Annotated in this window: 51 protein-coding genes and 3 pseudogenes (1 of these 54 running past the window's edge); 28 read left to right on the top strand and 26 right to left on the bottom strand. The window is 52.6% G+C overall.

Features of this window, described 5'->3' with window-relative positions:
• The 4 genes from ACLW56_RS09530 to ACLW56_RS09545 all read left to right on the top strand — a co-directional run.
• Window positions 1-967, top strand: a 967-nt coding sequence (locus ACLW56_RS09530) for an IS110 family transposase (RefSeq protein ID WP_330983544.1), incomplete at its 5' end; no start/stop codon positions are given.
• 213 nt (window positions 968-1,180) lie between these two features.
• Entirely contained in the window at window positions 1,181-2,362 is a 1,182-nt protein-coding gene (locus ACLW56_RS09535) for a tyrosine-type recombinase/integrase (RefSeq protein WP_330983545.1), read from the top strand.
• Between the two features lie 338 nt (window positions 2,363-2,700).
• Window positions 2,701-2,901, top strand: coding sequence for an AlpA family transcriptional regulator (locus ACLW56_RS09540; protein WP_330983546.1), 201 nt, complete (start codon window positions 2,701-2,703; stop codon window positions 2,899-2,901).
• 496 nt (window positions 2,902-3,397) lie between these two features.
• The gene (locus ACLW56_RS09545) at window positions 3,398-6,181 is read left to right on the top strand and encodes a DUF927 domain-containing protein (protein ID WP_330983547.1); all 2,784 of its coding nucleotides are present in this window, start codon (window positions 3,398-3,400) and stop codon (window positions 6,179-6,181) included.
• Window positions 6,182-7,030: 849 nt separating this feature from the next.
• Here ACLW56_RS09545 and ACLW56_RS09550 read toward each other — a convergent pair.
• Both ACLW56_RS09550 and ACLW56_RS09555 read right to left on the bottom strand, forming a co-directional pair.
• Window positions 7,031-7,807 (bottom strand): hypothetical protein, encoded by a 777-nt coding sequence (locus ACLW56_RS09550; protein ID WP_330983548.1) that lies wholly within the window; start codon window positions 7,805-7,807, stop codon window positions 7,031-7,033.
• Window positions 7,791-9,872, bottom strand: coding sequence for a lipase family protein (locus ACLW56_RS09555; protein ID WP_330983549.1), 2,082 nt, complete (start codon window positions 9,870-9,872; stop codon window positions 7,791-7,793). Before ACLW56_RS09555 ends, ACLW56_RS09550 begins: the two co-directional genes overlap by 17 nt.
• A 172-nt stretch (window positions 9,873-10,044) precedes the next feature.
• On the opposite strand from ACLW56_RS09555, the gene ACLW56_RS09560 reads away from it, so the two are divergent.
• Window positions 10,045-10,689, top strand: a complete 645-nt coding sequence (locus ACLW56_RS09560) for a hypothetical protein (RefSeq protein ID WP_330983550.1) — start codon at window positions 10,045-10,047, stop codon at window positions 10,687-10,689.
• A 609-nt stretch (window positions 10,690-11,298) separates the two neighbouring features.
• Here ACLW56_RS09560 and dadX read toward each other — a convergent pair.
• Window positions 11,299-12,369 (bottom strand): catabolic alanine racemase DadX, encoded by a 1,071-nt coding sequence (gene dadX / locus ACLW56_RS09565; RefSeq protein WP_330983551.1) that lies wholly within the window; start codon window positions 12,367-12,369, stop codon window positions 11,299-11,301.
• A gap of 9 nt (window positions 12,370-12,378) precedes the next feature.
• Entirely contained in the window at window positions 12,379-13,677 is a 1,299-nt protein-coding gene (locus ACLW56_RS09570; RefSeq protein ID WP_330983552.1) for a D-amino acid dehydrogenase, read from the bottom strand.
• A 319-nt stretch (window positions 13,678-13,996) separates the two neighbouring features.
• Here ACLW56_RS09570 and ACLW56_RS09575 point away from each other — a divergent pair, with 319 nt between their 5' ends.
• Window positions 13,997-15,529, top strand: a complete 1,533-nt coding sequence (locus ACLW56_RS09575) for a SpoVR family protein (protein ID WP_330983553.1) — start codon at window positions 13,997-13,999, stop codon at window positions 15,527-15,529.
• Between the two features lie 212 nt (window positions 15,530-15,741).
• Here the strand turns inward: ACLW56_RS09575 and fadR are convergent, their stop codons facing one another.
• Window positions 15,742-16,461, bottom strand: coding sequence for a fatty acid metabolism transcriptional regulator FadR (fadR, locus tag ACLW56_RS09580; protein WP_330983554.1), 720 nt, complete (start codon window positions 16,459-16,461; stop codon window positions 15,742-15,744).
• 213 nt (window positions 16,462-16,674) lie between these two features.
• Between fadR and nhaB the strand changes: the two genes are divergently transcribed.
• The 3 genes and pseudogenes from nhaB to ACLW56_RS09595 all read left to right on the top strand — a co-directional run.
• The gene (gene nhaB / locus ACLW56_RS09585; RefSeq protein WP_330983555.1) at window positions 16,675-18,210 is read left to right on the top strand and encodes a sodium/proton antiporter NhaB; all 1,536 of its coding nucleotides are present in this window, start codon (window positions 16,675-16,677) and stop codon (window positions 18,208-18,210) included.
• A 161-nt stretch (window positions 18,211-18,371) separates the two neighbouring features.
• The gene (gene dsbB, locus ACLW56_RS09590) at window positions 18,372-18,902 is read left to right on the top strand and encodes a disulfide bond formation protein DsbB (RefSeq protein WP_330983556.1); all 531 of its coding nucleotides are present in this window, start codon (window positions 18,372-18,374) and stop codon (window positions 18,900-18,902) included.
• 125 nt (window positions 18,903-19,027) lie between these two features.
• Window positions 19,028-19,126: pseudogene (locus tag ACLW56_RS09595) on the top strand (hypothetical protein); the annotation flags it as partial.
• 41 nt (window positions 19,127-19,167) lie between these two features.
• Here ACLW56_RS09595 and ACLW56_RS09600 read toward each other — a convergent pair.
• The 3 genes from ACLW56_RS09600 to ACLW56_RS09610 all read right to left on the bottom strand — a co-directional run bounded on the left by ACLW56_RS09600 (window position 19,168) and on the right by ACLW56_RS09610 (window position 20,660).
• Window positions 19,168-19,611, bottom strand: coding sequence for a YcgN family cysteine cluster protein (locus tag ACLW56_RS09600; RefSeq protein ID WP_330983557.1), 444 nt, complete (start codon window positions 19,609-19,611; stop codon window positions 19,168-19,170).
• Window positions 19,612-19,705: 94 nt separating this feature from the next.
• On the bottom strand, window positions 19,706-20,365 hold the full coding sequence (locus ACLW56_RS09605; protein WP_330983558.1) for a fumarylacetoacetate hydrolase family protein: 660 nt from the start codon (window positions 20,363-20,365) through the stop codon (window positions 19,706-19,708).
• A gap of 19 nt (window positions 20,366-20,384) precedes the next feature.
• The gene (locus tag ACLW56_RS09610) at window positions 20,385-20,660 is read right to left on the bottom strand and encodes a YcgL domain-containing protein (RefSeq protein WP_330983559.1); all 276 of its coding nucleotides are present in this window, start codon (window positions 20,658-20,660) and stop codon (window positions 20,385-20,387) included.
• Between the two features lie 126 nt (window positions 20,661-20,786).
• Here ACLW56_RS09610 and minC point away from each other — a divergent pair, with 126 nt between their 5' ends.
• The 3 genes from minC to minE are packed head-to-tail and all read left to right on the top strand — an operon-like array spanning window position 20,787 to window position 22,594.
• The gene (gene minC, locus ACLW56_RS09615; protein ID WP_330983560.1) at window positions 20,787-21,485 is read left to right on the top strand and encodes a septum site-determining protein MinC; all 699 of its coding nucleotides are present in this window, start codon (window positions 20,787-20,789) and stop codon (window positions 21,483-21,485) included.
• 23 nt (window positions 21,486-21,508) lie between these two features.
• Window positions 21,509-22,321 carry a septum site-determining protein MinD gene (minD, locus tag ACLW56_RS09620; protein WP_330983561.1) on the top strand — a complete coding sequence of 271 codons (813 nt, stop codon included), beginning with the start codon at window positions 21,509-21,511 and terminating at the stop codon, window positions 22,319-22,321.
• A gap of 3 nt (window positions 22,322-22,324) precedes the next feature.
• Complete coding sequence (gene minE, locus ACLW56_RS09625; protein ID WP_064544824.1) at window positions 22,325-22,594, top strand: cell division topological specificity factor MinE; 270 nt, start codon at window positions 22,325-22,327, stop codon at window positions 22,592-22,594.
• A gap of 109 nt (window positions 22,595-22,703) precedes the next feature.
• On the opposite strand, the gene rnd is transcribed toward minE, so the two are convergent.
• From rnd to ACLW56_RS09650, 5 genes are all read right to left on the bottom strand, one after another.
• A complete protein-coding gene (gene rnd, locus ACLW56_RS09630) occupies window positions 22,704-23,831 on the bottom strand; it encodes a ribonuclease D (RefSeq protein WP_330983562.1) in 1,128 nt (375 codons plus the stop codon).
• A 73-nt stretch (window positions 23,832-23,904) separates the two neighbouring features.
• Window positions 23,905-25,590: a long-chain-fatty-acid--CoA ligase FadD gene (gene fadD / locus ACLW56_RS09635; RefSeq protein WP_330983692.1), complete on the bottom strand. Its 1,686-nt coding sequence runs from the start codon at window positions 25,588-25,590 to the stop codon at window positions 23,905-23,907.
• A 215-nt stretch (window positions 25,591-25,805) separates the two neighbouring features.
• The gene (locus ACLW56_RS09640) at window positions 25,806-26,399 is read right to left on the bottom strand and encodes a Slp family lipoprotein (RefSeq protein WP_330983563.1); all 594 of its coding nucleotides are present in this window, start codon (window positions 26,397-26,399) and stop codon (window positions 25,806-25,808) included.
• Window positions 26,400-26,437: 38 nt separating this feature from the next.
• Window positions 26,438-27,133 carry a tRNA (adenosine(37)-N6)-threonylcarbamoyltransferase complex dimerization subunit type 1 TsaB gene (tsaB, locus tag ACLW56_RS09645; protein WP_330983564.1) on the bottom strand — a complete coding sequence of 232 codons (696 nt, stop codon included), beginning with the start codon at window positions 27,131-27,133 and terminating at the stop codon, window positions 26,438-26,440.
• Between the two features lie 68 nt (window positions 27,134-27,201).
• Window positions 27,202-29,112 (bottom strand): ATP-dependent DNA helicase, encoded by a 1,911-nt coding sequence (locus ACLW56_RS09650; protein ID WP_330983565.1) that lies wholly within the window; start codon window positions 29,110-29,112, stop codon window positions 27,202-27,204.
• Window positions 29,113-29,540: 428 nt separating this feature from the next.
• Here ACLW56_RS09650 and ACLW56_RS09655 point away from each other — a divergent pair.
• The 3 genes and pseudogenes from ACLW56_RS09655 to ACLW56_RS09665 form a co-directional block, all read left to right on the top strand.
• Window positions 29,541-29,843: pseudogene (locus tag ACLW56_RS09655) on the top strand (pentapeptide repeat-containing protein); the annotation flags it as partial.
• Entirely contained in the window at window positions 29,838-30,746 is a 909-nt protein-coding gene (gene wcaA, locus ACLW56_RS09660; protein WP_415377721.1) for a colanic acid biosynthesis glycosyltransferase WcaA, read from the top strand. The pseudogene ACLW56_RS09655 and the gene wcaA, both read left to right, overlap by 6 nt.
• Before the next feature lie 98 nt (window positions 30,747-30,844).
• Window positions 30,845-31,189: a RidA family protein gene (locus ACLW56_RS09665; protein ID WP_330983566.1), complete on the top strand. Its 345-nt coding sequence runs from the start codon at window positions 30,845-30,847 to the stop codon at window positions 31,187-31,189.
• Window positions 31,190-31,291: 102 nt separating this feature from the next.
• Here ACLW56_RS09665 and ACLW56_RS09670 read toward each other — a convergent pair whose 3' ends face one another.
• On the bottom strand, window positions 31,292-31,477 hold the full coding sequence (locus ACLW56_RS09670) for a YoaH family protein (protein ID WP_330983567.1): 186 nt from the start codon (window positions 31,475-31,477) through the stop codon (window positions 31,292-31,294).
• An 85-nt stretch (window positions 31,478-31,562) separates the two neighbouring features.
• Between ACLW56_RS09670 and pabB the strand changes: the two genes are divergently transcribed.
• The 4 genes from pabB (at window position 31,563) to ACLW56_RS09690 (ending at window position 36,763) form a co-directional block, all read left to right on the top strand.
• The gene (gene pabB / locus ACLW56_RS09675) at window positions 31,563-32,918 is read left to right on the top strand and encodes an aminodeoxychorismate synthase component 1 (protein WP_330983568.1); all 1,356 of its coding nucleotides are present in this window, start codon (window positions 31,563-31,565) and stop codon (window positions 32,916-32,918) included.
• 3 nt (window positions 32,919-32,921) lie between these two features.
• Window positions 32,922-33,500, top strand: a complete 579-nt coding sequence (locus tag ACLW56_RS09680) for a CoA pyrophosphatase (RefSeq protein ID WP_330983569.1) — start codon at window positions 32,922-32,924, stop codon at window positions 33,498-33,500.
• 174 nt (window positions 33,501-33,674) lie between these two features.
• A complete protein-coding gene (gene sdaA / locus ACLW56_RS09685) occupies window positions 33,675-35,039 on the top strand; it encodes an L-serine ammonia-lyase (protein WP_330983570.1) in 1,365 nt (454 codons plus the stop codon).
• Between the two features lie 128 nt (window positions 35,040-35,167).
• On the top strand, window positions 35,168-36,763 hold the full coding sequence (locus ACLW56_RS09690; protein ID WP_330983571.1) for a cyclic diguanylate phosphodiesterase: 1,596 nt from the start codon (window positions 35,168-35,170) through the stop codon (window positions 36,761-36,763).
• Window positions 36,764-36,926: 163 nt separating this feature from the next.
• Here ACLW56_RS09690 and yoaE read toward each other — a convergent pair whose 3' ends face one another.
• Window positions 36,927-38,489 (bottom strand): CNNM family cation transport protein YoaE, encoded by a 1,563-nt coding sequence (yoaE, locus tag ACLW56_RS09695; RefSeq protein WP_330983572.1) that lies wholly within the window; start codon window positions 38,487-38,489, stop codon window positions 36,927-36,929.
• A 442-nt stretch (window positions 38,490-38,931) separates the two neighbouring features.
• Between yoaE and manX the strand changes: the two genes are divergently transcribed.
• The 5 genes from manX to mntP all read left to right on the top strand — a co-directional run bounded on the left by manX (window position 38,932) and on the right by mntP (window position 43,273).
• Entirely contained in the window at window positions 38,932-39,900 is a 969-nt protein-coding gene (gene manX / locus ACLW56_RS09700; RefSeq protein WP_330983573.1) for a PTS mannose transporter subunit IIAB, read from the top strand.
• Window positions 39,901-39,961: 61 nt separating this feature from the next.
• Window positions 39,962-40,759, top strand: a complete 798-nt coding sequence (locus ACLW56_RS09705) for a PTS mannose/fructose/sorbose transporter subunit IIC (protein WP_330983574.1) — start codon at window positions 39,962-39,964, stop codon at window positions 40,757-40,759.
• Window positions 40,760-40,771: 12 nt separating this feature from the next.
• Window positions 40,772-41,623, top strand: coding sequence for a PTS mannose transporter subunit IID (locus ACLW56_RS09710; RefSeq protein WP_330983575.1), 852 nt, complete (start codon window positions 40,772-40,774; stop codon window positions 41,621-41,623).
• 218 nt (window positions 41,624-41,841) lie between these two features.
• The gene (locus tag ACLW56_RS09715; protein WP_330983576.1) at window positions 41,842-42,300 is read left to right on the top strand and encodes a DUF986 family protein; all 459 of its coding nucleotides are present in this window, start codon (window positions 41,842-41,844) and stop codon (window positions 42,298-42,300) included.
• Between the two features lie 406 nt (window positions 42,301-42,706).
• The gene (mntP, locus tag ACLW56_RS09720) at window positions 42,707-43,273 is read left to right on the top strand and encodes a manganese efflux pump MntP (RefSeq protein WP_330983577.1); all 567 of its coding nucleotides are present in this window, start codon (window positions 42,707-42,709) and stop codon (window positions 43,271-43,273) included.
• Here mntP and rlmA read toward each other — a convergent pair.
• The 6 genes and pseudogenes from rlmA to mgrB all read right to left on the bottom strand — a co-directional run bounded on the left by rlmA (window position 43,270) and on the right by mgrB (window position 47,551).
• Window positions 43,270-44,064, bottom strand: a complete 795-nt coding sequence (gene rlmA / locus ACLW56_RS09725; RefSeq protein ID WP_330983578.1) for a 23S rRNA (guanine(745)-N(1))-methyltransferase — start codon at window positions 44,062-44,064, stop codon at window positions 43,270-43,272. The two genes, mntP and rlmA, sit on opposite strands and share 4 nt — an antisense overlap.
• Before the next feature lie 63 nt (window positions 44,065-44,127).
• The gene (ftsI, locus tag ACLW56_RS09730) at window positions 44,128-45,861 is read right to left on the bottom strand and encodes a peptidoglycan glycosyltransferase FtsI (RefSeq protein WP_330983579.1); all 1,734 of its coding nucleotides are present in this window, start codon (window positions 45,859-45,861) and stop codon (window positions 44,128-44,130) included.
• A gap of 206 nt (window positions 45,862-46,067) precedes the next feature.
• Complete coding sequence (gene cspE, locus ACLW56_RS09735) at window positions 46,068-46,277, bottom strand: transcription antiterminator/RNA stability regulator CspE (RefSeq protein WP_001062678.1); 210 nt, start codon at window positions 46,275-46,277, stop codon at window positions 46,068-46,070.
• Window positions 46,278-46,289: 12 nt separating this feature from the next.
• Window positions 46,290-46,434, bottom strand: a pseudogene (locus ACLW56_RS09740) (DUF2627 domain-containing protein).
• 604 nt (window positions 46,435-47,038) lie between these two features.
• Window positions 47,039-47,332, bottom strand: coding sequence for a YebO family protein (locus ACLW56_RS09745; protein WP_330983580.1), 294 nt, complete (start codon window positions 47,330-47,332; stop codon window positions 47,039-47,041).
• A 72-nt stretch (window positions 47,333-47,404) separates the two neighbouring features.
• On the bottom strand, window positions 47,405-47,551 hold the full coding sequence (mgrB, locus tag ACLW56_RS09750) for a PhoP/PhoQ regulator MgrB (protein WP_330983581.1): 147 nt from the start codon (window positions 47,549-47,551) through the stop codon (window positions 47,405-47,407).
• A 157-nt stretch (window positions 47,552-47,708) separates the two neighbouring features.
• Between mgrB and ACLW56_RS09755 the strand changes: the two genes are divergently transcribed.
• Entirely contained in the window at window positions 47,709-47,948 is a 240-nt protein-coding gene (locus ACLW56_RS09755; RefSeq protein WP_330983582.1) for a YobH family protein, read from the top strand.
• A 186-nt stretch (window positions 47,949-48,134) separates the two neighbouring features.
• Here ACLW56_RS09755 and kdgR read toward each other — a convergent pair whose 3' ends face one another.
• On the bottom strand, window positions 48,135-48,926 hold the full coding sequence (gene kdgR, locus ACLW56_RS09760) for a DNA-binding transcriptional regulator KdgR (protein WP_330983583.1): 792 nt from the start codon (window positions 48,924-48,926) through the stop codon (window positions 48,135-48,137).
• A gap of 177 nt (window positions 48,927-49,103) precedes the next feature.
• Between kdgR and ACLW56_RS09765 the strand changes: the two genes are divergently transcribed.
• Entirely contained in the window at window positions 49,104-50,477 is a 1,374-nt protein-coding gene (locus ACLW56_RS09765) for an MFS transporter (protein ID WP_330983584.1), read from the top strand.
• A gap of 211 nt (window positions 50,478-50,688) precedes the next feature.
• Here the strand turns inward: ACLW56_RS09765 and htpX are convergent, their stop codons facing one another.
• The 4 genes from htpX to ACLW56_RS09785 all read right to left on the bottom strand — a co-directional run bounded on the left by htpX (window position 50,689) and on the right by ACLW56_RS09785 (window position 55,277).
• Entirely contained in the window at window positions 50,689-51,570 is an 882-nt protein-coding gene (gene htpX, locus ACLW56_RS09770) for a protease HtpX (protein WP_330983585.1), read from the bottom strand.
• Window positions 51,571-51,921: 351 nt separating this feature from the next.
• Window positions 51,922-53,970, bottom strand: a complete 2,049-nt coding sequence (prc, locus tag ACLW56_RS09775; protein ID WP_330983586.1) for a carboxy terminal-processing peptidase — start codon at window positions 53,968-53,970, stop codon at window positions 51,922-51,924.
• 19 nt (window positions 53,971-53,989) lie between these two features.
• Window positions 53,990-54,682: an RNA chaperone ProQ gene (proQ, locus tag ACLW56_RS09780; protein WP_330983587.1), complete on the bottom strand. Its 693-nt coding sequence runs from the start codon at window positions 54,680-54,682 to the stop codon at window positions 53,990-53,992.
• A 97-nt stretch (window positions 54,683-54,779) separates the two neighbouring features.
• Window positions 54,780-55,277, bottom strand: coding sequence for a GAF domain-containing protein (locus ACLW56_RS09785; protein WP_330983588.1), 498 nt, complete (start codon window positions 55,275-55,277; stop codon window positions 54,780-54,782).
• A 143-nt stretch (window positions 55,278-55,420) separates the two neighbouring features.
• Between ACLW56_RS09785 and yebS the strand changes: the two genes are divergently transcribed.
• Both yebS and ACLW56_RS09795 read left to right on the top strand, forming a co-directional pair.
• Entirely contained in the window at window positions 55,421-56,704 is a 1,284-nt protein-coding gene (gene yebS, locus ACLW56_RS09790) for a membrane integrity lipid transport subunit YebS (protein WP_330983589.1), read from the top strand.
• Window positions 56,673-57,671, top strand: the start of a protein-coding gene (locus ACLW56_RS09795; protein ID WP_330983590.1) for a PqiB family protein. The gene runs 1,638 nt beyond the window's last position; 999 of the gene's 2,637 nt are visible here — the first part of the coding sequence; its start codon is at window positions 56,673-56,675; the stop codon falls past the right edge of the window. Before yebS ends, ACLW56_RS09795 begins: the two co-directional genes overlap by 32 nt.

Consider the following 57,671-nt stretch of genomic DNA (forward strand, 5'->3'; position numbering starts at 1 on the left):
TGCCATGATGAGTCTTGTCTCCGTCGGCGTTGATATCGCCAAACTCAAGTTTGATGTTGCTGTCCTGCTGCCAAATCAGAAGTACAAAACCAAAACGTTCTCCAACACCCCTGCCGGATGCCGCGAGTTCCTCAGCTGGCTGACGCGCTTTGGCGACTGTCATGTCTGCATGGAAGCAACGGGCTGCTACAGCACTGAACTGGCCACCCTGCTGGCCGACAGCGGCTGCCACGTTAGCCTCGAAAACCCGGCGCGTATCCACGCGTTCGGTAATACTGAGCTGACCCGCAATAAAACCGACAAAAGTGACGCGGCGCTGATAGCCCGCTACTGCGCCCTGTATCAGCCCGCCCTCTGGTCTCCTGCTCCGCTGAGCGAGCGTCAGTTGACGGCTCTGGTACGGCACCTGCGTAATCTGGAAGAGATGCGTCAGATGGAAGTGAACCGCCGCGAAGCAGCAGATGATGTCATCGTCCCGTCCCTGAACGAGCATGTCGCGGTACTGGAAGACCTGATTGAAGAAACCCGGAAAAAAATAAACCAACATATCGATGATAACCCGGACCTGAAGCGGGACAGGGAGCTACTGAAGAGTATCCCCGGGATAGGCGAGATGCTGAGCGTAAGTCTGCTGGCGTTCGCAGGGAACCTGAGAAGGTTCAGTAACAGTAAGGCTCTGGTGGCATACGCCGGTCTGAATCCACGTCGCTGTGAGTCAGGGATGTGGAAAGGAAAAAGCAGACTGTTGAAAGTGGGTAATGCAGAGTTGCGCAGCGCACTGTATATGCCAGCGGTTGTGGCAGGAAGGTACAATGAGGTGGTGAAAAACCTGATGGAAAGGCTGTCAGCGAGAGGGAAGACAGGAAAAGAACGGGTATGTGCAGGGATGAGAAAACTGCTGCAGCTGGCCTATGGCGTGGTGAAATCCGGACGCGAATTTAATGCTGAGATACCACTTGCCGGATGACCGGCAAGACGGTATCTCTCCCACAGGGAGGATCTGGATAAGTCTTCCTGATTCTCCCCGTGTATCCTGTTGTCTTTTTGCAACACCTTAAGCCCCGCATCTTCTGGCTTACCCGGTTTCCCGTTGTCTATCATTATCTCCTGACGTTTCCCGGAATCGCCCCCACTTTGGGGGCCACTGCGGGGGCGATTTTACAAAAGGAGACCCTGATACATGGCATTAACCGCACGCCAGGCTGACACCGCAAAACCCGCCGATAAGGACTACAAACTCTCCGATGCGGGTGGGCTGTATCTGCTGGTCAAAAAGAACGGTGCAAAATACTGGTGCCTCAAATACCGTTACGGCGGTAAGGAGAAAAAACTCTCCATTGGCGTTTACCCGTCCGTTACACTGGCACAGGCCCGCAGTAAACGCGACGAAGCCCGGCGCATGATAGCAGAGGGCCTTGACCCTTCCCACGAAAAGCAGGCCCAAAAACGCGCCCACCACGAAAGCACCGCTAACACCTTTAAGGCCATCGCGGTTGAATGGTTTGAGCATAAAAGCCGGACGTGGACGGCCCGTTATCTGGCTGACCAGAAAGCCCGCATTGAGAACAACGTATATCCGGCAGTGGGCCTCCGTCCGGTATCTGAGATAAAGCCGCTGGAGATGCTGGACTGCCTGCGCGATATCGAGGGTGCGGGCAAACTCGAAACCCTGCGCAAAACCCGCCAGATTTGCGTGCAGATTTTTGCGTATGCCATTGTGACCGGACGCGCCACCAGCAACCCGGCGGATTACCTTAATACGGCATTACTGTCACCGGAGCGCGGCACGAACCGCAGCCTGAGTGCGGCGCAGTTACCTGCCTTTATGCGCGATGTGATGCAGTCCGTACACATGATGGCAAAAGCAACCCGCCTGCTGATGCTGACCGGGCTGCGTACAGGGGAAATGCGGCTGGGGCGCTGGGAGGAAGTGGATTTTGAGAAGGCCGTATGGGAAATCCCGGCGGCACGCATGAAAAAGCGCCGCCCGCATATGGTGCCCCTGTCCCGTCAGGCGCTGGCCCTGCTGGTGGAACTTAAAGCCCTGGCAGATGCCAGGCACTCCCCGTTCATCCTCCCGTCTGCCTTACGGGCTGACAGGCCGCGCGGTCGTCGCTGCATCAATGATTTTCTGGTTCTGACAGGCTGGCACGACCACACCACCGCCCACGGCTTCCGTCACACGTTCAGTACGCTTGCCCATGATGCGGGCTTTAACTCCGCGTGGATTGAGCTACAGCTTGCCCACGTCGACAAAAACAGCGTTCGCGGCATTTACAACCATGCGCTGTACCTGGACGACCGCCGCACCATGATGCAGTGGTATGCCGATATGCTGGACAGTCTGACCCCGCAGTCATAACTGACAGCACTGCTTTCAGCATCGCCCACTGAATCGCCTGCCAGTGTGCAGGCTTTTTTGTGGCGTAGCATAAACCCCGGATAGACACATGAATTACCCGCCTCAATACCCTGCATTCATGAAAAGATAAGATAAGATAAGATAAATACTGAGTTTCCATCCACTGGTTGTATGTCCACTGGTGTATTTATTTGTCTCCTGAAGTATCCGCCTGTCAATGTACTGTCCGTTCACTGTCGCTATATTATTTTTCCCTCTTTTTTTTGACTTTCTTTTTTATGCAGACCAGGTAAGACTGTATTCATCAAAGACAGCGAAATACAGCAGGAGATATTATCATGCATGCCTCTCTTATTCGTTTTGATGAAGTTATGCGCCGCACAGGGTTCAGCCGCCCGTGGATATATAAGCTCATCAGCAGGGGCGAGTTTCCTGCAATCGTGAAAACAGGCGTGCGTTCGTCCGCGTTTGTTGAGAGCGAGATTGAGGCGTGGATACAGGAGCGGATAAACAAGCGCCCCTCCGGGGATGGCGCATAATAGACTGATATATGGCGCTTTGTTTTTTGATGGTTTTTTGCAGACATCACGCGACGTAAACGAATCCGCACTTTCTTTGTCTTCCGGGCAATGCAGTCTCTGCGACCTGTCGTGATTTTTTCCATTTCTGGTCGCAGAGAATTTCATTTTTTTACGCGCAAATAAATCTGCCAGCGGATTTATTTGAACGTTATTTTATAAAAAATAACGCGCATGGTTTTTATAAAAAATGACGCGTAAAAAATCCTGGTGTGGATTTATACGGACACACCATTCTGCGCGAACAAATTTCCGTGGAGATTTCTGTCGAAAAATTCAGCGATGAAAACGGACGCACAAATTTACGCAAAATAATCTCTGTGGAAATTTCCGTGAGAATTTCTGGTGATGCAGACAACGCAGAATTGACGCACAGATTTACGCAGACACCGCCGCATAAATGTACGCCGGACGTTTTCCCCTCCAGCCATGCCGTTCATTACGCAGGAGAATAATGATGCGCAATATTGACCTTATTCATACCGTCACCGCCGCCGCCAGCGGGCGCTGGCCTGACGTACTGGCAGGACTGGGGATTGCTGTTCCGGCAAGCCCCCGCGCTCAGGTGGCCTGTCCTGCCTGTGGCGGCAAAGACCGTTTTCGTTTTGATGATTACGGGCGCGGCAGCCACTTCTGTAACCAGTGCGGCGCAGGTGACGGACTCAGCCTTGTGCAGAAGGTGAAAGGATGTGATGCAACCACCGCCGCCCGTGAGGTGGCGCAGGTGCTGGGCATCAATCCCGCCGCCCCGGCATCCGTACAGGGCCTGAGACGGGCAGACGCACAACGGCAGGCACAGGACGCGGCCCGGACACAGCAGGCCCCGGAGGAAACCCGCCAGCGACAGGCGCGCTTTACCCGCCGTTATCAGAAAATGACACAGGCCGCGATACCGGGCGAACCGCCTTACCTGACCGCCAAAGGGCTGACCGGATTTCATTATCCGCTGCTGCCTGACGGAACGCTGCTGCTTGCGCTGGTGGATGCCTCCGGCACCGTTACCGCCGCACAGACCATTACCCCGCAGGGTGAAAAGCGCCTGCTGGTGGATTCTGCCAAACGGGGAACATGTCATGTCCTGAATGCAGGTTCAGGCGGATCTCTGCCACAGGACGTGCAGACCGTCATTCTTGCTGAAGGGCTGGCAACTGCGCTCAGTGTTCACCTGCTGCGCCCGGATGCGATGACCGTGTGCGCCGTGGATGCAGGCAATCTGCACCCTGTGGCACTGGCGCTGCGTGAGCGTTACCCACAGGCCGCATTCATCCTTGCGGCGGATAACGACCACGAGCCGGGCAAACCCAACACCGGGAAACAGGCCGCAGAGAAAGCCGCGCGTGCCGTTGCCGGACGCGTGGCCCTGCCACCGGGTGACATTCGCGCCGACTGGAACGATATCCACCAGCAGCAGGGGCTGAAAACCACCACAGCGCTGTTTGACGCGTCACTGTATAAACCAGAGGCTGAGACGATGAAACCCCGTTTAACATCCGCTGAACGCACATTTACGCCACGACAGGACAAGCGTACCGGAGGCGACCCCCTGCTGCCGTTCATTGAGTCCGGCGAGCGGGGTGTGTTCTGGACTGAGCCACAGCTGAACAGACAGACCAGCCAGATAACCCACAAAACGACCTGGCTCTGTGACCCGGTGGAGGTCATCGGCGAAGGCGTGGACGCCGACAGCGATGATACGTTTATTTCCCTGCGCTGGACCCGCCACGGCAGCAATGAGACCGTGAGCAAGGTCATGCGTCCGGGGCTGATTGGCGACCCGCAAGGCTGGGCGTTTCTCAAAAATAACGGTCTGAATGTGGTCACATCCCCCCATCACCGCGCCCGGCTGGCGGACTGGATATTGCGACAGGCCTGGCACGGGCAGCACTTCATCGCATCGGCCTGCGCGGGCTGGGCGGGAAACGCCTATATCATGCCGGACGGCAACGTCATCGGTGAGCCGGAAACCCCGGTAATGTTCACAGGGGGCAGTGCAGCCCGTTCTGCTTATGGCGTGAAAGGCACAACCGAAAGCTGGCGGGAGCATGTGGCCCGGCTGGCGCACCGGAACCCCTTCCAGATGCTGGCAGCGGCGACGGCGTTTGCGGCACCGCTTATCGGGATAGTGGACGCAGACGGCTTCGGTATTCATCTTTATGCCGACAGTACCGCAGGCAAGACCACCGCAGAGGATTTCGCCACCAGCCTGTACGGCTTACCCAAACCGCAGCGCCTGTCGTGGTACGGTACAGCACTCGGCATTGCCAACGAAGCACAGGCGCATAACCACGGTCTGCTGGCGCTCGATGAAATTGAACAGGCTTCCCACCCCCGCCACGTGTTCACCTCGGCCTATACGCTGTTTAACGGCAAGGGTAAATTGCAGGGCGACCCGAACGGCGGCAACCGGGAGATGAAAAGCTGGGAAACCGTGGTTATCAGTACAGGTGAAAAGAGCGTGGAGACCTTTCTTGCCGGAGCGGGCATTAAGGTGAAGGCCGGGCAACTGGTGCGTCTGCTCAATATCCCCGTTACCCGCCCCACCGAACTGTACGGATACGCCAGCGGCAAAGACCATGCCGACGCGATGAAGGCCGGATGGCTGGCGCATCACGGTGCTGCCGGGTGCGAGTGGATAACATGGCTTGCGACACACAAGGACACCGCAAAGGCCGCTTATGCTGAGGCGCTGGCCCGCTGGAATACGGTTATTCCGGCTGATTACGGTGAGCAGGTGCACCGGGTAAAAGACCGCTTTGCGATACTGGAAGCCGCGCTGCTGCGGTCCGTGCATATCACAGGCTGGGAAGTGCAGACGTGCCGCGATGCCTTACAGCATGTGTTTAACGTCTGGATAGCGGAATTTGGCACAGGCAACAAAGAGCATGCGCAGATTATTGAACAGGCCACCACCTTTCTGATGGCAAACAGTATCAGCCGCTTTATTCCCGTTGATTTTGACGAAGTGAGTCAGCTTAACGTTCACAACCTTGCCGGATATAAAGACAAGGGGGCGCAGCAGACCGGGGAGCCTGTAACGTTCTACGTGCTGCCCGCGCCGTTTAAGGATGAACTGGCGAACGGGTTCGACGTGAACCAGGTCGCCCGCGTGTTGTATGACGCCGGAATGCTGAAAAAGCCCGCCAGAAGCTGGCAGGGGCGCACACCGCGCATCCGGCATATGAACAACCGACAGTTACGGGCTTATACCGTGCTGCTGGTGGACGACAGCGAGCCAGAATAGCGCACTCACATTAGCAGCCCCGTTTTTATGTTGGTTCAGTTGTCTCAGATAAGTAATAAAATAAATAATACATTGTTATTATTTATTTTATTACTTATCTGAGACAACACTGAGACAACATCAGGCATTTTTGAGACAACAACGGGCCATTCTGAACCAACAGAAAAATCAGCTTTCCGTTTTCCTGTTTCCTGGCTGGCTTTTTTTAAGTAACAAGCTCTCCCGCGCCGCAGTTGTCTCAGAAATGTTAACGTGTTGTCTCAAATCCGGGCTGGGTTGTCTCAGCATTTTTTTATAACAGGCTGATTTAGAATACAAAGAAGGATTTTGAGACAACTGAACCAACTGAGACAACAGTTTGAGAGGGCCTTACAGGTAAAAAATTCGATTGCCTGATATCAGCTCAGACGCTACGAAACACCAAAGAGGTTTACGGATGGGCTCACTACGCGGCGGTCAGGGCAAAAAAAGCCCCTTACCGAAAGGAAGGGGCTAAAGAAGCGAGTAAATAATGAATGCAGTATTCTCACCCGAGTCTAAGTGCCCGAGGCGCGTACAAAACCACATTATTTTTGTGATTTCAAACACCTGTGGCAATAAATCGTCGGCGGAAGCTGTTATGAGATTTTTCTCCAGGCATAAATCTTATCTACTCCCTCCAGCCAGTGCACCCGGCTACCTTTTCACCACCAGCAGGAGGGGGGCAGGTTAATCTCTGCAACGTCCGCAGAACGTGACGGCCCGCATCGTCAAATTTTTGTACCCGCGAAATTAAAAAATTACTCAGAATGGATTGCACAACTGGAAAGCCCACCAGCAGGTTTAGCTGGTGGGGAAAAAGAGCGAAGATCATTTCATCGAAAGAAGTTTTTCATAATCAGGTTTTGTTTTTCGAACATGCTCGACACTGCCATCTGGATAAGTGATTACCATGCCTATACCGCGTTCCTTATCACCTTCAAGTAATACACTTTTATCATGATGCAATTGTGGCTCAATAGCGATTTTTTGAGTGTTTTTAAGCTGATAGCGTCTGCTCCATTTTTCATAAGCTGTATCGCCACCAAACAGATCAATGTAAGTTTCATTAAACATTTTATTGATTACTGTTGTAGGGAAAAAATCAGCCTGAATATTGAGATCCCCATTGGCCTCCTTCGCTCTCCCTGTACCATAGCCATCACTGAGGCCATAGCGACCAAAGTCAAATATATAATTGGTCGCAATAACCTCTTTTCCCTTCGCCAGTGAGTTATTCATAGATAGCTGGAAACTAACCCGAACTGAACTAAGGTACCACTGACACGAACCGCCGCCCTCAATAGCTACTCGCTGTTGCCAGATATTACTGTTTCCCTGCTGGCTAAATTGTTGCTCAAAGTCGTTATAACCGGGAATATCATGCGGCTCATTGCTTGAGTTGTAACGAACGGTTTTACACTTTTCAGAGCGATACAATAGCTCCGCTGGCAGTAACGTCACACCATCAGGCACCCTGAAGCTTACATTTACCCATTTAGCATCTTTGGGGGGAACAAGTGTGCGATCAGTGCGATCTCCACATCCGTAGAGCAATACGAGCATTGGCAGAGTGACTGCAATTTTTATTTTATCTGGAAAATTCAACGTCTTCCTCCGTGACCGCCGCAAAGCGAATAAGTGAGTTTTTCCCAGTTTCTTCATTCTGCGTCCGTTGCAGGGCAATCGGCAACATGTCCTGAAGAGCCAGAAACTCACGATTTCGTTTTACCTCATCTTCATTCGCATGTTGTGAAGCGCCTTTGTCCACCTCTTCTTTAAATCGTTCCCGCATTTCCTTTCGACTCATGGGACGTCCAGGGTCTGCCAGTTCCAGAACCTGATTGTGGATGTAAGGCAGATAACGATGCGCCATCGAATGGCTGAGGGGATTTGAAACAAGGCCATCCAGTGCGGGATTAGTATTTTTCGGAAAGGCGTTCTCAAGGCTGGTTGGGTTCAGGCACTGGATAAATGCAGCCTGGTGTTCCCCGGTTGATTTCAGGCATTCATCATTCAGGGATGGCACCAGAAAAAGCTTCACATGAGCATAATGTGGGGTATACATCTGACCATCGTACAGGCTTTTTTGACCGGGGCCCGTTAGCTTCATGGAACCTTGTTGCGCCTGGAAGAAAATAACGGTATTACCGTGATGCCAGTATGGATCTTTTTTCAGCTCGATCCCCAGTTGTAGCTCCATATCTTTCTGCCAGAGTGAAGCGGGTAAACCAGCTACGGACACCGCCAGCCAGTTGAAACCAAGTTTAGAGCCCAGCGGCCCCAGCTTCTGATAAAACAAATTATCCACATCAATATCCATAGGCACCTGCGGCACCGTATCATTGTCATTAACGTGGCGATAGTGAGTGATGTTGTCCAGATATGGCATTGCCGCCCGTGTGAAAGTTCGGGGCATTCCATAGGTGTACAACACGGGTTGGTTCATTTTCATCTCTGCTGCATAGAGTAATGCCAGAGAGCCGCCCAGGCTGTGACCGCAAATAAATAGTTTTTTCGTTCCTTGGGCTTCATAAAGTGATGTGTTTATCTCTTTAAAAACAGAGTCAAACTTTCTTTTTGCCAGTTCATAAGCCTCCAGAAAACCACCATGAATATTTCCCGCACCAGCAAGTTCTGGCAGGCAGCGCTTTGGACCAAAAGAGGCGTCTGTCAGGGCATTCAGAAGACTGTCGGTTCCGCACCATGCAACCAGAACATACGCACCACACTCTACCGTAAACAGGCGGGTGTCTCCTTCGGGGTTATCTCCCTGCCCTGTATTCAGGTACACAGGAGACAGGTAGCGCTCACTGAACGGTACATCCACCGCCAGCGTGTGAAAATAAGACGGGAACTCGGCAAAACGGGGGATACAAGATAAATCCTGGCATTGTTGACGGAAGAAATAATCAATCGTGTTATTTTCAGCTTCGGCGGAATAAACCAGATCAGCCATGATGCCAAGATTATAACCGTTCATGAGGTCATAATCTTGGGTATCATGTAGCCCCATCACCCACGCCCGGAACGGGCAAATTTCGATAACGTGGCGCTTATCGAGTGCCTCCCGCGCTATCTCAGTGCCGTTTAGCGACTTGCCCGACTGAAAATGAAACTTTGGTGGCTCACTGTCCGTCCAGCCCTTAATATCCGGCAGGCGATCGCAAAGTTCACCAATCGTTACATAGTGGTGCATATGCCCGGCAGTTTCGACTTTTTCCTGCACATCAGATCGCCACGCAGGATCGCGGGTTTCTGGTTTAAATATATTGTTGCTTACTGGCTGGCTGTTTGGATTACGACGGATACCCAGCGGACGCTGCTCCATCTCGTCGGCCAGTTGCTGCCCGTCAACCTTCACATCAACCGTTACCCAGTAAAGATCATCGAAACGGACCAGTCCCTGAGAGTCGGTGATACCGGCTGGCGGATTAGGTGGCGGCGTGGGGTTATAGCTGTAGCCGCGACTTTTAGCGATAGCCACTTCCTTGTCAGAGGCCAGCGGGTGATACTCCAGCCGCACGTTCAGCCCGGAAACAGGCTTGTTATTCTCGTCTACAAACTGGAGCTCCAGCCAGTATTTGTGCGGCTCTCCACGGCATATAACGACTTTCCCTTTGGGTCTGATGCTGGTGACAGTCGTATTGTCACCGATGATTTCCATACCCATGCTATTTCCTTGCACTTAAAATGGTTAAACAACGCTCATCATACACCGCACGAGACTTAACCAAAATTCCTTCGCGGGAATAATATGTTACGGAGAATGGCGTATTCTTAACTCATACCATTTTCACCACGTGTTCTTATGTGGCTCAGAACCCGTTACTGAAGGTTTACCCATGCTGATGACCAAAGCCGCCTACGCCCGGCACAAAGGCGTAAGCCGTCAGACCGTCTACGACCGGATAGCCAGAGGTGAGCTTGTGCTGGTGGGGGGTAAAATTGATGCCAGTGCCTCAGAACGAAAAGCAACGGGCTTTGTCACTCCTGATGCATGGCGTGACGACAGCAAGCGGGTAAACATTTCGCCGAAAGCTGCGCTATTTTCTCAGAACAGCGATTATTCGGAAGAGAAAAATCAGGTTATCCCGGTAAGTCCTGACGAAGCCGCAGCAATCGTGCTGGCGCTCGATGATGTTTATCCACCCGCGACGGACTACGAAGAACTACAGACCCGCATCCTCGATGCCGTGGAGGCGCTGGGGCTTGAGGTTATAACGCTGGATATTGAAGGCGACGAAGAACATATCAGCGGAATTGCTGTATATGACCCGGAGCAGTGCCGCGAGGTAATGCGCTTTGAGTCGTTTCTGTTTGAGCTTGAGGCGCTGACGTTTCTCCGCTGGCTGGTGGTGTCGAAGCGATTAACAGACAGCTACCTGAATAACGCCACAAAAATTGGGCTGGCTGCGCTGGCAGAGCCGTTTATCACCTCTGCTCAGGATATTTACAGCGAGCGCTTTGATTTTGACGAGGACGCATAACGACAGGCCGAAAAGTGTCAGGTGTAAACCTGCGAATGTTAATTTTTGTTAAGGTTTATCGCTAAAAGTGTCAAGTTTGAAGAGGCTAGAAAAATGCCAGGGGGGGGACAGTCAAAAATCAGCAGCATATTTGACAGAATTCCCCCCGCCAGGAACGCGCGAACACAAGAGGGGGTGCGATTAGAGCACCTTTAATGCTGAGTTACGACAGAAACGCAGGAATGCCCAAAAATGATTTTTTTTGCACAAAAACGCCCGAATTCTGATCAGAAATGAGCACTGTTTATGCAAAAATGCTCACGAATTTCGAATAATAGCGAGTCTGAGCGAAGAATAGCGAATAACGGAAATTATCGTCATCGGGTGCAGGGGTGAAATTTTACCCCCTGCACCGCTGGTGATATACTGGCCTTCCTTTCCTCTCTCCCTGCTAAATGTAACTCCCTGTAACAGGTCTGATTTCTACATTTGGGGGCGATTCCGGGGGCCAAAAATTATCGTTCATTTAAAAAACCTTTTAAATTCAATTAAATTATGCGCCTCTGATCTTCTCCCACAGGGAGAGGGAGCAAACACTAAAGGCCTTTTCCCAGGAAAAGGCCTTGCTGTTTACCTCGTCACCACGGGCACGCGCGGTGCCAAAGCACACATCAATTCATAGCCCACCGTGCCACAGTGGCTTGCCACATCATCAATTTTAATTTCTTTGCCCCACAGCTCGACTGGTGTGCCGATACCGGCCTGCGGGCAGGGTGTTAAATCGACTGCCAGCATATCCATCGAGACGCGCCCTACTGTGCCTGTGCGAATGCCGTCCACCAGCACAGGCGTGCCGTCGGGCGCTATTCGCGGATAACCATCAGCGTAACCACAAGCCACTATTCCGATGCGCTGTTCCTGCGTTGCGGTGTAACAGCGGCCATAGCCAACGGTGTCACCCGGCTTCAGGTTTTGCACGCCGATGATTTCACTGCTGAGCGTCATCACCGGTTTCAGTCCACTGTTGGCGATATCCTGCCATTTCCCGGACGGGGACGCGCCATAAAGCACTATGCCCGGGCGAACCCAGTCGAAATGTGCTTCAGGATGCCAGAGCGTGGCGGCGGAGTTAGACAACGAGCGTGGGCAATTCAGTCCTTCCGCCGCTTGTTCAATCTGTGCCATCGCTTCGTTGATGCCTTCCGGATTTTCTGCATCAGCGAAATGCGACATCAGCGTCATGTCGCTGACGTTGCTCATCCCACGCAGTTGCTTCCAGACGGTGTGGATTTTATCCGGCGTGAAACCAAGACGGTTCATGCCGCTGTTCACCTTCACGTAAACATCCAGCGGAGCCTGCAAACGCGCATTTTGCAGCGCTTTAAGCTGCCAGTTGCTGTGCACCGTGGTGGTGAGTCGGTACTGGTCATAAAGCGGTAAATCTTCTGCGTGGAAAAAGCCTTCCAGCATCAGGATCGGGCCTTTCCAGCCGCGCTCACGCAGCAGAATGGCTTCTTCCAGATTGAGCATCGCGAAACCATCGGTCTCGTTCAGCGCCCCCCAGATACGCTCCAGACCGTGACCGTAGGCGTTGGCCTTAACCACTGACCAGACGCGAGAATCCGGTGCCGCACGTCGAACAACGGAGAGATTCTGCCGTAGCGCCTGCAAATCAAGGCTGGCAAGAACAGGACGAGACATAACTGCTCCTTAGTTGTGCGCGCCGTGCAAATGCTGTGGGCGCGACGGTGTAAAGCCTGACTGATAGCGGGCGGCGCTCAAATCATCGTAAGGAATGGCCGGCGTGCGACCCGAGATAAGGTCACTCAACAGCTGGCCGGAACCACAAGCCATGGTCCAGCCGAGCGTGCCATGCCCGGTATTGGTCCAGAGATTTTTAAATGGCGTGCGGCCCACAACCGGCGTGCCATCTGGTGTCATCGGACGCAGACCTGTCCAGAATGTCGCCTGCTCAACGTGACCGCCGCGCGGGAACAGATCGCGCACCACCATCTCCAGCGTTTCACGACGTGGCTGCAACAGCTCGGTGTTAAAGCCGACAATTTCTGCCATCCCGCCCACGCGAATGCGGTTATCGAAACGCGTAATCGCAATCTTGTAAGTTTCATCAAGGATAGTTGAAAGCGGCGCGCCATTGTCTTCTTTCACCGGAATGGTGAGTGAGTAGCCTTTCAGCGGGTAGACAGGAATATCGAGAATGCCTTTGAGCATCGCGGTGGAATAAGAGCCGAACGCCATCACATAGGCATCCGCTTTGATAATGTCATCGCCACATTTCACGCCGTAAATCTGGTCGCCCTCAGACAAAAGACGATCCACTGGCGTATTAAAGCGAAACACCACTCCCGCCTCTTCCGCCATTTTCGCCAGACGCTGCGTGAATAACTGACAGTCGCCGGTTTCATCATTTGGCAGACGCAGGCCGCCGGTGAGTTTGTGGGCAACCTCAGCCAGGGCAGGTTCGACTTCCGCCAGACGGCTGGCTTCGAGCAACTGATAAGGGACGCCTGCATCCTGTAACACGGCGATGTCGCGGGTGGCGTTCTCATATTGTTGTTCAGTACGGAACAGCTGTAAGGTGCCGCCCTGACGACCTTCGTATTCAATGCCGGTGGTGTCGCGCAAGGCTTTCAGGCAGTCGCGACTGTATTCCGCCAGCCGCACCATGCGCCCTTTGTTTTCCATGTAGTGGCGGGTGTCGCAGTTGCGCAACATCTGCCACATCCATTTCAACTGGAACTGGGTGCCATCCAGGCTGATTGCCAACGGTGCGTGGCGCTGGAACATCCATTTGATGGCTTTCAGTGGCACACCCGGTGCGGCCCAGGGTGCAGCATAACCCGGTGAGATCTGCCCGGCGTTGGCCGCGCTGGTTTCCAGCGCGGGCCCCGGTTCCCTGTCGATAACCGTGACCTCGTGCCCGGCCTGGCGCAAATACCAGGCACTGGCCACGCCCACAACCCCACTTCCCAGGATGACGATTCGCATAGCGACTCCAGATACGTAAAAGAATAATCCTCTGATTACAAATTGATAACCCAGTTGAAAATATTATTCAACATACGCTTTATTTATGGTGACTTATCTCACACCCAGCCGCGCTATAAAGGTATGCAAGGATTTGCGATCTTTTACTCTTGCCCCGAATTCGTCAGCACAAAATTCTGTAAATCAGGAAAAACATCGCCGTTGACGCAGGGAAATCGCGAAGAAAATATTTTGCCGATCGCGCATTACGTTTTGAGTGTTCTATTCTTGATATGAGGCTCTCCAGACAGAGAGGGCCATCAACAACGAGGGCGCGCTAATGGCTACGATTGATTCCATGAATAAGGACACCACACGTCTGAGCGATGGACCCGACTGGACCTTCGAACTGCTGGACACCTATCTGGCGGAAATCGATCGGGTGGCAAAACTGTACCGTCTTGACACCTATCCTCACCAAATCGAAGTCATTACCTCCGAGCAGATGATGGATGCCTACTCCAGCGTCGGGATGCCCATCAACTACACCCACTGGTCGTTCGGCAAGAAGTTCATCGAAACGGAGCGGCTCTACAAACACGGGCAGCAAGGGCTGGCGTATGAAATCGTCATTAACTCCAACCCGTGTATCGCCTATTTAATGGAAGAGAACACCATGACCATGCAGGCGCTGGTGATGGCGCACGCCTGCTACGGGCATAACTCTTTCTTCAAGAATAACTACCTGTTCCGCAGCTGGACCGATGCCAGCTCAATAATCGATTACCTTATCTTCGCCCGCAAATACATTACCGAGTGCGAAGAACGCTATGGCGTGGATGAGGTGGAAAAACTGCTTGACTCCTGTCATGCACTGATGAATTACGGCGTTGACCGCTACAAACGTCCGCAGAAAATCTCCTTGCAGGAGGAGAAAGCCCGGCAGAAAAGCCGTGAAGAGTATCTGCAAAGCCAGGTGAATACCTTGTGGCGCACCCTGCCGAAGAAAGAGGAAGAGAAAATTGTCGCCGAAGCGCGGCGCTATCCTTCCGAACCGCAGGAAAACATTCTCTATTTTATGGAGAAAAACGCGCCGCTGCTGGAGTCCTGGCAGCGTGAGATCCTGCGTATCGTGCGCAAGGTAAGCCAGTATTTCTACCCGCAGAAACAGACTCAGGTGATGAACGAAGGCTGGGCGACGTTCTGGCATTACACCATTCTGAATCATCTGTATGACGAAGGGAAAGTGACCGAGCGCTTTATGCTGGAGTTCCTGCACAGCCATACCAACGTGGTGTTCCAGCCGCCGTATAACAGCCCCTGGTACAACGGCATTAACCCGTATGCGCTGGGGTTTGCGATGTTCCAGGACATCAAACGCATTTGTCAGTCGCCTACTGAAGAAGATAAGTACTGGTTCCCGGACATTGCGGGTTCCGACTGGCTCGACACGCTGCATTTCGCGATGCGGGATTTCAAAGATGAAAGCTTTATCAGCCAGTTCCTGTCGCCGAAGGTGATGCGAGATTTCCGGCTGTTTACCGTGCTCGATGACGATCACAACAACTACCTCGAAATTTCGGCGATCCACAACGAAGAAGGCTACCGTGAAATTCGCAACCGTCTCTCTTCCCAGTACAACCTGAGTAACCTGGAGCCGAACATTCAGGTCTGGAATGTGGATTTACGCGGAGATCGTTCGCTGACGTTGCGTTATGTGCCGCACAACCGTGCGCCGCTGGATATGGGGCGTCGGGAAGTGTTGAAGCATGTGCATCGTCTGTGGGGATTTGACGTATTGCTTGAGCAGCAAAATGCCGATGGCAGCGTAGAGTTGCTGGAACGTTGCCCGCCCAGACCGAATCTGCTTTAGGCATAAAAAAACCGGGGAACCCCGGTTGAGAGTGATGACAAACCTCTAACGAATGAGATCTGTCATAGGGTACCGAATAAAAAACAAGGAAAATCAATTTATTGATTTTCGGCTGCTCACCACAAAGAAGGAAAAACCACGCTTTTTCCTTCTTTGTCAGCAGTCTGACCGGGGAAACCCGGTTTTTTTCTCTCTGAAATTTGTCGGCCAGATCAGCGGCTGTGCATCGCCAAATCGCCCGGCAGGGTTTTCTGCATTTTGTGCCAGATAAGACCGGACTCATGGCCATAGCGACGCACGGTTTCATACACCTGATCGTGCAGACCTTCCTCACACACTTTCGCCAACTGATGGTAGAAGCCCAGCGCCAGGCTGCGTGCTTCAGGGCTGGCAAAATAGTGACGACCGATGCGGGTATACAGGCCTTTCATGCCGTTCAGGATCAGACCGTAAATCGGGTTACCGGACGCAAACGCCAGACCGCGGAAAATGCTGTAATCCAGTTTGGCGAACGCATCAGCATGATCTTCCACTTCACGCGCCGTCGCCAGCACGGCCAGAGCATCTTCAGGATGCTGACGGAAAGCGGTGCGAATAAAGATAGTGGCGATGTTGGTGCGCACAGACAGCAGATTATCAATGAGCTGTGGGACACGATCGTGATCCAGACGAGCCAACGTTTCGAGAATATTTAAGCCCGACGTTTCCCAGAAATTATTGACCTTCGTGGGTTTGCCGTGCTGAATGGTCAACCAGCCATCGCGGGCCAGTCGTTGCAACACTTCGCGTAAGGTGGTGCGGGTGACGCCGATCAGTTCAGAAAGTTCACGTTCTGCTGGCAGGATGGTTCCAGGGGGGAAGCGGTTATTCCAGATACTTTCAATGATGTACTCTTCCGCGAACCCCGCCGGGCTCTGCGCCTTAATGACCATAGTGAGATTTCCATTACACAGCGTTGCAAAATGGTACTCATCATACCAGAGCCAAAGAGGGGCAGATAGCGCAGCTCTGCAATTAAACGGGATCGCCGTTTCATTTTCTCAAAATTGTAACACCCGCTTCGCTTGATCCCCGCGCGCTCAGGCACGATACTTCCTCCTCTCTTTCAGGAAACTGAATTCTTTTGACGGGATCGGAACTCTGTCGTGGAAATATCAACCTCTCGTGCGCTGTGGCGCAATTTTCTGGGTCAGTCACCTGACTGGTACAAGTTAACGCTTCTTATCTTCCTGGCAATCAACCCGATTGTCTTTTTCATTGACCCCTTTGTGGCTGGATGGCTGCTGGTGGCGGAGTTTATCTTTACTCTCGCGATGGCCCTGAAATGCTATCCCCTGCTGCCTGGCGGCCTGCTGGCGATTGAAGGCGTGGCGATTGGCATGACCAGCGCAGAGCATGTGCGTGAAGAGATTGCCGGAAACCTGGAGGTGCTGTTGCTGCTGGTATTTATGGTCGCCGGCATCTATTTCATGAAACAGCTTTTGCTGTTCATTTTCACGCGTCTGCTGTTGACCATTCAAAGCAAACAGATCCTCTCCGTGGCCTTTTGCCTTGCGGCAGCGTTTCTTTCCGCTTTCCTTGATGCTTTGACCGTTGTGGCGGTGATTATCAGCGTCGCCGTGGGGTTTTATGGCATTTATCATCGCGTCGCCTCCGCTCGTCCTAACGATAACGACATGCTCGATGACAGCCACATTGAGATCCACAATCGCGAGGTTCTGGAGCAATTCCGAGGTTTCTTGCGCAGCCTGATGATGCACGCCAGCGTTGGTACCGCACTTGGCGGCGTGATGACCATGGTGGGCGAACCTCAGAATCTGATCATTGCCAAAACGGCGGGCTGGCATTTTGGTGAGTTCTTCTTGCGCATGCTGCCTGTTACCGTGCCCGTCTTCGTCTGTGGCTTGCTAACCTGCCTGCTGGTGGAGAAATTCAAATGGTTTGGTTATGGCGAGCAATTACCGGAGAGCGTCCGTGAAGTTCTGAAGGATTATGATACTCGCAGCCGTGAACAGCGTACGCGCCAGGAAACACTGAAGCTTGTTGTTCAGAGTATTATTGGCGTCTGGTTGGTGGTGGCACTTGCGCTGCATCTTGCCGAAGTCGGCTTAATTGGCCTGACGGTGATCATTCTCGCGACGTCTCTGACCGGGGTGACGGATGAACATGCCATTGGTAAAGCCTTTACCGAAGCGTTACCGTTCACCGCCCTGCTCACCGTGTTTTTCGCGGTGGTGGCAGTCATTATCGATCAGCACCTGTTTGCCCCGATTATCGAGTTCGTGCTGCAAGCGTCTCCGCATGCTCAGCTGTCGCTGTTCTATCTGTTCAACGGGTTACTCTCCTCCATTTCCGATAACGTGTTTGTGGGGACGGTTTATATCAATGAAGCCAAATCCGCGCTTGAACATGGCGCGATTACCCTGCCGCAGTTTGAAATGCTGGCCGTTGCCATTAATACCGGCACCAACCTGCCTTCGGTTGCCACCCCGAACGGCCAGGCCGCGTTCTTGTTCCTGCTCACTTCAGCACTGGCGCCATTAATTCGCCTTTCCTACGGAAGAATGGTGTGGATGGCGCTGCCCTATACGATTGTTCTGACGCTGGTAGGATTGCTGTGTGTGGAGCTCACACTTATCCCTTATAGCGAATGGTTGTTTGTCCGCCCAAGGCCTGATTAACAGCGCACCGTTACCGGTACATTAATTTTTCTCTGATTGACGCCCGGACCGCTTTCCGGGCAAATCCCCCCCTTTTACGCAATAATTTCTACCGACATAGTGGCGGAGTAAATGTTTTCGTTTACACTGCGTGTGTCTTAGCACGTTCCAGGGAAATGATTATGTTGCGATTTTTAAACCAGTGCTCGCGCGGTCGCGGAGCATGGTTGTTATTAGCGTTGACCGCTTTTGCATTGGAGATGGTGGCGCTGTGGTTCCAGCACGTGATGCTGTTGAAACCTTGTGTCCTTTGCATCTACGAGCGTTGCGCGCTGTTCGGTGTGATGGGTGCAGGCATTGTCGGTATGATTGCACCGAAATCGCCGTTACGTTTTGCCGCGATAGGTATCTGGATTTACAGCGCGATTCGCGGGCTGCAGCTGGCATGGGAACACACCATGATCCAGCTTCACCCTTCTCCGTTCCAGACCTGTGACTTTGCAGCCCGCTTCCCGACGTGGCTGCCGCTGGATAAATGGCTGCCGCAGGTGTTTGTTGCCAGCGGTGACTGCTCCGTACGCCAGTGGGAGTTTCTGAGTCTGGAAATGCCGCAGTGGCTGGTCGGTATCTTTGCGGCATTCCTGATTGTCGCGCTGCTGGTACTGATTGCTCAGCCTTTCAAACCGAAGAAACGTGACCTGTTCGGACGCTGAGTGATACCTCTTAAAAAACCCGCCCCCGCGGGTTTTTTTATGCTTCCCTTTTGCCCAATAGGCCTGAAAACCATTCCTTTCACTTCTCGCTGATTCCGCTTCTCAACATCCCAGCCTAATCCCCGGCACAAACCACCTGGGTTATTGAACAAGCTGAAATTGAACAGCAGGTTCAGGGCGGCAAAGAACTGAAAGATGTCATGCGTATGAGCCTGGCTGGCGTCTGACAGGCGATAGCGGGTGACATTTTCTCAGATTCAGCGAATTAGCCCCGGCCGGGGTGATTCATGATGTGATCTTCCCAGTCCACCACATCGGACTCTTTTACCGCAATGTTGCGCACAGAAATACGTTCGCCGTGCATCGCCGCTTTTGAGCCCGTCAGCAAAGGGTGCCAGGTTGGGAGCGGTTTTCCTTCCGCCAGCAGGCGATACGCGCAGGTTTGCGGCAGCCATTCAAACGTCGGCAAGTTATCGCGCGTCAGCTTGATGCAGTCCGGTTCATACTCAAAACGACGCTCATAGTTCCGACACTGGCAGGTCTTGATGTTCAACTGGCGGCAGGCGACGTTGGTGAAATAGATTTCATCGCTGTCTTCATCCATCAGCTTGTGCAGGCAGCACTGGCCGCAGCCGTCGCACAAAGATTCCCACTCTGCGTCGGTCATTTGCTCCAGCGTTTTGCTTTGCCAGAAAGGGATGTTGCTCATAGGAATGTCCGCCATTGAAAACCAGGGTGCACCTTATAACCAGTCTGGCATGCGGATGCAAGTTTTGCCGCCCCTGATGGGCGGCAAGGGAGCGTTACAGCACTCGGGTGGTTAACGAGTTGCCGTTAAACGTCACTTCGAGCTCATCGCCGCTGTGCAGCGGACCCACCCCTTCCGGTGTTCCGGTGAGGATCACATCGCCGCTTTTCAGGGTGAAGAAGCGGCTCATGTAGGCAATCAGCGGCACAATTTTGTGGATCATGTCAGCCGTGGTGCCCTGCTGGCGAGCTTCACCGTTAATTTTTAGCCCGAGCGATGTATTTTGCGGATCGCTTTTAAATTCATTCACAGGAATAAAGCCCGAAATCGGACAGGAGTAATCAAAGCCTTTCGCTTTTTCCCACGGCTGACCGGCCTTTTTCATTTTGCCCTGAATATCACGCAAGGTGAGATCCAACGCGACACCATAACCGGCAATGGCCTTCATCACGTGTTCTTCAGTCGCCTGGCGTAACGTAGCGCCAATCAGAATCGCCAGTTCGACTTCGTGATGCACAGAGCCCAGACCTTCCGGCAGCACTAGCGGCTGACGGATATCACACAGCGCCGTTTCAGGCTTAATAAACAGCACCGGCTCTTCCGGCGTGGCGCTGCCCATTTCCTGAATATGCTTCGCGTAATTACTGCCCACACAAACCACTTTACTGACCGGGTAATCCAGTAGCGCGCCCTGCCAGTTATGATGTTGATACATGCCTGCTCCTGTCGTTGCGTTATTGTTTTCCGCTAGCCTGGAGATGAATCTTGAGTAAATTTTCCGGCGGTGGCGGAAGTTGCAGATAATAACCCTGTTCTTTCAGGGCTGTTTTGACCTTTTCCAGACTGGCATTGACCAATTTTTTACGCCCGTCCAGGGGCAAAATCATGGCTAACTGCGGTTGACCAAATCCCGCCATTAATTCTTCCGGCACACGGGAAAAATCGTCTTTTTTTTCTACATATAAGTAGGTTTGGTCTCGTTTAGGACTTCTGTAGATCACACAAAACATGACTTTTACTCTGAATTAGACTGTGGTTACTTGCCTCTCTATATTTGTGACTATAACATGCCCTGTAGTCTTCGGAATATCGCCGCAGCGGTGCGGGCGATAAATTGAAAATTGAGTAAGGCCAGGATGTCAAATACGCCCATCGAACTTAAAGGCAGTAGCTTCACGTTATCCGTGGTTCATTTGCACGAGGCAAAACCCGAGGTTATTCGTCAGGCGTTAGAAGACAAAATCGCTCAGGCTCCCGCTTTCCTGCGCCACGCCCCCGTTGTGGTGAATATCAGCAGCCTGGTTGATGTCACGAAATGGCAGCCCCTTCAGCAGGCCATTGCAGCAACCGGTTTGCGCATCATGGGCGTTAGCGGGTGTAAAAATCCGCAATTAAAAGCAGAAATCGACAGCGCGGGCATTCCCTTACTGACTGAAGGGAAAGAAAAAATCACCCGTGCAGTACCGGTTGAGGCCCCAACGCCAGCACCAATTGTTACCCCGGTCACAAAAACGAGATTGATTGATACGCCGGTTCGTTCCGGTCAGCGCATTTATGCACCAAACTGTGATCTGATTGTGACAAGTCACGTCAGCGCAGGCGCAGAACTGATCGCCGACGGCAATATTCACATCTATGGCATGATGCGGGGACGCGCACTGGCCGGTGCCAGTGGCGACAGAGAAGCACAAATATTTTGTACCCACCTTGCGGCAGAACTGATGTCCATCGCAGGGGTTTACTGGCTGAGTGACAATATCCCGGCCGATTATTATGGCAAAGCGGTCCGTCTGCGTCTGGACGCCGCCGCTCTGACAATTGAACCGTTAAACTAATCCCTTTTTAACAAGGAATTTCTATGGCACGCATTATTGTTGTGACTTCGGGTAAAGGGGGCGTTGGCAAGACCACCTCCAGCGCGGCCATCGCTACTGGTTTGGCCCAGAAGGGAAAGAAAACTGTCGTTATCGATTTTGATATCGGTCTGCGTAACCTGGATCTGATCATGGGTTGCGAACGTCGCGTCGTGTATGACTTCGTTAACGTCATTCAGGGTGATGCGACGCTGAATCAGGCGCTGATTAAAGATAAGCGTACCGAAAACCTCTACATTCTCCCGGCTTCGCAGACTCGCGATAAAGACGCGCTGACCTACGAAGGCGTCGAAAAAGTGCTGGAAGAGCTGAAGAAGATGGAGTTTGACTTCATCGTCTGTGATTCCCCGGCCGGTATCGAAACCGGTGCGCTGATGGCGCTTTATTTCGCCGATGAAGCGGTGATCACCACCAACCCGGAAGTCTCTTCCGTACGTGACTCCGACCGTATTCTCGGCATTCTGGCGTCCAAATCCCGTCGTGCCGAAAAAGGCGAAGACCCGATTAAAGAACATCTCCTGCTGACCCGTTACAACCCGGGCCGCGTAAGCAAAGGCGACATGCTGAGCATGGAAGATGTGCTGGAAATTCTGCGCATTAAACTGGTTGGCGTGATCCCGGAAGATCAGTCAGTCCTTCGTGCCTCTAACCAGGGTGAGCCGGTTATTCTGGATACCGAAGCGGACGCAGGCAAAGCCTACGCCGACACGGTAGATCGTCTGCTGGGAGAAGAACGTCCTTTCCGCTTCATCGAAGAAGAGAAGAAAGGTTTCCTCAAACGCCTGTTCGGAGGATAAGTTATGGCATTACTCGACTTTTTTCTCTCACGAAAAAAGAACACCGCCAACATCGCGAAAGAACGTTTACAGATTATCGTCGCGGAACGCCGTCGCAGTGACGCCGAGCCGCATTACCTGCCGCAGCTCAGGAAAGACATTCTTGAGGTAATTTGCAAGTACGTGCAGATTGACCCGGAAATGGTCACCGTGCAGTTAGAGCAGAAAGATGGCGATATCTCGATTCTCGAACTTAACGTTACGCTTCCCGAAGCGGAAGAGTCGAAATCCTGATGTGAAAAAACCCCGGATGTCCGGGGTTTTTTATTGCGCTTCCCCGGTGGCGCTACGCTTACCGGGGCTACAAAGTAGGCCGGGCAAACGCAGTGCCGCCCGGCGTTATTTACCCCGGATACTCAGCCAACAGCGCGTTCAGGCGATCGGCCATCAATTCGCCTCGCCAGCCTGACACCAGTTCTGGCAGCGAACTCTGCGGTTTCAGCTTCCAGTGCCAGTTCAGCAACTGATTAATCTGTCGACGCGAGGCCATCAGTTCAACGCTAACACCCTTCTCGGTACTGACTTCCTGCATCAGGGCTTTAATGACTTTAAACACCTTGCGATAGCTCGGCATATCCATCAGATTCAGCAGCGGCTCGGGCAGCGCCTCTTCCGGTAACGCTTGTGCTTTTTCGACCAGGCTTAACAACGTGTTGCCATGGAAACGAATCTCGCTGCCCGACAGTCCCAGACTGTCAAGTTCACCGAGGGAACCCGGCATGTAGCGCGCCACACTCCATAAGTGCTCTTCACGAACCACGAAATTCACGGCCAGATTACGCTCACGCGCTTTGCGTAAACGCCAGTCGGCCAACAGTTTGAGGCAGGCCAACTGGCGAGTACGCAGCTGAGAAGCGTTGGTGATATCACGCCAGGCCTCAGCCGGGTCGACCACTTCCTGACGGCGCTGCATCATCAAACGACATTCGTCGAGCGCCGCAGGCAGCCAACCACTGGTGTCGGTTTCATCCATCAGCTTTTTAGCAATCGGCAGTAAATACCAGACGTCTGCCGCCGCGTAATCGCACTGACGCTCTGTCAGTGGGCGCGCCAGCCAGTCGGTGCGCGATTCACTCTTGTCCAGCGCAATGCCGGTGTACTCTTCCACCATTGCGGCAAAACCCCACGACATCGGACGTCCGCAGAAGGCAGCCAGAACTTGTGTGTCGATAAGCGGGTCGGGCAATTCACCAAACGCATTCAGGAAAACTTCAAGATCTTCGCTGCCCGCATGCAAATATTTGGTGACATTTTTGTCCTGCATTAAGGCTTTAAAAGGACGCCAGTCGGTGATGGTCAGCGGGTCAATCAACACCACCTGATTGCCATCAAACATCTGAATCAGGCCCAACTGCGGATAATAAGTACGGGTGCGGACAAATTCGGTGTCCAGCGCAATAGCAGGGACGTCACGCGCCGCTTCACAAGCGGCCTGCAGCGCAGCGTCCTCGGTGATCATCTGATAATTCAATTTGTATTCTCTAGGGTTTGCGCCCATAAAAAACGCCGGCTTAACCGGCGTCTGATGGCGACTGACGTATAGCTCAGGCTTTATTGTCCACTTTAGCACGGGCTTCGTCACGAAGTTCTCGTCGCAAAATCTTTCCGACATTCGATTTCGGCAGCTCATCACGGAACTCAACCAGTTTAGGCACTTTATAGCCGGTCAGCTGACGGCGACAGAACGTGATCAGCGCTTCTTCGGTCAGCGAGGCGTCTTTCTTCACCACAAAGATTTTTACGGCTTCCCCACTGCTGCCTGAAGGCACGCCAACAGCGGCCACTTCCTGTACGCCTGAGTGCTGCATCACGACGTCTTCGATTTCGTTCGGATAGACGTTAAAGCCCGACACCAGGATCATGTCCTTTTTACGGTCGACGATGCGCATAAAGCCCTCTTCGTCCATCACCGCGATATCGCCAGTATGCAGCCAGCCGTTTTTGATGATTTCATCGGTAGCGTCCGGGCGCTGCCAGTAACCCAACATCACCTGCGGGCCTTTGACACACAGCTCACCCGGTTCACCCGGCGCGACTTCGTTATTGTCATCGTCCACCAGCTTCACTTCCGTGGACGGCACCGGCAGGCCAATACTGCCGCTGTGATAGTCAATATCGTGCGGGTTCACGCTGACCAGCGGCGCGCACTCTGTCAGGCCATAGCCTTCCAGCAGATAACGCCCAGTCAGTTTTACCCAACGCTCCGCCACGACTTGCTGAACTGGCATTCCGCCACCTGCAGAGAGGCGCATGGTGGAGAAATCCAATTGCTGAAACTCTTTGTTGTTTAGCAGCGCGTTGAACAGCGTGTTTACGCCGGTCATGGCCGTAAACGGGTATTTCGCCAGCTCTTTTACCAACCCCGGAATGTCACGTGGATTAGTGATCAGCAGGTTCTGCCCGCCTAGTTCAATAAACAGCAGGCAGTTCATGGTCAGCGCAAAGATGTGATACAGCGGCAGCGCGGTCACCACCAGCTCTTTGCCTGGATGGAACAACGGCCCGTAAGTGGCGTGCACCTGTGCGAGGTTTGCCAGCATATTACGGTGCGTCAGCATCGCGCCTTTGGCGACGCCGGTTGTCCCGCCGGTGTATTGCAGGAACGCCAAATCCTCAGAGACCACTTCCGGTTTGACGTACTGCATCCGGTAGCCCTGTTGCAGAGCACGGCGGAATGAGATGGCATCCGGCAGATGGTATTTCGGCACCAGACGCTTGATATATTTCACCACAAAGTTGACCAGCGTGCCTTTGGCTGTGGAGAGCTGGTCGCCCATGCGCGTCAGGATCACGTGACGAACCTGCGTTTTCTCAACCACTTTTTCCAGCGTGTGGGCAAAGTTGGAGACAATCACAATCGCGCTGGCTCCGCTGTCGTTGAGCTGATGCTCCAGCTCACGCGGTGTATAAAGTGGGTTCACGTTCACGACAATCATACCGGCTCGCAGAATGCCAAACAGCGCCACCGGATATTGCAGCAGGTTTGGCATCATCAGCGCCACACGGTCGCCTTTTTGCAGACCCAGCCCTTCTTGCAGATAGGCGGCAAACGCACGGCTGCGCTCTTCGAGCTTACGGAATGTCATCACCTCGCCCATGTTGGTAAACGCGGGCTGGTCGGCAAAACGGGTTGTCGCCTGTTCGAACAGATCTACCAGGGATTGATAACGGTCAGGATCGATCTCCGCCGGGACATCAGCGGGGTAACGGTTAAGCCAAACCTTTTTCAATGCATCACCTCTGAAATGAGAATTCGTCGTCATCACAACCCCTGTTAATAAACAAAACATTAACAACATATTAACTAATCGTACCAGTTTATTAATTAATCGGATTTAAGGTTGCGAAGCGCGTCACTATTTATTTTTCTTATGTCCGGGAGTCCATCCCACCAAAAAGAAACAGCGGACCAGCCGCTGTCACTTAAGCTAATAAAAACAAGCTATTATTCAGTTACGATAGTCTGTACCTGCGCCGGGCCTGGGTTATACCAGCCCCAGCCACCGTAGCCAGGATAACCACAACGATAGCGGTAGCAGCCACCCCCCCAGTACGGGTCAATCGGCTGAGGCGGCATCACGACTTGCTGCGTAATACGCCAGCGTTTAAAGCCCGTGGCCTGCATGACCAGGTGGGTATATTCCGCCGAGCCAATTTTCCCTTTTTGCGTGCCGGTGATCGGCCCCACAACGGTGACCAGCTGATTACGGAAATCGACAGGGTCGAGGAAGCCATTCACATCGGCGTAAACTCGCCCACGTGAAGGCGTGCCAAGTGCAGGGCGAGCCCCTTCATCGAGTGGGACGGTCGCAATTTCAAGCCGGGTTTTGCCCTGCTGGTTCAGCACGTTGACGACTTTCCCGCCAAAACGCGCTTCCTGACCGACATACAACTGCGGAGCCGCCATTACACGGGTCAGATCCTGCTGCGGTGTTGGGCTGGTGCCTTTGATTTCATCGGGAACGGAAACACAGCCACTCAATGCAGCCATAACCAGCCCAGCCAGTAATCCACGCACTACCCGTTTTTGACTCGCCATGGTGCCACTCCTTTATTCTCAGCGATATATACTGAGATTCATTCCCGGCCAGGAAGTTTCTTCCACGCCACTTCATTGCGTAAATAAACCGGTTCGGCATGTTCTACGGCAACAGTGTGGCCCAGAGAAAGCTGGTGTACAGCCAGAGGCAACATGTCTTCCGCCGCAGGTAATAAAACGTCGCCATCAACCAGCGTTACTGCACTGTCAGTGGCCATATCCGGCCAGGCCTGCCAGCCCGTTCCCACCGTCGCCCACTCGCCGTTTAGTTGCTCCAACCGGGCATTAACGGCCTCTGGTTTAAGCACCGCTTCAGTCGCTTCACCCTGCCAGACGCCCTGCTCATCACGCTGATACTCAGCCCAATACACTTCACCCATGCGAGCGTCAATCGCGGCCAGCACGCGGGTCGCGCCAGTCTTGCGAAACGCCCCTTGCGCCATGGTGGCAAGCGTTGATACGCCGATCATCGGCAGATTCGCCCCCAGCGCCAGGCCTTGTGCAATCCCAATCCCGATGCGCACCCCGGTAAAACTGCCCGGGCCACGGCCAAACGCCAGCGCATCAAGCTCGGTGAGCATGACGCCGGTTTCAGTCAGAATATCCTGCACCAAAGGCAGAATGCGTTGGGTGTGTTCGCGTGGACAAAGCTCGAAATGAGCACGGATGGCACCGTCATTCCACAGGGCCGCGGAACAGGCCTCAGTGGCGGTATCAATAGCCAGAATTCGCATAGGACGTTGCGCTCTCGCAGGTAGCGTTCAATAAAAAAGGCGCGCATCTTAACACAGTTCGTCACAAATTACGTTAGTGACAACCCGGCAAGAAAGCGCACGGCACGGCTGATATCACGGGTTCGGGGCGTTGGCGGTAAGCTCGACAGGAACACGGCTCCGTAAGGACGCATCACCAGACGGTTATCGCAAATCACCAGCACGCCGCGGTCATCCACATCACGTATTAAACGCCCGACCCCCTGCTTCAGGGTAATGACCGCATCCGGCAACTGGACCTCATCGAAAGGATCGCCTCCGCGTAAGCGGCAATCTTCCATGCGTGCTTTCAGCAGAGGATCTTCCGGAGAGGTGAACGGCAGCTTATCGATTATCACTAACGACAGCGTATCGCCGCGCACATCGACACCTTCCCAGAAGCTGCTGGTCGCCACCAGTAGCGCGTTACCGGCACTGACGAATTGTTGCAGCAACTGGCCTTTGCTGGTTTCGCCCTGCAATAAAACAGGCAAATCCAGCATCGCACGGAAATGTTCCGCCAGCTCGCGCATCATGGCGTGCGAAGTGCAAAGCATAAAACAGCGGCCGTTGTTCGCTTCAATCATTGGGCGCAGCATGGTGGCCAATTGCTTAGCGCCACCGGGCTGGTTCGGTGACGGCAAGTTTCGCGGTACGCACAGCAAGGCTTGTGTCGCGTAATCGAAGGGACTGGGCAGCAGTAGAGATTGCGCGTCATCAATGCCCAGGCGAGCGGTGAAGTGATGCAAATCGTCATTTACCGACAGTGTCGCGGAGGTGAAAATCCAGCTCCCCTCTTTTTGTGCCATCACTTCTTTAAATTTGTCGGCTACCGTCAGCGGCGTTAACGCCAGCGTGAAGTGCCGGGAAGTACATTCGTACCAGTAGCTGAAACCAGGCTGGTTGATCTCTTTTAAACGTTTGAGCCGTGCACGATAGAGCGTGGCGCGTTCAAATGCCGCATCCAGCAACGCGGAGCGGCCAAGAGAAAGTTTGGCCACGTCATAACAGAGTTCGAGCGCATCATCGAGCAGCAGCAGAGCACGCTGAATGCCGCTGTCAGCGAGCAGCTCGCGTAAATTGCCCCGATAGCCGGGTTCACCAAGCTGCAGACGAAAATCTTGCGTCGCTTGCGCCAGACGATCCGCACATTTCTGGAGCTGCTGGGTGTCTTTCAGTTCCGTGCGATAGGCAATGGTGATGTCTTTTGCCATATCCAGAAGCTGGCGGCTGGAAAGCGACTGGCCGAAATACTGGCTGGCAATATCAGGAAGCTGATGGGCTTCATCGAAAATCATCACTTCCGCCTCGGGGATCAGCTCCGCAAAGCCGCTCTCTTTCACCACCATATCCGCCAGGAACAGGTGATGGTTCACCACCACCACGTCGGCATCCATCGCTTTTTTACGCGCTTTCACCACAAAACAATCTTTGTACAGTGGGCAGTCACTGCCGAGGCAGTTGTCATTGGTACTGGTGACCAGCGGCCAGGCCTGCGAATCTTCAGCCACGCTGACGCAGGTGCTGATGTCGCCATCCACAGTCTGATTTGACCAGCTGCGCAGAAGAATGACATCGCTCAGCGTCTGAACCGGTAAATCGCCACCGGCCAACGCCTGTTGCTCAAGGCGCTCCAGACAGAGATAGTTCGAGCGCCCTTTTAACAGCGCGACTCGGCCTTTAAAGTCCAGAGCCTTTGCTACCGTAGGCAAATCGCGGCTGTAAAGCTGATCCTGCAACGCTTTGGAGCCCGTAGAAATAATGACTTTTTTATTGGCGCGCAGCGCAGGGGCAAGGTAAGCGTAGGTTTTGCCTGTGCCGGTGCCCGCTTCAACCACCAGCGGGCGCGTTTCATTGATGGCGTGCGTCACCGCCTCAGCCATCTGCCGCTGCGGTTCGCGGGGTTTAAATCCGGGGATCGCTTTCGCGAGCTGCCCGTCTGTTGCAAAATCGTCCGTCACACTGCCCCCTGTAAATCTGGACAGTGATTATGTCAGTGCGTGGGGCGTTGTGCCAGCCAAAGTGCGTTGAGGCGCACAGGTTAATCAGGTGCACCTCATACTTTATAAAACGATTATCCTGATTCTCTGACTCAGACCAAAATAAAAAAAGTGAGCCCCACCACGGAATTAACTTTGTGAGCCATTCCATTTACCTAAAACAAACAATTGCGCTAATGAAATTCCTAAAAATACTTTTTCTATAATGCCGGCGTTAATTTTTCCGTTCAAAACAGTATCATCCAGGCACCGGTTAGATTCCTGTCAGGTTGTTACCTTTATATCACGCCAGGGTGGCCTGTTATTGAGTCAAACTGAGCATAAATTCAATACGTCTTCTCCCCTCCCATCAGTAGAAGATGAGTTTTATTTACAGGGTGAATACGCACATGCCAGGTTGCACAAAGAAAAAATTATTAAAACAACTGCAAAAGCAGCATGAAAAGATTCAAAAGGGCACATTCAACTATCTGAATTTACAGGGTGCAGACCTTCGCTTCTCTGACCTCAGTTCACTCTGCTTTGAGTTTGTGGATCTGTCAGGGGCGGATCTGTCACACAGTAATTTGTCTGGCTGTACGTTTTCATCCACTTCCCTGAGCGCCGTTAATCTCAGTTTTTGCGATATCTCCGGCAGTGAGTTTTACAATACAGATATCACCGGACTCCGTCTGACAGAAAGCAACATTGAAGCGGCAGTATTCGAGGAGACCTTCAGCCTTGACGATGTCGATGAACCTGCCAGCCCTGAGCGTACGGTTTCTGTCTATATGCCCACATGGAACCGTGAAGCGCTGGCGATTCGTGCAATTCAATCCGTTGTCAATCAAGATTATCCCCACTGGGAGTTGATTGTCATCGATGATAATTCGCCTGACAACAGTACATTGTTGGCTTTTATAGAGAACCTTGCTGACTCAAGAATCCATTATACATTCAATAATTTCTCATCAGGCGCCTGCAGTGTCCGAAATCAGGCCATTGAGCAAGCGCAAGGAAAGTACATCGCCGGAATTGACGATGACGATGAGTGGTTACCAAATCGGCTTACCACTTTTATGAAACATCAGCATTTGCTGGCGGGATTCTCATTCCTCTATGCAGACGATTATGTTTGTGAAAATAAAAACTATGCAAACCTTGAAGAATTGCGTCTGTACCCAAAACCTGCTTTCACGCCAGCACTATTCTGCAAACGCAATATTGTTGGTAACCAGATATTCACCCTTACAGAAAGACTTCGTCATGTTCTTTTTGACGTGAATTTATCAGCAGCACAAGATTACGACGCATTTTACAGATTGAGTCTGGAATACGGCTCCCCTTACAAGGTAAATGCCGCTACGCAAATTCTGTATGTCAATCATGGGGAGGTCAGAATTACACAATCAAGGAAGAAGTTTTCTGGCTACCTGAACTTTTATCGCAAGCATAAAGCTCATTTAGACAGGTCTGGTCGTAAGTATCAGCTTTTCACTTTTTACGCTATTCGCAATAAAAAAATGTCTGTCCGAACGCTGTTAAAACTTCTGACACTGCGCAACCTGAAGCGATTTGTTACCGACAAACTCACTGTACATAAGAAAAAGTATTAAAGGTGCAGTCCATGAGCACGCCCCGTCAAACGGGTGACGCAGTCGCCACATTGTGGCACTCTTGCCGCGTTTAAATGGAAGCCTAAGAGGACACTGAAATGACGATTGTTCGTATTGATGCAGAAGCCCGCTGGTCTGATGTTGTCATTCACAACCAGACGATTTACTACACCGGCGTACCGGAAAACCTGGATGCGGATGCCTTTGAACAAACCGCCAATACGCTGGCGCAGATTGATAAAATCCTGGAAAAACAGGGTAGCGATAAATCTCGCATTCTCGACGCAACCATTTTTCTTGCCGATAAAGCAGATTTTGCTGCAATGAATAAAGCGTGGGATGCGTGGGTGGTGGCCGGTCATGCGCCGGTGCGTTGCACCGTGCAGGCCGGGCTGATGAAACCGCAGTACAAAGTTGAAATTAAGATTGTTGCTGCTGTATAAACAGCAAACCTTTTGCTAAGCAAAAGGTTTTAATGTTTGCGCCCTCTCCCCGTGGGAGAGGGTTGGGGAGAGGGCATCAGACCGCACGGCCTACTGCCTCAGTTACTCGTCTTCGTCCTCATCCTCGAAGCGCGCCACTATCTGTTCGCCGGTATGACTGGCGCGTATTTCTTTCGCCACCAGTTGGATTGCTTCCCCGCTACTCATTCCCTGTGTCATCAATTCCTGAATGCGCTCGACGGCTTGTTGCTGCTGCTCATGACTCAGTGAAGGTAAACCTGCAAACATGGTGAACTCCTGCTACATTGTTGGCGTTTATTATTTCATGCCGCCTGCCACATAGCCAGCAGGTGGCGCAGATGGATTGAGGTCGATGTTGTCCCCTGCTGTCATTACGCTTCCCTGGCGCGCGGATGCCGCTGAACACTATTTTTTCCCGCTTTCTTCCCGGCCCTGGGCAATGCTGCTGCACTCCGGGCACGCAGACCATACTCACAACCGTTTTGATATCCTGGTCGCCAGTCCTGTCGCGATGCTGCAAACTTACGGGAAGATCACACGCATTGAAGAAGATGGTCATATTGGTGAATCTGCCGATGATCCGTTGTTGTTACTGAAACAGGCCCTCACAAAGCATCAGATTAACCCGCAAACAAATGCAGATTTTCCCTTCCAGGGCGGCGCACTGGGTTTGTTCGGTTATGATCTTGGCCGTCGTTTCGAATCCCTGCCGGAACATGCAAAGGCCGATATTGATACGCCAGATATGGCCGTCGGGATTTATCGCTGGGCATTGATTGTCGACCATCACCGCGAAGTGGTGTCGTTACTGAGCTATGACGATCCGAAACAGCGCCTCGCCTGGCTGGAAAGCTGTTCAAACGCTAAGACTGCTGATTTCGAGCTGACTTCCGCCTGGCAATCCAACATGACGCGCGAAACCTATGGTGAAAAGTTTCGTCAGGTGCAGGCGTATCTGCAAAGCGGCGACTGTTACCAGGTCAATCTTGCTCAGCGTTTTCAGGCCGATTATCGCGGCGACGAATGGCAGGCCTTTAAGCATTTAAACGCTTCAAACCGTGCGCCTTTCAGCGCGTTTCTCCGTCTGCCCGAAAGCGCCATTTTGAGCCTTTCGCCTGAGCGTTTTATTCACCTTGAAGAAGGCCATATTCAGACACGCCCGATTAAAGGCACGCTGCCGCGTCTGTCCGACCCGGTCGCCGATGCGCAACAGGCAGAAAAGCTCAGGCTTTCGCCAAAAGACCGGGCAGAAAATCTGATGATTGTTGATTTGATGCGCAATGATATTGGTCGCGTTGCCGTGCCCGGTAGCGTTCGCGTCCCCGAACTGTTTGTCGTTGAGCCTTTCCCGGCGGTGCATCATCTGGTGAGTACAATAACCGCTGAGTTGCCTGATAACCTGCACGCCACCGATCTGCTGCGCGCAGCGTTTCCAGGCGGGTCGATAACCGGCGCACCTAAAGTCAGGGCGATGGAAATCATTGATGAACTGGAGCCGCATCGCCGTAATGCGTGGTGCGGCAGCATCGGCTATCTCAGCTTTTGCGGCACAATGGACACCAGCATTACTATCCGCACACTGACGGCAACGCAGGGTAAGCTCTCTTGTTCAGCAGGGGGGGGTATCGTCGCCGACAGTGAAGAGCAAGCGGAATATCAGGAAACCTTTGATAAAGTTAATCGTATCCTGCGACAACTGGAGTCCTAACGCATGCCGCACCCGGACCTTAAACTTGATGAGTTTATTTCCCGCTTTCAGCTTTTGCGCCCACAGGCAACCCGGGCGTCACTGAATCAAAGAAAAGCGGCGGTGCTGATCCCCATCGTGCGCCGGGAAGAACCGGGCCTGCTGTTAACCAAACGCTCTTCGCACCTGCGTAAACATGCCGGGCAAGTCGCTTTTCCCGGTGGCGCAGTCGACAGCAGCGATGCGTCGCTGATAGCCGCCGCACTGCGTGAAGCGCAGGAAGAAGTGGCTATTCCGCCCTCTTCGGTTGAAATCCTGGGCGTACTGCCACCCGTGGATAGCGTGACAGGATTTCAGGTCACGCCTGTCGTGGGCATCATCCCCCCTGACCTTCATTATCATGCAAGCGAAGATGAAGTGGCTGCGGTCTTCGAAATGCCGCTGGCAGAAGCCCTGCGCCTTGGGCGCTATCACCCGCTGGATATCCATCGCCGCGGCAATTCACACCGCGTATGGCTCTCGTGGTATCAGCATTATTTTGTCTGGGGAATGACCGCAGGCATTATTCGTGAGCTAGCGCTGCAAGTCGGCCTTAAACCTTAACTATACTGTGGTATAGGGCTAATGTGATCCCCTTTACGCTATTAGTAAATTCAAGGTGAAGCATTAGTTTAATTCATGTGAATAGTTAAGCTGCGTTACCGGTTCCCTCTTACACTATGCGCAGTTATTACATCGTTATCGGAGCTTTCCGGTAACCCTGTCAGGAGTGTTAAAGTGATTAGTCTATTCGACATGTTCAAGGTGGGGATTGGCCCCTCATCTTCCCACACTGTAGGCCCGATGAAGGCCGGTAAACAGTTCGTCGATGACCTGGTCGAAAAGGGAATGATCGATGACGTTACCCGCGTGGCGGTTGACGTTTATGGTTCACTGTCATTGACCGGTAAAGGCCATCATACCGATATCGCCATTATTATGGGTCTGGCCGGCAACATGCCCGATACCGTCGATATCGACGCCATCCCGGCGTTTATCCGTGATGTGGAAACCCGTGGCCGTCTGCTGCTGGCGCAGGGCCGTCGTGAAGTCGATTTCCCGCAGGATGACGGCATGCGTTTTCGCAGTGACAACCTCTCTCTGCATGAAAACGGCATGTCGATTCATGCTTTCGCGGGTGAGAAAGTCATTTACAGCAAAACCTATTACTCCATCGGCGGCGGTTTTATCGTCGATGAAGAGCATTTTGGGCAGGACGTCAGCGGTGACGTGAAGGTGCCGTATCCGTTTAAGTCTGCCAAAGAGATGCTGGACTACTGCAAAGACACCGGTCTGTCACTTTCCGGCATGGTGATGCAGAACGAGCTGGCGCTGCACAGCAAAAAAGAAATTGAAGACTATTTTGCCAACGTCTGGCAGACCATGCAGGCCTGTATCGATCGCGGTTTGAATACCGAAGGCGTGTTGCCAGGGCCATTGCGCGTTCCGCGTCGTGCAGCAGCACTTCGCCGTATGCTGGTCAGTCAGGACAAAACCAACAGCGACCCGATGACCGTCGTTGACTGGGTTAACATGTTTGCGCTCGCAGTGAACGAAGAAAATGCTGCAGGTGGCCGTGTGGTGACTGCGCCAACCAATGGCGCGTGCGGTATCGTTCCAGCGGTGCTCGCTTACTACGACCACTTTATCGAGCCCGTGAGCCCGGAAAGCTATATTCGCTACTTCCTCGCGTCGGGTGCGATTGGCGCGCTGTACAAAATGAACGCCTCTATTTCCGGCGCGGAAGTAGGCTGTCAGGGTGAAGTCGGTGTGGCGTGTTCGATGGCTGCGGCTGGCCTTGCAGAGCTGCTGGGCGCAAGCCCTGAGCAGGTTTGTGTGGCCGCAGAAATTGGGATGGAACACAACCTCGGCCTTACCTGTGACCCGGTTGCCGGGCAGGTGCAGGTGCCTTGCATTGAGCGTAACGCGATTGCCTCCGTGAAGGCCATCAACTCCGCTCGCATGGCAATGCGCCGTACCAGTGAACCGCGTGTTTCTCTGGATAAAGTCATTGAAACCATGTACGAGACCGGCAAAGACATGAACGCCAAGTACCGCGAAACCTCGCGTGGCGGTCTGGCCATCAAAGTGCAATGTGACTAATCCCCCTCGCCCATCTCCCACAGATGGGCGATTTTTTATGCCAGTCCCCTTTTTTTAGCGACAGAGCACTACACTTGCTCTGTTAACGCTGACATTCTGGTCGGCGTTCACCGGAGTGGATGCGCGTCATGCAAACAGCTCAGAACCTGATCATGGGATATCGCCGCAAGCGAATTGTGATTTGCTTGCTGGTCGCGCTGTTGACCTTATTCCTGACCTTTGGCCTGCGGTTTATTTCGCAGCGCAGCTTAAATCAGCAACGGATTGACGCTTACGCACGCCACGCCGTGGAAAGCCTCGATAAGATATTGATGCCCGTTGCCGGGAAGCGTCATGAACTGGTAAAGCTGGTGGGACAAAACTGTGAAGCGGTTCACCTGCCCATGCGCAAACAAGCCGCCGCACTGCAAACGCTACGCTCTATCGCCCTGGTGAAATCGGGCGTCATCTATTGCTCCAGTGTCTTTGGCGATCGTGATGTCGTCCTGCGGGAAAATCAGCCCGAGCTGCCCTCTGCGCAGTCCAGATTGCTGCTGTCGATTGACCACTCTCTGCTTAAAGGTTCACCCATTCTGATTCAGTGGTATCCGGCCTCAGCCGACGGAGAAGATGGAGTGATGCTGACGGTCAATATCCATCTGGTGAGTTCCCTGCTGCTGGAGCCTCAACAACCGATGATCCAACGGGTCATTGTTTCGGTGGGTAACCGGTACTACAGCGAATCTCAGGGGATCAGCGATCAGCTACAGCTGGCAAACGACGAAGAGGTTGTCACTCGCCAGTCTGAGCTTTTCCCGTTCAGCATCAGCGTGACCACGCCCGGAGCAACAGCGCTCGCGTTGAATGATCTTCCATCACAAGCCCCGTTGGCGCTTATTCTGAGCCTGTTGCTGGCGGGCATTTCCTGGTTTGCGACTGCCGGGAGGATGAGTTTTACGCGTGAAATCGCCGTTGGTATGGCGCGGCGTGAATTCGAGCTTTATTGCCAGCCACAGCTGGACACTCGCACTCAACGGTGCAACGGCGTAGAAATTTTACTACGCTGGAACAATCCTCGCCTCGGCTGGATATCCCCTGAAGTCTTTATTCCGGTGGCAGAGCGAGAAAACCTTATCGCGCCGCTGACGCGCTATGTGATTAGCGAAACCATCCGCCAGATTGGCTATTTCCCGGCAGATCCGCGTTTTGATATCAGCATTAACGTTGCCTCCAGCCACTTTCTGCAGGGCGCTTTACTGCGTGATGTGAATCAATATTGGTTTAACGCTCGCCCTCAGCAACAGCTTGTGCTTGAGATAACAGAACGTGACAATCTTCAGGGCGTTGATTACAGGCTGGTGCGCGAGCTGCATCGCAAAGGCGTGCGTCTGGCGATTGATGATTTTGGCACCGGCAGCAGCGCCCTTTCCTGGCTGGAACAGCTTCGACCGGACATCCTCAAAATTGATAAATCCTTCACCAATGCGATTGGTACCGACGCGGTGAACTCAACGGTGACGGATATCATCATCGCTTTGGGTCAGAGGCTGAACATTGAACTGGTGGCTGAAGGGGTAGAAACGCCACAGCAGGCGCATTATCTGCGTCGCCATGGCGTTCATTTTTTGCAGGGCTATCTTTATGCGAAGCCGATGCCCGTCGCTGATTTTCCGCGCTGGCTCGAAAGCGGTTCAACTCCTCCGAAGGAGCATAACGGGCATGTGCTGCCCGTTATAAATTGCTGACAAAGCAGGAAAAAACGTGGTTTTTCCTGCTTTGTAATTAGCAGCCGAAAATCAATAAATTGATTTTCCTTATTTTTTACTCAGTGACCAATGACAAATCTTCATTCGCTGGAGGGTTGTCATCTACCTCAACGGGCATGTGCTGCCCGTTATATTGTGAGGCTTACGCTTCTTCGTCCTCGTGCGGCGAAGGTTGTTTCACCACGCGAACCAGGTCGACTCGATAGTTATTCGCCTCAACGATGGTTATCTCCAGTGGGGGGACGCTCAGCACATCACCAGCCTGTGGAATATGGCCGTTCACCGCAATCGCCAGGCCTGCCACGGTGGCAATGTCATCATCGTCATTACGCAGATGGTCCAGCCCCAGAACCTGCTGCAAGGCATGCAGGTCTGTGCCACCTTTCACCAGCCATCCCTCACCGTCGGCGACGATTTCTGGCGTTTCGTCAGCATCCGGGAATTCACCGGCAATCGCTTCCAGCACGTCCAGCGGTGTCACCAGCCCCTGCACCATACCGAACTCATCGGTGACGATAACAAAGCTGCCACGCGCGCGGCGCAGAACGCCTAACAGATTAATCGGGTCCAGCGTTTCCGGTACCACAATCGCAGGGGAAGCAGAAGCCATCGCGGCGACATCTTCACCCGCTTCCAGCGCCACCAGCATCTCTTTGGCTCGCACGACACCGACGATTTCATCCAGCTCACCACGACACACCGGGAACAGACTGTGTGGCGACGATAACAGCTGCTGGCGGATCTCATCCACGCTCAGGTTGGCATCAACCCAGCTAATCTCACCGCGCGGCGTCATGATGCTACGCACTGAGCGCGAAGCCAGCGTCAGAACACCGTTGATCATGTAGCGTTCTTCATCAGCAAAGGCCCCTTCTGGCACAGGCACAGCCACCGGATTTTCGGCATCGTGCTGCACCACGTTTTGCTTGCGGCCGCCCATCAGACGGAGGATCGCATCAGCGGTACGGGCGCGCAGCGGCACGTTAGACTGGTGCCTGATGAAGTTACGACGAGCAATCTGGTTAAACAGCTCGATGATTATCGAGAAACCAATGGCGGCGTACAGGTAGCCTTTCGGAATATGGAAACCAAACCCTTCTGCGACGAGGCTCAGGCCAATCATCAGCAGGAAGCTCAGACACAGCACCACCACTGTTGGGTGCTGGTTGACGAAGTTGGTCAGCGGTTTTGACGCCAGCAGCATCACAGCCATGGCAATCACCACGGCCGCCATCATCACCGGCAGATGGTTCACCATCCCCACGGCGGTGATCACCGCATCAAGTGAGAACACGGCATCCAACACCACAATTTGCGCCACCACCACCCAGAAGCTGGCATAGCCTTTACCGTGCCCTTCGTCATGCTGTCGGTTTTCCAGCCGCTCATGCAGCTCGGTCGTCGCCTTAAACAGCAGGAAGATACCGCCGAACAGCATGATCAGGTCTCGTCCCGAGAACGAATAGTCCATGACGCTGAACAGCGGTTGGGTCAGGGTCACCATCCACGAAATGACCGACAGCAGGCCAAGACGCATGACCAGCGCCAACGACAAACCGATCAAACGCGCTTTATCACGCTGTTTGGGTGGCAATTTGTCGGCAAGGATGGCAATAAACACCAGGTTATCAATACCAAGAACGATCTCCAGGACGACCAGCGTCAGCAGGCCTGCCCAGATTGAGGGATCCATTAAAAGTTCCATGAATAGCTCCTGCTCGCGGCAATAGCTGTCATCACCTTGTCAAAAACAGACGTGACTATCTCGGTGCGATTGGATGGGGAATGGGGTGTGGCAGCGTGGTGCCAGGGGGTGAACTGACGTCGGTGACGGTCCATATTTCGGGCTATGCCCTATACTCCTGTGTTATTAAACGGAAAATAAACATACCAGAGAGGATCAGCGTCCAGCAAAAAAATTTACGTCTCTTTGCATTCACCCGGTGATTTTTTGCGCTCCAAAATTATTGCCTGCTGATGCATAAATAGCGGATCTTCATCACATTAATTATTTTTTCACTATCTAAAATAATTCACGGAAGTAATAAACATTTTTACTCTAACCCCTATCTGAATCGATTCGGTCACCACCAACGGTTCATCAAGCGTCCGAACTTTAGACGCAACGATAATAAAGGAGGTAGCAAGTGACGATTGCTATTGTAATAGGCACACATGGTTGGGCTGCAGAACAACTGCTGAAAACGGCAGAAATGCTGTTGGGTGAGCAGGAAAACGTGGGTTGGATCGATTTTGTGCCTGGCGAAAATGCAGAGACGCTGATCGAGAAGTACAACGCACAGCTCGAAAAACTCGACACCAGTAAGGGTGTGCTGTTTCTCGTTGATACATGGGGCGGCAGTCCGTTTAACGCGGCAAGCCGCATTGTCGTCGATAAAGAGCATCACGAAGTTATCGCGGGCGTCAACATCCCTATGCTGGTTGAAACGCTGATGGCGCGTGACGACAACCCAGGCTTTGACGAGCTGGTCGCACTGGCGGTGGAAACCGGTCGCGAAGGCGTGAAAGCGCTGAAAGCCAAACCGGCGGTGAAAGCAGCACCTGCGGCAGCGCCTGTTGCCCAGAAAGCCGCAGCACCCGCGAAACCCATGGGCCCGAATGACTACATGGTTATTGGCCTGGCGCGTATTGATGACCGTCTCATCCACGGACAAGTAGCGACTCGCTGGACCAAAGAAACCAACGTCACCCGCATTATCGTCGTCAGCGACGAAGTGGCGGCAGACACCGTTCGTAAAACGCTGCTGACTCAGGTTGCGCCTCCGGGTGTGACCGCGCACGTGGTTGATGTCGCGAAAATGATTCGCGTCTACAACAACCCGCAGTATGCCGGCGAGCGCGTGATGCTGCTGTTTACTAACCCGACCGACGTTGAACGTATCGTTGAACAGGGCGTGAAAATCACCACGGTGAACATCGGGGGCATGGCTTTCCGTCAGGGTAAAACTCAGGTCAACAACGCCATTTCTGTTGATGAGAAAGATATCGAAGCCTTCAACAAACTGAATGCACGCGGTATCGAACTGGAAGCGCGTAAAGTTTCCACCGATCAGCGACTGAAAATGATGGATTTGATAGGCAAGGTTGGCAAATAAGTCCGGCACTGTCTGTTCACTGAATTTTCAACCTTAAGACTTACGTTATAGGAGAAGTACAATGGAGATTACCACTCTTCAGATTGTGCTGGTGTTCATCGTCGCGTGTATTGCGGGTATGGAATCGGTACTCGATGAATTTCAGTTCCACCGTCCGCTGGTCGCTTGTACCCTGATTGGCGCCGTTCTTGGTGACATGAAAACCGGTATTATCATCGGTGGTACCCTGGAAATGATCGCCCTGGGCTGGATGAACATCGGTGCGGCGGTTGCCCCTGATGCCGCGCTGGCGTCCATCATTTCAACCGTTCTGGTTATCGCAGGACATCAAAGCATCGGTGCAGGTATCGCACTGGCAATCCCACTGGCAGCCGCAGGCCAGGTTCTGACCATCATCGTTCGTACTATCACCGTAGCCTTCCAGCACGCGGCAGATAAGGCGGCTGAGAATGGCAACCTGACGGCACTGTCCTGGATACACGTTTCTTCCCTGTTCCTGCAGGCAATGCGTATCGCTATCCCGGCGGTTATCGTAGCTATCTCCGTAGGAACCAGCGAAGTACAGAGCATGCTGAATGCCATCCCTGAAGTGGTGACTGGCGGCCTGAACATCGCCGGTGGCATGATCGTGGTGGTGGGTTACGCGATGGTCATCAACATGATGCGTGCTGGCTACCTGATGCCGTTCTTCTACCTCGGCTTCGTTACCGCAGCCTTCACCAACTTCAACCTGGTTGCTCTGGGTGTGATTGGTGCCGTCATGGCAATTCTGTATATCCAGCTGAGCCCGAAATACAATCGCGTTGCAGGTGGCCCGGTACAGGCTGCTAACAACGATCTCGATAACCAACTGGACTAACAGGTGAGCGAAATGGTTGATATCACTAAAACTACCACTGAGAAAAAACTCACTCAGAGTGACATTCGTGGCGTGTTCCTTCGTTCTAACCTGTTCCAGGGTTCATGGAACTTCGAACGTATGCAAGCGCTGGGCTTCTGCTTCTCCATGGTACCGGCTATCAAACGCCTGTATCCGGAAAACAACGAAGCGCGTCGTCAGGCGATTAAACGTCACCTGGAATTCTTCAACACCCATCCATACGTTGCGGCGCCAGTACTGGGCGTGACGCTGGCGATGGAAGAGCAGCGTGCAAACGGCGCAGAGATTGATGATGGTGCCATCAACGGGATCAAAGTCGGTCTGATGGGGCCGCTGGCGGGCGTAGGTGACCCTATCTTCTGGGGTACCGTCCGTCCGGTATTTGCGGCACTGGGTGCCGGTATCGCGATGAGCGGCAGCCTGCTCGGTCCTCTGCTGTTCTTCATCCTGTTCAACGCCGTGCGTCTGGCAACCCGTTACTACGGTGTGGCTTACGGCTACCGTAAAGGGGTGGACATCGTTAAAGATATGGGCGGCGGCTTCCTGCAGAAACTGACTGAGGGGGCGTCAATCCTCGGCCTGTTTGTCATGGGGGCCCTGGTTAACAAGTGGACGCACGTGAACATCCCGTTGGTGGTTTCGACCATCACCGGTCAGGATGGTCAAACTCGTGTAACCACCGTGCAGACCATCCTTGACCAGCTGATGCCGGGCCTGGTGCCGCTGCTGCTGACCTTCGCCTGTATGTGGCTGCTGCGTAAGAAAGTGAACCCGCTGTGGATTATCGTTGGCTTCTTCGTCATCGGTATCGCGGGCTACGCGGTCGGCCTGCTGGGTCTGTAATATCGTGTTGTTCAGCCGGGGCCTTCGTGCCCCGGTTTGATATCCGACAAAGAAGGAAAAAGCGTGGTTTTTCCTTCTTTGTGATTATCAGCCGAAAATCAATAAATTGATTTTCCTTGTTTTTATCTGATTTCATTTGTCAGTCCTGCGATGAGCTCAGAGTCATTATCTGTTCAGCCGGGGCCTTAGGGCCCCGGTTTTTTATTTCTGGAGGTTCAATGACAATCACGGATTGGGTGCTGGTGCTGTTTATTGTGGCCCTGCTGGCGTACGCCATTTACGATCAGTTCATCATGCCGGGCCGTCACGGTGTTACGCGCCTTGCCATTCCTCTGCTCCGCCGTGGACGCGTCGATGGTCTGATTTTCGTCGGTCTGGTCGCTATCCTGATTTATCAAAATATCAATGCCCACGGTCAGTTAATCACCACATGGTTATTATGTGCTCTGGCTTTAATGGGGTTATATCTGTTCTGGATCCGCACGCCAAAAATTATTTTTAAACAAGAGGGCTTTTTCTTCAGCAACGTGTGGATTGCTTATTCCCGAATCAAAGAAATGAATTTATCTGAAGATGGTGTTCTGGTGATGCAATTAGAACAACGTCGTCTGCTTGTCAGGGTTAAAAATATCGACGACCTTGAACGCATTTACAAATTACTCGCTAATTCTCAGTGAGTTACATTTATAGCCATGGCTATATTTGCTGTTATATTGTGCAAAAAAATGTATAGCAATGGCTATATTCCCTCGGCCCATTCCCTCATATTTATTAACGATCCCCTTACCTATAAAGACAAATGAAAATCGTTATCAATAACTCATATAAATAGCGAGTTTTTGTTATTGTTTTATTTTCTCAAATTATGTTAAGGTTGCGCCGTCGTTGGGGAGTAGCCAATTTCCTTTCCCGGAAATGTACGTGTCAACATACTCGTTGCAAAACGTGGCGCGTACGGTTCATCAGCAAGATGAGCAGGCGAGACCATAGACATACCACCTGCATCATGGCCGGGTTGTTCGGGCATGGGTTTACTGGGGGCAGTGGTGTGTCATATGGATATTTCCCCGGTCAGGACAAGCGATGAATCTCTCAGCCACTATCTTCCTGGCTTTTGGTATGTCGATGGACGCATTTGCGGTATCGATAAGCAAAGGCGCATCACTTCATAAACCGAAATTCTCTGAAGCTTTACGCACCGGCCTTATTTTTGGCTGTGTTGAAGCCATCACCCCGCTGATTGGCTGGGGCCTCGGTATGCTGGCAAGCCAGTTCGTGCTGGAATGGAATCACTGGATTGCATTTGTCCTGCTGGTCTTCCTTGGCGGTCGAATGCTGATTGAAGGTTGGCGCGGAAATGAAGATGAAGAAGAGAAAGCACCCAGCCGTCACGGTTTCTGGCTGCTGGTCACCACCGCGATTGCCACCAGTCTGGACGCCATGGCGGTCGGTGTCGGCCTGGCCTTCCTGCAGGTGAATATTGTGTTCACCGCGCTGGCTATTGGCTGCGCCACGCTGGTGATGACCACCATTGGCATGATGGTCGGCCGTTTTATCGGCCCGCTGTTAGGCAAGCGAGCCGAGATCCTCGGCGGTATTGTGCTGATTGGCATTGGCGTCCAGATCCTCTGGAGCCACTTCGCCGGTTAATCTTCGCGCTGCCAGACCTGAATCAAAAAATCGGTCTGGCAGTCAAATGTTTCAAGCCCCGCCAGTTTTTCCCATACTTCCGGTTTTGCCCGCCATGCAAACGGCGTCATCTGCAATAAAGCGACCGCTTCACTGCCCTTTAGCTTCATCGGATAGGCAAGCTGCTGCGTTTCACTCAGACGAAAACCGGGAAGCGCTTCGCTGTTGGCTTCATGCAGTCGAATTTCATCGTAGATTAAGCCCTTGAGTTCCATCAGGTGACGCGGTCCCGGAGTGGCGGTAATCACCACCCCGCCCTGTTTCACCACTCTTTCCAGTTCTTGCGGATTACAAGGCGCGTAGATGCGAACGACCGCATCCATGCAGGCATCGCTAAAAGGCAGGCGCTGACTGGAAGCCACACAAAAATCCACCTGCGGGTAACGCTTAGCGCCGTAACGTACGGCGACTTTTGACACATCCAGCCCCCATGTGTGCTCAGCATTTTCAGCAAAAACGTGAGTGTAATACCCTTCGCCACAACCGATATCGAGAACATTGGCGGCGTTTACCTGTTTTAGCAGGCCACTGATGGCATCTCGCAGAGGCTGATAATGCCCGGCATCAAGAAATGCGCGACGCGCCTGCATCATCTCCGCGCTGTCACCCGGATCGCGCGAACGCTTGAACTGTACCGGCAACAGGTTCAGGTAGCCCTCTTTCGCCAAATCAAACTGATGGCGCTGTGGGCAGAGATAGCTGTTGTTATGGCGCTCAAGCGGTGCGTTACAGAGAGGACAACTCCAGGACATGATGACTCCGGTCACAGTAGAAAGGGCGAAAGTGTACCGCTATTCGCCCTTCAGGTGAATGGATTACAGCGCCGGAGCCACACTGTTGCTATCGTGCATCACAATGAGATTATCGGAACCCGGCGCAATGCCGTCCGGCATGACATTTTCCAGGCGCAGCACATCACCCATAATCTGGCTGAAGACAGGCGCAGAGACTGCCCCGCCGTAGTAATCGCCGTTTTGCGGATCGTTGATGACCACCACCAGCGCATACTGAGGATTGCTGGCTGGCGCGACACCCGCGGTATAGGCAATATATTTGTCGATGTACTTACCGTCTGGCCCAATCTTCTTCGCCGTACCGGTTTTCACGGCCACGCGATAGTCGTGCACCGCCGCTTTAATTCCCCCACCGCCGGGTAAAGCAACGCTCTCCATCATATGTTCAACCTGATGCACAATCTCCGGCGACATCACCTGATGGCCAATAACCGGCGGGTCGATTCGCGTAATGGAAAGTGGCCGCTCCATCCCAAAGCCCCCAATCGTGGCGTAAACATGGGCAAGCTGAAGCGGGGTCACCATCAGGCCATAGCCAAAGGCAAACGTCGCACGATCGAGCTGTCCCCAAAATCGACGTTGCGGCATCAGGCCCTGGCTTTCCCCGGTTAACCCTAATCCCGTTGATTGCCCAAAACCGAAGGCTTTATAAGTATCCAGCAACCGCTGAATCGGCATCGCCAATGACAAATGCGAAACGCCCGTGTCGCTCGATTTTTGCAAAATACCGGTGAGTGTCAGTTCAGGATAGTAGCCCACATCGCGGATCCTGTGCCCGTCGACAACATAAGGATGCGTATCCACCACGCTGTCTGGCTGGACAATGCCCTGTTGCAGCGCGGTCATGATTACCAGGGGTTTTACCGTGGAACCGGGCTCGAAGGTGTCGCTGATGGCACGATTGCGGAAATCATCGAGTGTCGCCTTGTCGCGATTATTAGGATTAAAATCCGGGAAACTCGCCATCGAGAGGATTTCACCGGTATTGATTTTAATCAGTACCGACGCGCCCGATTCCGCCTTGTTCCAGCGGACGGCATTGTCCAGAGCGTCTTCGGTGACGGTTTGCAGCCGCTCATCAATACTGAGCTGCAAGTTATGCGCGGGCACCGGCGTTTGCTCGGTCAGATTTTCAATGACGTGACCATGGCGGTCTTTACGCACCAGACGTAACCCAGGTTTTCCCTGCAGTTGGGTATTAAAACTTTTTTCAACGCCCTCAATGCCCTGGTCGTCGATATTGGTGAAGCCAATCAGATTAGCCGCCACGTGCCCGGCAGGGTAAAAACGACGCGACTCATCACGCAGATTGATGCCCGGCAGATGCAGCTTTTCAATCCAGTTTGCCTGTTGGGGATCAACCTGGCGAGCCAGATAAAGGAAGCGAGAGTGAGGATGCAGGGTAATGCGCGTCGTCAGTTCGGTGAGTGAAATATGCAACGCATTCGCCAGTGCCTGCCAGCGGGCGTTGTAGCCAATTCCACCTTTTTCTATGAGCGTTTGCGGATCGGCCCAAATGGCACTGACTGGCACGCTGACCGCCAATGGCCTGCCTTCACGATCGACAATCATACCGCGCGGAACATCAATGGGTTCTTCACGCAGTGAGCGCATATCTTCTTGTTTGACGAGATTATCCGGGGAAACAATTTGCAGCCAGCCGACACGTGCCAGCAACAATCCAAGACAACATAAAATTCCCACACACACCAGCCCAAAACGGACAGGGGTAAAATGATGGCGATGGTTCTGCACTCCGCCTCCCGGGTTATCATTTACAACCCAATGATTTAACGTGAAAAGAAGCCAGGATAACCGTTAAACAATGCTAATAATGATGTGGATTTGCAACAAAGCGCGACAGAGGCGGGATGCAGACATAGTTTGCAACGGAAAGTAAAAAGCCCCGCTAAGAGCGAGGCTTTATGGCTGATGTCAAATAGAGATCAGTGGATTCGTAATCAGATAGCGGTTACGTTAACAGCTGCTGGGCCTTTCTGGCCGTCCTGAATTTCGAACTCAACGTTCTGGCCTTCAGCCAGAGTTTTGAAGCCGTTACCCTGGATTGCAGAGAAGTGTACGAACACGTCTTTGCTGCCGTCAGCAGGAGTAATGAAACCAAAACCTTTAGACTCGTTGAACCACTTAACTTGACCTTTAATCTTTGCCATTTGCAAAATTCCTTAGAGTGTTTTCTTCGCCCGAGGGCACTTACCTAGCTAAAACTGAGACATTACTGCATGAGGCACTAATATAAGGTTCGGCAGAGAAGCGGTATTCAACGACAACGTCTTTACTCAGGACTTCTTTACTGAAAATGCCACACATAGACAGAACTGTACCTCGTTTAACCCAAAACGTGTTATCACATACAACGTTAATAATGGCAAGCCATTTTTAAACGTGACTCGATCGGTCGCACAAATCCTAAAACAAAGTTTGTTTGTCTGCACATTTATGCGTCTTTTCTCATCGTCTATCCGCTGTGGTAACTCACCTGTGACAGCGGGTTCACACAGCGTTTCTAACACTTTTTTACCTTAGCTCAATAGGTTTAGATCTGTCCAGGTGTGCTCAGTGCAAACCCGATATTTTTCTAAACTTCGAAATAAAATTGCATAAATATGCTTCAAATTGAAGTGACCAGACTTATAAAGTTCAGGGGATATATCAGAGTAAAATATGAGTGATGATGCACCATAATAATGAAACGCTGATGACAATGCCTCATTCTGGCGCAATAAAAACGTTTCGCTGCGTTTTGGAATCCATCATCTAAAAAAGCGGAGACAATATTAAAAAAATTTTACAAGCGGAGTGCGAAAAATAGTCAGGAAGGTCAAGACGGATAAGTGATAGTTAAGAAGAAAAGAGTATAGCGTCGGGGTCATGCCCTTCCCGGTAGTCAAAGGCCACCGGGAGGAGTGCTGGTTCAGCGTTCCGCCACCAGACGGATAAAATCGTCACCTTCTTCCTGAGCCTGAACTTGCTCTGCGGGTTTCACCGGCTCGACTTTCTCCGGTTCATTCGCTTCACAAAGACGGCGCAGTAAAGCCGTTTGACGCTTTTGCTGATCCAGAAGTGCTTCCAGAAGTTCAATCTGCTCATTGCTGCGGGAGCTTGCGCGGTTCACAAAGAACCACAGCACAAGACCGATGACCAGTACCAGTAAAGAAACGACCAGCGAGGCCAGATTAAGCATGCTGGAATTCATCAAATCAATCATTTCACCACCTCAAATTGAAGCCATCATTCTACCACTCAGCCTGAGGAAGGAAATCATCGGCAAGAAAAAAGCTTACCAGGGAATGAATTTATTGATGGTGCAAATACCGCTGAAGAACTGAACATCCTGATCGCACAGCACGTTAATCATCTGGGTCCACAGCAACGTACAGACCAGCAGAAGGATAGCAATCAGAATGACCCACCGTAACTTTTTCACTCCGCACTCCGGATAACCACATTTGCCAATAGATTAGCACGCTAACCTTAAACCGCGGCTAACTGTACTGGAGACTGTTCATTTTAGGAATCATTGACTTGTTTCAGAGCGTGAACAAACTACTCTTATGCCCGGAAGTCAAAATAATGAGGCAACTATGCGCTTGATGATTCGCACAATTATTGTACTCGCGATTGTTTGGATCGCACTGCTTTTAACGGGCTATGGAGTACTTATTGGCAGCAATGAGAATGCCGGCGGCCTAGGATTACAGTGTAAATATGTCACCGCGCGTGGCACGAGTACCGCACAATACATTCATTCAGACAGCGGCATTATCGGGTTAACGAACTGCCCTGTACTGCGCAAAAGTGAAGTTGTTGTCGACAAAGGATAACGACAACCTGTCTACACAAAAACGCCGCAAACAGATGCTAACACCGTTAGTTTAAGACCGAGATATCCGGGGCGACCACCGGGTTTGGCGTCCCTCCGGGAACCAAATCCCGGAGTTTCCCCTAATTCATTGGCTTAAGTGAACGGCATTAGCAAACAGATGCGGCGTTTTTTGTGGTGTCAGCCATCAGAATGGATAGTCGTTGTAACCCATCTGTTCTGAAATTTTACGCGCTGCGGTGTGCAGCATGCTGACATATTCGTGCAAACGCTCTTCGGAAAAACGCAGCGTCGGGAAGGAAATGCTCAGACCCGCAATCACCACGCCAAAGCGATCGAAGACCGGCACGCCAATGCAGCGCAACCCTTCTTCCTGCTCTTCGTTATCTTCGCCATAACCTTGCTCGCGCACCTGATCGAGCAGTGGCAGCAGTTCTTCGGTATCACTGATAGTACGTTCAGTGCTGCGCTTGTATTCCACATGTTCCAGAATCTGCTTCACTTCTTCGCGGTCACGCCAGGCCAACAGCACTTTACCAATTGCGGTGCTGTACAGTGGATTACGGCGGCCAATGCGCGAATACATGCGCAGGTTGTACATCGAGTCGATTTTGTGGATGTAGACAATGCTGTCTTCATCCAGCGCGCCAAGGTGGATGGTCTCTTTGGTCAGACGAGACAGCTCACGCATCTGAATATCGGCACTGCGAATCAAATCCACATTTTGCAGGGAACGCGCGCCCAATTCAAACAGCTTAAGGGTCAGCGAATACTTCTCTGATTCACCTTCCTGCGCCACATAGCCCAGCGATTTCATGGTCTGCAAAAAACGATACACCGTGCTTTTCGACATCATCACACGCTGTGACAACTCGGTGATCCCTATCTCATGCTCTTCCCCAAGGGCCTGCAAAATGCCGAACACCTTCAATACAGAAGAGACAGAATCTGGCTGTTTATCCAAATCCGCAACTGCCATTCATCACCTCATCGCGACTGTTTTATAAAAATCAGAACTGGTTTTTAGTATAATTTCGCGCAGCTTTCACCGCAATCACTCTTCTCTCGCTTCGTTACAAATCTGCGACATACTGCTGAATAATCAATGCTAAGATAATTATCTGCATAATGATTTCAAGAAAGACCTATTTTTCACATGGATAAAACAGCCCCCGACGGCTTGCCGCTCCCGCAGCGCTATGGCGCGATACTCACGATTATTCTCGGCATTTCGATGGCTGTGCTCGATGGCGCGATTGCCAACGTTGCACTGCCGACCATTGCCAGCGACCTCAACGCCTCACCTGCCGCCTCAATCTGGATAGTTAACGCCTATCAGATTGCGATTGTTATCTCGCTGCTCAGCCTCGCCTTTTTGGGTGATATGTTCGGCTACCGACGCATCTATAAATGTGGTCTGGTGGTGTTTACCTGCACTTCGCTTATCTGCGCCCTTTCTCACTCGCTTGAAATGTTAACCCTGGCGCGTGTCGCGCAAGGACTGGGTGGTGCCGCACTCATGAGTGTCAACACGGCACTCATTCGTCTTATTTATCCTCAGCGGTTTCTCGGCCGGGGAATGGGCATCAACTCCTTCATCGTGGCGGTGTCTTCCGCTGCGGGCCCGACGATTGCTGCGGCGATCCTTTCTGTTGCCTCGTGGCAATGGCTGTTTTTAATTAACGTACCGCTGGGGATTATTTCTTTCGTCCTTGCAATGCGGTACCTGCCAGCAAACCCCGCGCGTAGTCAGGCCTCACGCTTTGACCTGCCCAGCGCGGTGATGAACGCTTTAACCTTTGGTCTGTTGATCACGGCGCTGAGTAGCTTTGCGCAGGGCCAGTCCCTTCAGTTGGTTCTGGCTGAAATTGCCGCAATGTTAATTGTCGGGTTCTTCTTTGTTCGTCGACAGTTGAAGCTGCCAGTTCCGCTGCTTCCTGTCGATCTGCTGCGTATCCCGATTTTCTCGCTCTCCATCTGCACGTCCATTTGTTCTTTCTGTGCGCAGATGCTGGCGCTGGTTTCCCTCCCCTTCTTCCTGCAATCCGTCATGGGACGCAGCGAAGTCGAAACAGGATTGCTGCTGACTCCGTGGCCGCTCGCCACCATGGTGATGGCCCCTCTCGCCGGTTACCTGATTGAGAAAGTTCACGCAGGATTGCTGGGCGCGTTGGGCCTGGCCGTCATGGCCTGCGGGCTGTTCGCGTTGGCATTACTGCCCTCATCGCCGCACGACCTGGATATCATCTGGCGGATGATCCTTTGCGGCGCAGGTTTTGGCCTGTTTCAGTCGCCCAATAACCACACCATCGTGTCTTCTGCACCGCGCAACCGAAGTGGTGGCGCCAGCGGAATGCTCGGCACTGCGCGTTTGCTTGGACAAAGTACCGGCGCTGCATTGGTGGCGCTGATGTTTAACCTTTTTGGGACGCACGGTACTCACACCTCACTGCTGCTTGCTGGCAGCCTGGCGGTGATAGCCGCTATTGTCAGCGGGTTACGCATCACACAACCGCGCGCCGGAACATAAAAAAAGCGCCTCAGTTGAGGCGCTCAGACTGCTGACAAAGAAGGAAAAAGCGTGGTTTTTCCTTCTTTGTGGTTATCAGCCGAAAATCAATAAATTGATTTTCCTTGTTTCTTATTAGGCACCCTATGACAAATCTTCATTCGTTAGAGGTTTGTCATCACTCTCAGCGCCTCATTTGAGGCGCTTTGCTTTAGGTCGTGCTGTGAATACGTTATTTCAGATACTCGCCGCTGCGCAGCGCTTCGATGCGTTTGTCCAGCGGTGGGTGAGTCATGAACAGCTCGCTCATGGACTTCGCCTTCCCGTTGATGCAAAACGCCATCATGCTGCTGGCTTCCTGCGGCTCATAGCTGGTTTTCAGGCGCTGGAGCGCGGCAATCATCTTTTCGCGGCCGACCAGTTTGGCTGACCCCGCATCCGCATGGAATTCACGGTGACGTGAGAACCACATAGTGATGATGCTGGCCAGAATACCAAACACCAGTTCCAGTACCGTTGCGACGGCAAAATAAATCAGCGGGTTGCCGTTGCTGGATTCCCCTTCATCGCGGTTGCCACCCAGGAAACCGGCTGCAATCTGCGCGATAACGCGGGAGATAAAGATAACAAAGGTGTTCACCACACCCTGAATCAGGGTCATGGTCACCATGTCGCCGTTCGCGATGTGGCTGATTTCATGCGCGATAACCGCTTCCGCTTCATCGCGACTCATGTTTTGCAGCAACCCTGTGCTGACCGCCACCAGAGAGGCATCACGGCGAGCACCGGTAGCAAACGCGTTGATGTCCGGCGCGTGATAAACCGCAACCTGCGGCATGGCGATGCCGGCCTGACGTGACTGCTGTGCCACCGTGTTCATCAACCAGCGTTCTGTATCATTGCGTGGTTGCTCGATGACTTCCCCGCCCACGGACTTCAGCGCCATCCATTTCGACATCATCAGTGAAACGATGGAGCCACCAAAACCAAACAGCAGCGCCATGATGAGTAAGCCGGTCATGCTGCTCGACTGAATTCCTGTCAGGCTTAGCACCAGCCCAAACACCACCATAACGGCCAGGTTGGTCATCAGGAAGAGCGCAATTCGCATCATAATTTTATTAACCTCGTTGTAACAATACGCACTATGCGATACCCCATATCGTATGGGTATGACGAGGATTTTCAACTATCCGGGGGCGCTAAGTCACGAGAAAAACACAACTTTACATTAACAGGTAACTCGCTGACGGGCTCAAGAGGAAGATAAAAAAACAGGCACAATTGCTTGTGCCTTATATTTCAAACAAAAAAGGAAAAAGCGTGGTTTTTCCTTTTTTGTGGTTATCAGCCGAAAATCAATAAATTGATTTTCCTTGTCTTCTGTACCGTGACATCTTCTCGTACGGTACATAAATGAAGATTGCCACCCTATACAGGCACAATTGCTTGTGCCTGTTGGGGATTACTTGGTGGCTTTCGGATCGGCCGCCGGTCTGTCCTTTTCCATATCCGCCAGGTCGACGGCAATATGAACAGTTTCATCCAGATACGGATCCGGTTCCTGATAATCCTTCGGCAAATCGTCCAGTTTCTTCAACGGTGGTTTGCCTTCACGCTTGTAGCGATCGTTGATTCGAGCCAGACGCGTAGCATCATCTTCCTCATTCTCTTTCTCACGCTGAGCGTAATTCAGTGAGGCAATATTGCGGCGCTCTTTGAGTGCATTGAAGCGAGCAATATCTTTCATGATGTACTGGAATTCTGGATCTTTGGCGATGCGATCGTTATGCGCTTTCAGTAATTCTGGCCCGAATGGCGTCAGATCGCCTGCTTTGACGTAGGTCGCAGCATTAATGCTATCCCACGGCAGCGCATTGTCTTCAAACTTCTCGCCCGTTTCCGTCTCTTCGCTGCCTGTCGGCATCATGATGTCCGGCGTGACACCTTTACGCTGAGTACTGCCGCCATTAATGCGATAGAACTTCTGAATGGTGTACTGAACGGAACCCAGAGCAGGCCATTCAGGGCGCAGCATCTGATCGTAAATACGGTTCAGTGAACGGTACTGCTGAACGGTGCCTTTACCGAAGGTTGGCTCACCGACAATCAGCGCACGACCATAGTCCTGCATGGCAGCGGCAAAGATTTCCGAAGCGGAAGCACTGAATCTGTCGACCAGAACAACGAGTGGGCCTTTGTAATAAACCACGCCGTCGGTATCGCTGTCTTCGCGAACTTTACCGTTGTTATCACGCACCTGAACCACAGGGCCGGATGGGATAAACAGACCAGAAAGCGAGACCGCTTCCGTCAGTGCTCCACCGCCGTTACTGCGCAGGTCAATGATAATGCTGCTGACATTCTGTTTATCCAGTTTCTGCAGCTGTGCTTTGACGTCATCCGTCAGGCCAACATAGAAACCTGGAATATCCAGAACGCCGACTTTCTGCGAACCTACCGTTTTAACGGACATTTTCACAGCGCGGTCTTCAAGGCGAATACGTTCACGCGTCAGCGTCACGATACGTGTTTTCGTGCCTTTGCCCGCTGGCAGAATTTCCAGGCGAACTTTACTGCCCTTCGGCCCTTTGATCAGCGCGACAACGTCATCAAGACGCCAGCCGATCACATCGACCATTGCCTTGCCTGTCTGCCCTACGCCGACAATGCGATCGCCTACGCTAATCGCTTTGCTCTTCGCTGCCGGACCGCCTGCCACCATGGAATTGATGACGGTGTAGTCATCGTCCATTTGCAGCACCGCACCGATCCCTTCCAAAGAAAGGCTCATTTCGGTGTTGAACTGCTCAGTGTTACGCGGAGACAGATAATTGGTGTGAGGATCGATTTCGTGGGCAAACGAGGTCATCACCAGTGAGAACACATCTTCACTGTTGGTCTGGGCCAGGCGACGAATCGCGAATTTATAACGACGAGTCAGCGTGTCGCGGATCTCTTTGTCGTTTTTCCCCGCCAGCTTCAGGCTCAGCTCGTCATACTTCACTTTGCCGTCCCACAGCGCATTCAGCTCGGCCTGATCTTTCGGCCATGGCGCTTTGCTGCGGTCCAGATTGAAGCTGTCGTTGCCGGTGAAGTCCATCGGGCGTTCAAGCACTTTCAGCGCGTATTGATAGCGCTCAAAGCGGCGTTTTTGCGCCAGATTGTAGAGATCGTAAAAAACATCCAGCTTACCGCTGCGCAATTCGTCGCCGATTTGCGTTTTACGCGGTTCAAATTGAGCGATATCACTTGCCAGCAGCACGTTGTGGCTGTAATCCAGCAGGTTGAGATAGCGGTCAAAAATTTTCGCCGAGAACGCGTTATCGAGATCGAACTGGCGATAATGAGAACGGGTAAAGCGAGACGTCACACGCTCGCTCACCGTCGCGTGCTGCGCCTCTTCCTTTAAAACGGGGATCTGGGAAGCCTGCGTAATATCGTCCACGGCGAACGACTGGCCTGCCATTAACAGCATGCCAGCGAGCGCGGTGACTTTAAAGAGTTTGTTCATGCCTGGCCCGGCCTCCGTTTCAGAACATCAAATGTTCTGCGCGTACAATCATTGACATACCAGAAGTCAGCTGTACACGAACGCCATCTTTGGTGATTTCCAGAACCGTGGCGTCCATTGCATTGTTGCCCGCTTTGACTTTCAGGGCCTGGCCCACGGTCAATGCAGACAGATCTGATACAGGGGTAAAACGCTCTTCACGCTCTGGGCGTGGCGCTTTAGCAGCGGCCGGTTTGGCGGCATTGCGTGGCCTGGTCGCACCTGTGTCTTTGCGCGGGGCAGCCGGACGCGGTTTGCGTTCACGACGTGGCGCATCAACAGGCTCACCCGCAGCAATGGCGGCTTCGCGTTTTTTCGCCTGCTGCTCAGCACGCTGGGCCTGCACACGCGCTTTGGCTTCTTCGAGCTGCTGGCGGGCGTGAGTCACATGCTGTTCATCCAGAACGCCGCAAGGGTTACCGTCGAGATCAACACGGGTCGCACCCGCTTTGATGCCGTACAGGTAGCGCCAGCTGGACGTATAAAGACGTAAAGCGGAACGAAGTTGGGTTTTGCTGAGATTCATCTCACCCTCAACACGCGCCACCAGATCCTGAAAAATACCAATTTTCAGCGGGCGTGCTTCGCCTTCAGCACTGAAACACTGTGGGAATCGTTCGGCCAGAAAAGCGATAACTTCTTTACTGCTATTCAACTTAGGTTGATTTTCCATGAAATTTCCTGATTACAACGGACGTAGCCAACATACCGCGGGCATGAACAGGCGTCATTATAATGACGCCATCGGTAAATGCTACGTTATCCGTTGATTATCCTGCGACAGGCTGAAAGAATTTGTGATAATCGGTCACAGAGAGAACCTCTTCGAGGTGCTCAACCAGCTCGCGCAGACCCTGTTCGTCTTCCGCTGTGAAGCGCGAATACTCAGGGCTGTCGATATCCAGAACCCCAATCACCTGGCCGTTGACGACTAACGGAAGGACGATTTCGGAGTTGCTGGCCGCATCACAGGCAATGTGGCCGTCAAAGGCATGCACATCTTCCACACGCTGAACACGATTTTGCGCGATCGCGGTCCCACAAACGCCCCGTCCGACCGGGATTCGCACGCAGGCAATCTTGCCCTGAAAAGGCGCCAGTACCAGCGTGTCACCTTCGAGAAGATAAAAACCTGCCCAGTTAACCTCAGACAGGCGCTCAAATAACAGCGCACTGGTATTGGAGAGAGTCGCTAAGAAACTGGTTTCACCTGCCATTAATGCCTGAAAATCGCGGTTAAGATCCGCGTAAAACTCTGTTTTGTTCATTATTCAATCACTTATTGGATGTCTTCGATGCCGGTTAATGCCGACGCATAGCCTCTTTACATAAGCATTAAATGCGCTCAGGCTCAAGATGAATCCATTCATAGGTTAAGATAGAGTTATACATTCATTTCTAAAGCGAATAAATGGCACTACGAGCTTCTCAACTAACGCCTGCGAAAAAAATCACGGTTCATGCCATCGGCAACCCCATCGCACCGCCAGCGTTCCACCGCTGTCCGCAATGCGACACGCTGTTCAGCCTGCCGGTGGTGAAGTCGCATCAGAGCGCCTATTGCCCCTGCTGCGATGCCAAAATTCGCGACGGGCGAGACTGGTCATTAACGCGCCTTGCCGCGATGGCCGTCACCATGCTGCTGCTGATGCCTTTTGCCTGGAGTGAACCGCTGCTCAGGCTCCATCTGCTTGGCGTGCGTATCGATGCCGATGTGATGCAAGGCATTTGGCAGATGACCGATCAAGGCGATCCTGTTCCTGCCGCCATGGTGCTGTTCTGCGCTGTCGGCGCGCCGCTGGTGCTGGTTATCTCCATCGCTTACCTGTGGCTTGGAAACATTCTGGGCATGAATTTGCGCCCCGTGCTGCTGATGCTCGAAAGGCTCAAAGAATGGGTGATGCTGGATATTTACCTGGTCGGCATCGGCGTGGCGTCAATCAAAGTGCAGGATTATGCGTTTCTGCAGCCGGGCATTGGCCTCGTCGCCTTTATCTCACTGGTTCTGCTGAGCATTTTGACGATTATTCACCTCAACGTGGAGCAGCTCTGGGATCGTTTTTATCCCCAGCGCCCTGCTCTTCGCGCCGATCCCGGGTTGCAGGTTTGTCCTGGATGCCATCACACGGGCTTTGCGGATAGCCGCGGTCGCTGTCGTCGTTGCCATGTCCCGCTTCACCACCGTCGGCCTTACAGCCTGCAAAAATGTTGGGCAGCCCTGATTGCTTCGATAATCTTTTTGCTTCCGGCAAACCTGCTGCCCATTTCGATTATCTATGTGAACGGCGCGCGTCAGGAAGACACCATCATGTCGGGCATTATGGGCCTGGCGAACAGCAACGTGGCGGTCGCCGCCGTGGTGTTTATCGCCAGTATTTTGGTGCCTTTCACCAAGGTACTGGTGATGCTGACGCTGCTGATTTCCATTCATTTTAAATGTGAGCAAGGCCTGCGAACCCGAATTTTGCTGCTGCGTCTGGTCACCTGGATTGGCCGCTGGTCGATGCTCGACCTGTTCGTCATCTCGTTAACCATGTCGCTCATCAACCGCGACCAACTTCTTGCTTTTACTATGGGACCCGCTGCGTTTTATTTCGGCGCTGCGGTAATATTGACTATCCTTGCTGTTGAATGGCTGGACAGCCGCTTACTTTGGGATGCACATGAGTCAGGAAACGCCCGCTTCACCGACTGAAGCGAGAATTAAAACAAAACGCCGTATCTCGCCCTTTTGGCTGCTGCCGGTTATCGCGCTGATGATTGCCAGCTGGCTCATCTGGAACAGCTATCAGGATCGCGGCACCACCATCACCATCGACTTTATGTCTGCGGACGGTATTGTCCCCGGCCGCACGCCTGTGCGTTATCAGGGCGTGGAAGTGGGCACCGTCCAGGAAGTGCGCCTGACTAAAAATCTGAATAAAATTCAGGTCAAGGCCAGCATTAAAGGCGACATGAAAGATGCGTTGAAAGACGAAACGCAATTCTGGCTGGTCACGCCGAAAGCCTCACTGGCTGGCGTCTCCGGGCTAGACGCGCTGGTCGGCGGGAACTACATCGGGATGATGCCCGGCGGGGGCAATCCGCAGGAGCACTTTACCGCGCTGGATACTCAGCCGCGCTATCGGCTCAACAACGGCGAGCTGATGATTCATCTGCATGCGCCGGATTTAGGTTCGCTGAACAGCGGCTCGCTGGTCTATTTCCGTAAAATCCCTGTCGGCAAGGTTTATGACTATTCAATCAACGCCAATAAGCAAGGCGTGACCATCGACCTGCTCATTGAACGCCGCTTCACCAATCTGGTGAAAAAAGGCAGCCGTTTCTGGAATGTCTCGGGCATTAAAGCCGACGTGGATTTCAGCGGTGCGAAAGTCCAGCTTGAAAGCCTGGCCGCACTGGTCAATGGTGCCATCGCGTTTGACTCGCCGGAAGACTCCAAAGCAGCGGATCAAAACGACGAATTTGGACTGTACGAAGATTTGGCTCACAGCCAGCGCGGCGTCATCGTCAAACTGGATTTACCGGATGGTGCAGGTCTCAAAGCCGGGTCAACTGCATTGATGTATCAAGGCCTGGAAGTGGGTCAGCTAACCAGGCTGAATCTCAACCCGGGCGGTGCTGTCACCGGCGAAATGACCGTTGACCCAAGCGTGGTGAAC

Origin of the sequence: Pantoea sp. sgz302252 (genome assembly GCF_047713085.1) — a bacterium.
Taxonomy (GTDB): domain Bacteria; phylum Pseudomonadota; class Gammaproteobacteria; order Enterobacterales; family Enterobacteriaceae; genus Scandinavium.

Excerpts from the sequence above, each read along its gene's own strand:
- fadR (WP_330983554.1), bottom strand. The coding sequence starts at position 16,461 with ATGGTCATTAAGGCGCAGAGCCCGGCGGGGTTCGCGGAAGAGTACATC.
- ACLW56_RS09610 (WP_330983559.1), bottom strand. The coding sequence starts at position 20,660 with ATGTTTTGTGTGATCTACAGAAGTCCTAAACGAGACCAAACCTACTTA.
- dsbB (WP_330983556.1), top strand. The coding sequence starts at position 18,372 with ATGTTGCGATTTTTAAACCAGTGCTCGCGCGGTCGCGGAGCATGGTTG.
- cspE (WP_001062678.1), bottom strand. The coding sequence starts at position 46,277 with ATGGCAAAGATTAAAGGTCAAGTTAAGTGGTTCAACGAGTCTAAAGGT.
- ACLW56_RS09670 (WP_330983567.1), bottom strand. The coding sequence starts at position 31,477 with ATGTTTGCAGGTTTACCTTCACTGAGTCATGAGCAGCAGCAACAAGCC.
- ACLW56_RS09715 (WP_330983576.1), top strand. The coding sequence starts at position 41,842 with ATGACAATCACGGATTGGGTGCTGGTGCTGTTTATTGTGGCCCTGCTG.
- prc (WP_330983586.1), bottom strand. The coding sequence starts at position 53,970 with ATGAACAAACTCTTTAAAGTCACCGCGCTCGCTGGCATGCTGTTAATG.
- ACLW56_RS09680 (WP_330983569.1), top strand. The coding sequence starts at position 32,922 with ATGCCGCACCCGGACCTTAAACTTGATGAGTTTATTTCCCGCTTTCAG.
- minC (WP_330983560.1), top strand. The coding sequence starts at position 20,787 with ATGTCAAATACGCCCATCGAACTTAAAGGCAGTAGCTTCACGTTATCC.
- pabB (WP_330983568.1), top strand. The coding sequence starts at position 31,563 with ATGTTGTCCCCTGCTGTCATTACGCTTCCCTGGCGCGCGGATGCCGCT.
- ACLW56_RS09545 (WP_330983547.1), top strand. The coding sequence starts at position 3,398 with ATGCGCAATATTGACCTTATTCATACCGTCACCGCCGCCGCCAGCGGG.
- yoaE (WP_330983572.1), bottom strand. The coding sequence starts at position 38,489 with ATGGAACTTTTAATGGATCCCTCAATCTGGGCAGGCCTGCTGACGCTG.
- ACLW56_RS09555 (WP_330983549.1), bottom strand. The coding sequence starts at position 9,872 with ATGGGTATGGAAATCATCGGTGACAATACGACTGTCACCAGCATCAGA.
- ACLW56_RS09785 (WP_330983588.1), bottom strand. The coding sequence starts at position 55,277 with ATGAACAAAACAGAGTTTTACGCGGATCTTAACCGCGATTTTCAGGCA.
- ACLW56_RS09535 (WP_330983545.1), top strand. The coding sequence starts at position 1,181 with ATGGCATTAACCGCACGCCAGGCTGACACCGCAAAACCCGCCGATAAG.
- dadX (WP_330983551.1), bottom strand. The coding sequence starts at position 12,369 with ATGTCTCGTCCTGTTCTTGCCAGCCTTGATTTGCAGGCGCTACGGCAG.
- ACLW56_RS09705 (WP_330983574.1), top strand. The coding sequence starts at position 39,962 with ATGGAGATTACCACTCTTCAGATTGTGCTGGTGTTCATCGTCGCGTGT.
- ACLW56_RS09765 (WP_330983584.1), top strand. The coding sequence starts at position 49,104 with ATGGATAAAACAGCCCCCGACGGCTTGCCGCTCCCGCAGCGCTATGGC.
- minE (WP_064544824.1), top strand. The coding sequence starts at position 22,325 with ATGGCATTACTCGACTTTTTTCTCTCACGAAAAAAGAACACCGCCAAC.
- htpX (WP_330983585.1), bottom strand. The coding sequence starts at position 51,570 with ATGATGCGAATTGCGCTCTTCCTGATGACCAACCTGGCCGTTATGGTG.
- yebS (WP_330983589.1), top strand. The coding sequence starts at position 55,421 with ATGGCACTACGAGCTTCTCAACTAACGCCTGCGAAAAAAATCACGGTT.
- ACLW56_RS09575 (WP_330983553.1), top strand. The coding sequence starts at position 13,997 with ATGGCTACGATTGATTCCATGAATAAGGACACCACACGTCTGAGCGAT.
- ACLW56_RS09755 (WP_330983582.1), top strand. The coding sequence starts at position 47,709 with ATGCGCTTGATGATTCGCACAATTATTGTACTCGCGATTGTTTGGATC.
- tsaB (WP_330983564.1), bottom strand. The coding sequence starts at position 27,133 with ATGCGAATTCTGGCTATTGATACCGCCACTGAGGCCTGTTCCGCGGCC.
- ACLW56_RS09665 (WP_330983566.1), top strand. The coding sequence starts at position 30,845 with ATGACGATTGTTCGTATTGATGCAGAAGCCCGCTGGTCTGATGTTGTC.
- rlmA (WP_330983578.1), bottom strand. The coding sequence starts at position 44,064 with ATGTCCTGGAGTTGTCCTCTCTGTAACGCACCGCTTGAGCGCCATAAC.
- ACLW56_RS09640 (WP_330983563.1), bottom strand. The coding sequence starts at position 26,399 with ATGGCGAGTCAAAAACGGGTAGTGCGTGGATTACTGGCTGGGCTGGTT.
- ACLW56_RS09745 (WP_330983580.1), bottom strand. The coding sequence starts at position 47,332 with ATGATTGATTTGATGAATTCCAGCATGCTTAATCTGGCCTCGCTGGTC.
- ACLW56_RS09540 (WP_330983546.1), top strand. The coding sequence starts at position 2,701 with ATGCATGCCTCTCTTATTCGTTTTGATGAAGTTATGCGCCGCACAGGG.
- proQ (WP_330983587.1), bottom strand. The coding sequence starts at position 54,682 with ATGGAAAATCAACCTAAGTTGAATAGCAGTAAAGAAGTTATCGCTTTT.
- ACLW56_RS09570 (WP_330983552.1), bottom strand. The coding sequence starts at position 13,677 with ATGCGAATCGTCATCCTGGGAAGTGGGGTTGTGGGCGTGGCCAGTGCC.
- mntP (WP_330983577.1), top strand. The coding sequence starts at position 42,707 with ATGAATCTCTCAGCCACTATCTTCCTGGCTTTTGGTATGTCGATGGAC.
- kdgR (WP_330983583.1), bottom strand. The coding sequence starts at position 48,926 with ATGGCAGTTGCGGATTTGGATAAACAGCCAGATTCTGTCTCTTCTGTA.
- ACLW56_RS09605 (WP_330983558.1), bottom strand. The coding sequence starts at position 20,365 with ATGTATCAACATCATAACTGGCAGGGCGCGCTACTGGATTACCCGGTC.
- ACLW56_RS09710 (WP_330983575.1), top strand. The coding sequence starts at position 40,772 with ATGGTTGATATCACTAAAACTACCACTGAGAAAAAACTCACTCAGAGT.
- ACLW56_RS09690 (WP_330983571.1), top strand. The coding sequence starts at position 35,168 with ATGCAAACAGCTCAGAACCTGATCATGGGATATCGCCGCAAGCGAATT.
- ACLW56_RS09600 (WP_330983557.1), bottom strand. The coding sequence starts at position 19,611 with ATGAGCAACATCCCTTTCTGGCAAAGCAAAACGCTGGAGCAAATGACC.
- ACLW56_RS09560 (WP_330983550.1), top strand. The coding sequence starts at position 10,045 with ATGCTGATGACCAAAGCCGCCTACGCCCGGCACAAAGGCGTAAGCCGT.
- minD (WP_330983561.1), top strand. The coding sequence starts at position 21,509 with ATGGCACGCATTATTGTTGTGACTTCGGGTAAAGGGGGCGTTGGCAAG.